Genomic DNA, 57,671 nt, shown 5'->3' on the forward strand with positions numbered 1-57,671 from the left:
CTAATACGATTTTGCCCTCTTTTGCTACTACTTTTTCTTCTAGTACTTTGCCTTCTTTAGTTAGTACTTTGTATTCTGATCCTTCTTTAATTACTTGACCAGTTTCATCTTTGTTGATAACTGTGATGATACATTTATTTGCTTCATTTTCGAAATTCGGTAATTTTGTTGTACAGTGATCTGCATCAACTGTAAAATCAATCACTGCTGTGTTGGCATCGTAACCAGAAGGCGTTGATGTTTGTTTTAATTGATAATCGCCACTTTCAAGTTGACCAAAAGTGATGTTTCCGTTGATAGATGTTACTGTCTTGATTACTTTACCATTTTGTATTAATTCAAAAGTTGATTTACCTTGGATTGGTGCTTGCGTATCTTTGTTTGTATTCAAAATAACGACATCACAAACAGGTACAAGTTCTACAATGGCAGGCGTTGTCACACATGTACCATCTTCATCTTGTTCAACTGTTATTGCTGTATATTCTGTTGCAGATGTAAAGTTGGTAATTTTACCATCTTGTTTTAAGAAATAATCGCCTGGTGGTAAATCTACTGAAGCCTTACCATTTTTAAAGTCAATTTTCATTTCTTTATATGGTGTATAGTTACCGTCTGCATTTTTCTCATATACGTTAAACGAGCCGTTTGCTGCGATCTCTTTTTTATCATTTGCATTTTTAAATGATACTGAAATCGTACATGCTTCATGGTCATTTGCTACTTGGAAAGGTGTCGTGATTGTTTGATTACTTGTTGAAAACTCAACCTTTTTACCCGTTTTATATGCTGCATCAATCATATAACCGTTTGGCGCTTGTATTTCTTTTAAGACGTATGGCGTATTGCCCGTTTCTTTCAAACGAACATTTGTAAATTTCACAATGCCATCTTTATCTGTACGACCTGTTTTATAAACAGTGCCAAGATCATCTTCTTTATAAAGATTGAACTCTGCTCCTGCTAAAGCCTTACCCGTTTTACTATCGATTTTTTTAACAAATAGTTCTTTATAAACGACTGTACCCCAACCTGAAGTACTCGCATTATTTACATAGGTTTTTGTCAAAGTGCTTGAATTTGTTAACGATGCTACTTTACCAACAAAATTCAATTGCGCATTATTATCTAATGTTTGACCTTTATCTCCTTCAAAATAAACACTGTAGTTTAATGTATAAGATTTATTAATTGAAGATGGGAAAATAATTTTAAATTGTTTATAATCTTCACTTACGTATAAATAATAGTTTGTATCCGACAATTGATTTGGATTTGTTGTGAGCATTAGAGGTACTTTTTGTCCTGCTACTTTCAAATCAAATGTGTTCAACAAATATTTCATATCATTGGCATTAGCATTTGTGCTTGATAATTGATCTGATACTACAGCATTTGGCAATGTTGAATTTGAATTATTAATTGCTAAAGTGTAGTTAAATGTACGCGTTTTTCCAACTTGGTCACCTGTTTTTGAAAGACCTTGTCCCCCATTTGTAGGTTTAAGAGTCCAAGTGAATTTATCTCCAGGATTTTTACCAAAAATCCCTTCAGAAGTAACTACATTTCCATACTCAATTTCATATAGATCGTCTAAATCTTCTGTTTGATAAACGACTATATATGCTTGATTAGCTGGTACGTCTTTTAAGAATGTGATATCCATTCCCGTATTCCCTTGTCGCTCTGTTACTGAATAGTAATCTGCGGGCAATTCTTTAGTTGTAATCTTTCCACGACCATTACTTGTTAAGTCTGCCTCGAAAATTTTCAATGAACCAGCTACCAATCTCATATTAGATTGAGTAAATGAATCATTAATTACCATACCAGCTTTCACACCAGTCAGTTTATTATTGAAGCCAATTTCCCAGTTCATCACATATTTCCCTGTACTATTGAATTCGCCTTTTCCTGACTTATAACCATTATTCTTCACTTCACCTGGTAAGTTCACTGTTGCTTGTGAAGATGATGTGTATTTAGCTCCCCAAACAACAGTTGCTTTATTGACGAAATGCTGTGTTGTTACTGGATTTAATTTAGTCTTATAAACGATTGTCTTCACATTCGTAATATTCCCTAGATTAAAGCTAAGCCCAGTGGCTGTTTTAGTTGGTTCAAATGATGCACCGTTCACTGTCGCACTCTTATCAATATACGATAAATTACTATTAGTAAATTCATCGTTTACAATGGCATTATTCATCGTATATTGGTCTGAGTTTACAACAATTTTCCATGTTATTTCTTGTTTTTGGAAATCTACTGTTCCAACTGATTTGTTTATAGAGTTTGGTGTATTTGTTATCGTACTTGTAGTAGTTTGACCATTTGATAAGGCTGTATTTGTGACCACTCTATTTTGGTCTACAGTTGCATCTGCTAACGTTGATGCATACTGAATTTGGTATGCGCTATCGATTGTGTCCTTAAATATAATACTCATTTTATTTTTATTATTTGTTGATTCTGATAACGTTACACTGAATTTAGTAGCATCAATCGCTGTTTTCCCTACAACTGCATTACCATTATCATCAAATGTTACAGGGTAAATTTTTACTGAATTTTTATCAAAGTCATGTAAATTTGACATTTCATCCGTAAGAACTGCCTGTTTAAGTTCTTCTGCACTATAGTTATAGTTAATTTTCCAAGTAGCACCTGTTTTAGTAGCTGTACCTGATTTCACCATAAATGGTTGACGGTTAACCGAAATAGTTTTTGAAATTGATTGATTTACATTGTCGCCCTTAATTGTAGCGGCATTTGAATAGCTTGTTGCTTTTAGATCAAGCATTGTTGTCATATACGTAATTTTATATGCTTTTGTAGAACCATTTTTGATTTTCCAAGAATAGTCTGCTTGTTTTGTAAAATCTGCCGTAACATCATCGCCATCTGTAATTTTACCGTTTATATCTATTTTTTGTTCAATTACTTTAAAGCTTCCTTCAACTAAAGATAATTTTGATAAATCAAATGCATCTTTAAAAACCACATCATTTAAGACATCTTTTGTTTGGTTTAGTGTGACTGTCCATAAAATAGTGTCTGGTGCTTTTGAAGCTGTATTTAGTGTGTGATCAGATTTCATCTTACCTGCAACACCATTTTTAGTCATATTATTGTTGACGTTTGCTGGTTTGAATTGTAATGGATATGTTTCTTGTCCTTCAATTGTATCAATTACTACTGCTTGATCTAATTGGTTGGAAGAATTACTCATTAAAACATTCGCAATAGTAATACCTGCAACTAGATAGTCTTTGTTATTAATAGTTGTTGTTCCATTTTCATTTTCTACCTGTTTGCTAAAGGTAATGACGATTTTATCGCCAACAATTTTATACGTACCTAATTCATTGATTGTGCCACCTTCAAGACCATCTGTATTGAAGTTTACTGGCAATGTAATCGTGTACGTATCGCCTTCTTTAAATGTATTTAAAGGAATTGCTAAGCCGTAATCAATCGACATCGCATCTTCTATTTTCACATTGTTTGGTTTATCTTTCACTAGTACTTTATCGCCTACTTTAACAGTTACCGTATTAATAATTGAAGCCGGTACTGCAGCTGCTTTCTCCTCAGAAACAGCTTTCATAGTCGCTTTTTTCGCTGGTGCTTTCTTTGGTGCCTCTTCTTCAGTAGTGGATTTAGCATCTATTGAAGTAGGTGTTGGTTCCACCTTTTCTTCTTTATTAATAGAAGATTCTTTGTTAGATTCTTCTTGTTTGGGATCTTCTGTTGTCATAGGTGCATCATCTTGAGTCGCACTGCTGTCTGCTGCTGCCGCTTCTTCGGCTGGCGCATCATCGTCTGCAGTAGCTTGTTGTTCGGATGGGACAGAAGAATCATTTGTAATTGGTGCTTCCGCTGCTTGTACATTTGCCGGCATAATGACTCCGCTGACAACTATTTGTACAATTAGCATGAATGCCATTAAGGCTGCACTCAGTTGTTTCTTCATTCACTTTCCTCCTCATATTTATTAAAATAGCAAAAAAAAACGCATAAAAGATGTCTTTTCAACAATCGTTTTAATGCAAAACATAGCATACCACTGATAATTATAGAGGTATATGAAGCAAAATTATCATTTTTATCAAATAGTGACCAAAGCATGATAGAGCCTCACTTTAACAGCCTTTTCAACAGACAAAAAAGACCTCCCTTATAAAATAGGGAGGTCCTTTCTATTCAAAAGTGTATATTAGAATAATTTTCGCTAAATGATTCTTTATAACTATTAGTAGTTCTAAAAAACTAATATTAAGCTATTTTTCTACGTTTTCTACCAATGACTAATGCACCTATCAAGAGTAGTGTAAAGCCGATTAATGTCGGCATCAAACTAGTGATACCTGTTTGAGGAAGCTGACCATCTTTGTTCACAGAGAACTTGATCGTTTTGCCACCATTTTTAGAAACAAGTGTATATTTACCTTCAGCAAGATGATCAAGATTCACTTTTCCATCTGCGCCAACCGTTACATTTTTTTCGACTAATTTGCCATTTTCATCATATACATTGTACTGATGACCCGGTGTTTCAGTTGAAGGTACTTTAATTGTACCTGTATTGGTATTTGGTTTATGACCATTTCCATCATTTGTTGATGGTTTTCCTGGCGTTACTGGTGTTATTGGTTTTTGTGGTTTTGCTGGATTTATCGGTTCTTCCGTTTCTCCACCTACATCTGTTTTAGCTGTGAAAGCAACTTTTGTTACACAGTTAATCAGAACAACATCTTTTTTCTTACCTTTATACGTAATATAGGCATCATAATTTGTATGAATATATTTTACTTCATAAGAAGTGACACCATTTTTATCTGTTGTTACTTTTGAGACAGTTTCGCCATTGTTATTTAGGATAGTCAAAACTGCTCCTTTTGCAGGTTCGTCATTCATCGTTACGTGAATAGAACCTGCTTCACAGGCATTTGTTTTAACATCGATCGAAATGGCACATATATCATTTATTGTAATTGATACCGTTTTTACAACTTTACCGATTGTTACTTTTGCTTGGTAATTACTTGAAGCATATTTCCCTTCAAATACTACATTACCGCTCGCATCAACCGTTTTTGTCGCTACTGTTTGTCCTGTAGCATCGATGATTTCCACTTTTACCTTTGTAGCATCTGTCACTTTTTTACCGTTCTCAGTAATTGTCACTGCAAGTTCTTTACAAGATTGATCTACATCAACAATCATTGTGATTTCACAGTTTTCACTGAATTTTGGCATGGTAGTAGATGATTCGCGACCATCTTCAAGCATTACTTTTACCACTGACTCCTTATTCGTTGGGACAGCGTCTTTTGGTAAGACGATTTTACCGTCCACAATAGTTATACTTACTTCTTTACCATCTACCGTTACTTTGACATTTTTTGTTGGTATTTCTACTTTGCCTTCTCTGTCGGCAATGGTGATTTTTTTATCTTGTTCACATACTTTAAGAACGGGTACAAGTGCTTCTGCATCACATGTAGTACGAATAGCAGGAACTATTATAGTCGATTCACGACCATCTTCAAGTGTGATCACTACCGTCGTATTACCAGTCGTATTAAATGACTCTTTTGGTATGACTACTTGACCATTTACAGTTGTTACTGCCGTGTCCTTCCCTTCAACCGTCACTTGAACTTTGTCACTAACGATTACTTGATTCCCTTCTTGATCTATCACTGTTACGACAGTATCTTGATAACAGGCTGGAGGAATTGGCGTGTTTGAAATTGTTATGTCTGCAATACATTCCCCCATTTTAACTTCAAATAACTTAGGAGAGATAGCAAAATAACCTGCTTGATTTTTTGTTTGCACTAACTTATAGCTGCCTTCTTCAAGGGCGGTAATCTGATCACCTTTAGTGTCTGTCAGTACAAGCGATTGCTTTTTAGTAGTTGGTTCTGTCGTTACTTTAATTGCTTCTGCAAGTACTACATCTTTTGTTGCATCTTTTGGATCAATTATTTTTACTAATTTAAATTCTGCTGTTGTACTTGCAGGACCTTCAAAATTAATATGGAAGTCTGGGCAAGAAACCCCTGGTGTTGTTGGTTCTGTCGTTTTAGCAAAATTGATCGTTACTTCACCAAGACATTCTGTCATCTCTTCAATTGCAGTTGGTGCAATTGTTTTATAGCCAGCTGCAGTTTTTGTTTGTATAAGCGTATATGTTTCAATTTTTACTAATTTATTTTTATCTATTACTATTTTTGAATTGGATTTATCATCAAAATAATATAATTTATTATCTGTACCAATTGAAACTTGTGTAATAATATTTGATGAATCGACGCTTGATACTAATGTAAATTCAGAATTTGAAATATAGTCACTATAATTTTTTGACGAAAGATTATTTATAGTGTTTACTACTATTGCATATTCTGCACAAGCATTTTTGACTAAATCTATTGTCGTAGTAGACTTACAATCAATTGCATTTGGTACTACCTTTTCATTGATTGCATTATATCCTACTGGTGTTTTTGTAGATTTTAACTGATAATTTCCAGCCATTAATGGTAAGTCAGAAGAACCTACAATTTTATCGTCTTTTACTAATTTACCATCTATATTTACTGTCAATCCTTCAAGACTAGTAGTTTCAGAAGTAACTGTTTCACCTGTCTGATCGACTAATTTAAAAATAGAGCCTTTATAAAACGCAGCATTTGCACCAATCACTTCAATATAGTAAGTAGTACAGGCAATAATGGATGGATCGATTGTGATCGATACGCCTGTCGAGCAATTTGAATCATCTACCACTATAGATTTTTCCCCTATATTTTTATATCCAATGATATTATTACTTTGAGTTAATTCATAATTACCTTTTTCAATTGCCGTTGAAATTGAAATTTCATTGGTAGATTTATCAATTGTAAGATTTTCAAATTTAATAGCTGGATTTTTTTTATTCGTTAATGTAAATACTGCAGTTGAAACAAATTCATCTGCTGTGTTATTCAAACCATTGACCGCAATTTTAAAGCTTGGGCAAGCGAATGCAATAGCGAATGACACGGCACATCCTTTTGCATCGGTTGTAAAGATTTTTTCAATTTGCGGTAATTTTAGATTTTTCTGTCTTAAAATATACTTTGTTTTCTTGGATAACGATGTTGGAATACCTACTAATTTTCCATCTTTCCCAATTTTAATGTCGCTCTTTATTTCTATTTCACTCGTATCATTTTTAATTTCGTATAATGCAAATTCCTCTTGTCCACCATAACTATTATCTCCAGTAAATGTTATTTCAAATTTAGCGCACGCACCTTTTGTCACATTTTCGATTGTCTTCGTTATAGTTGCTAGCTTGCTTGGATCTGTTGGTATTTCTGCTTTAATTACAATGCGTGTCTTTGAATAATATTCTGATTGACTTACATCATATGGTTCTGGTGCAGAAGCTTCTTTAAGTGTATACGTACCTTCATATAATTCTTCGAATACTAAGTCACCATCGCTATTTGTTTGTCCACTCGCTATTTTTATTGCGCCTGTTTTATTATAGAGCTCAAATTGAACATCTTTGATTGGTGCTCCACTGTCTCCATCTACTTTATGAATTTTAAAATCCACCTTAGTCGTCGTAGCAGATGCGTCAGCGTTCGTAACAATTATTGTATTTTCACGTGGCACACCCGATTGTGTTTCGCCGCCCTTGTAATCACTTAATTCACTTGTTGATAAGGTTGCCACATTGGTTGTTGTAGAGCCTGATGGGCCATTGTACAAAGCATCATATTTTATAATATAGGCTTTTGTAATTGTTGGCATAAATTCTACTTTGAAACCATCTGATGTTTTTTCGATACCGAATCCAGCTGCATTCTTACCGTATCCTGTAACTTTGGAATCAAATACCATCTTGCCTTTAGAATAACTTGCTGCATTCATGTCCAGTTCATAAATTTCAAATGTTTCAGGTAAAATCATTTGATGTTTACCCGGTAAATCCTTAATAGAAGCATTTGTCAAAGTTGATTGACCTTGATTTATAATTATTTGCCATGATAATTTTTCTCCGCCTTCAGTGATTATTGGAGAATCTTTAACGATTATTTTATCTGTATGATTTACGGATACATTTGCAGTTTCATTGTATACGGTCTCACTACCATTAGTTAATGTCGCTGTATTAGTATATTCTTTTTCCATTAACTTATCTTTATCGATTGTATTATATATGAATTTATATGCTTTTGTATTTGGGGTATCTGCTTTAAAGGTGAACTTAAAACCTGTAGCTGTCATTTCCAATACACCCAATGTTGTGTAATCTTCAATTGTTTTTGTTGTTCCAGTAATATCATTTGAATTCTTGAACGTTACTTCTTGTAGTTGGATACTCGTAGCATCTATTTTATGATTACTACCCACTATATCTTCAAATACAGTACCTTGTATGTCATTTAGTTGATAGTTAAAACCCGCTTGCCAACTGATTTTTCGCGTATCATAATGATATTCACCTTGTTTATAGCCATTTTTTGTTGATTGTATAGCGTTTACAGTAGCGCTATCTATTGCCGTTTTTGTCTTTGATGATTTATCTGGTCTCGCATATGTTAACATCGCCTTATTTGTAATAGGCGTTTCTCCTATTGTCTTTGATACATAAGTTGTGCTATATGTTATTTCTTCTTGCGCTTTTACAGTACCTAAAGAAATGGTGAATCCGTGCTTTGGGGTAGTACTTTCTATGAGCGTCCCATTCCTTTTTAAATCTTCCACAGTAGATAGTGTTCGATCATCTGGGTAGCTATCTACTAATGTAACGGATTCCATGTTTTTGGCATCTTTATTAATAGTGATTGTCCAATTAATTTTTTTATTTGCGTAATCAATTGTATGTGATTTGGAGATAATATTTTGCTTATACATCTCCGATTTTTTAGTGATTGATGGTAATTGATCACTACGTTTAATCGTATTTTCTATGGTTAAGTCTTCTTCCAAATAACCGTCTCCATCAATTAATTCGGTTTTATACGTGACAATATAGGCTTGTCCTTTTATCCCCTCTGTAAAATGAAGTATAAAACCTTCTTTATCAGCATTCTTACCTAATGTGTAGGGTTCTACTGATTGACCTGTTGCTTGACCGGCTGAATCTACCGGCACAATTTTCAGCGTTCCGTCTTTAATCCTATGGCCACCTGTGAGTGTATCCGTGTATTCTGCGATAGCTGCAGATAATGTTTTTTGGTTAAAGTTAATTTTAATTTCCCAGTCAATCTCATCTTGACTTTCTTGTACAATCCTTTTTTCAAGAGGTGGTCCATAGTGAATTGTAATATTCCCTATCCCCTTCTCTTGCGAACCTGAAATTGTTGCTGTATTTGTAATTTTTTCACTTGCAACATCTACTTCACTTATATTTTGGGTTACAAGAGTAAATTTATAAGCGAATTTATTGTCAATAGAATAATTGAATTTTGCTGTTGAAACAGGTGCAATCGTTTCTTCTGTACCGACTGCTGTCAACGTACCATCTAAATTGACTTTGTATTTTTGTACTTGCACATTTCCTATATAGGCTAATTTATCAGCAGGCAATAGATCCTCTACTACCGCATTTTTGCTTGCCGTTAAATTTTCATTCGCTGTAATTATCCACGTAATATGACCCGTTTTCTGATCTAATACGCCATCTGTTTTTTGAATTAATTTTTTACCATCTACCTTTGGTATAAATGTGACCGGAATTTTAATTTCTTGTGATGTACTAGTTGTTTCACCAAAAACTAATTCTTGATCTGGCTCCATATTTGCTGTTGCCTTTAACGTTCCAGTTGCTTTGAACTTCCCGTCTTGAATGCTAATTGCTTGGTCTTGGTCTGTTCTAATTGCTGTAAACGTAATAACAACTTCACCATTTTTTACAGAATAGGTAGCAATTATTGTTGAGCCCTCTTTTATTGGTTGGTCGATCAATTCAGTTGCATTAAAAATATTTGTTGGTAATTTATATTTAATATAATCCCCATTATTATGCTCATGATCTACGTCCAGTTTAAATTTAAAATCTAATGAAACTGTGTCACCAATTTTAACCTCTTTATTTGTATTCGTAATTTCTTTGTTATTAAGTTTTGCTGTAACAGCTGTTATAGCATCCTTTATTTCTTTTGGTTGATCTATTGCTTTCGGTATTAATTTTTTCTTTGTTGGTGCGTTTACTACTTCTGTTACCTGTGGTTTGTCTTGCTCTTTTGCCGTTTCTGTTATCTGTGACTTATCTTGTTCTTTGACTGTTTCTGTTGCTTTTTCAGCAGCTAGTTTTGCTTGTCTATCGGCTACTTGTTGTTGTGCTTTTACAAGTAGTGCTTGCAATGCTATTTTTTCAGCACCATCCGTGATTTTATTAACGAATGGTTCTACTGAATTTATATGTGCTTCTACTAAATTTTCTTTAATCGTTTGCTGTTTGTCATCTTGAAACAAACCATTTACCTTTTGTGTTGCTTCTTTAACTGCTGCTTGATTTTGCGCAATTTCTTCTGCCGTTGGTGCTGTTGGTGTTATTCCTGCCTCGTCATTTGTTGATGCAGGTTGCTCTGTTCCTTGTGCTAATGCTTGCATCGGCATAAGGTAGCCAGATGTAATAATATTCATCAACATCATTATTGCTAACAAAGCTGCACTTAGTTTTTTCTTCATGCAATCCCTCATTCCATAAAATTTTCCCCTATTTTTGTACTGTTAAATGTATTCAAAATAGGTGTTTTTTGTTGCTCTTTAGTTATATCGGATTTCATGGTTATTACTATAGTCGGAGTAATAACCCAAATCATGAAATTTCCAATGAACCTAGGTCTTTTTATAAATTAACTAGTAAAAATTTGCTTTTTCATTAGAATTTTATAAAATTTATCACTTTACGCGTATTTTTATTCTGTTGAATCGTATAAGCGTAACGATAGCAAACTATATGTATTGTCAGTTTTTTTATGTATAATCCTACTATTTTTTTCTTTTTTTTATCATTTTATTGATTTCAGATGAATGGAATTCAATAATGAATCTATTGCCCTACTATTCAGATAGTTTACACAAGATAAAAGTTCTTTTTTCATAGGACTTTTATCTCTTTTTTCTTTTTTTTTTAAAATCTCTGTGTCAAATATTGAGATGAATGAAATTGAATGTTTAATTTCATTCCCCTTTTTTATGTAGCTCAGATGTAAACCAACTGCTTATACTGTACTATTAATAAAATTTTCGCTCTATATCATTTATAACCATACGCATTTCGTTTTGTTATTAATTTCTTCTAAAAGGCCATGTGTAAGCAAAAGTAAAACTATTTAACACCTCTTTTTTGCCAATTAGTCAATTTGAATGGTATGGCGTATCTTGTCTAAAGATCGATAAACGAAACGACAATAATGACAGCTATCTGCAATTATGGCAGGTGAACTAGATGTCCGCTCTTCTCAGTAATTGATTTGAATTACTTGATGCTATTTCTAACAGTCTAAAAATAGAACAAAAAAAAAGAGAAAGTACGACAATAAATCTTGTCGTGACTTTCTCTCTGATCATGCTATTATTCTTCTGACTCGATCATCGCTTGTAAACCGGCAATTGCTTCACTTTCATCTCTACCATCAGCGAACAAGATAATGTCAGTTCCATGGGCTACGGCTAAACTCATAATCCCCATGATGCTCTTCGCATTCACCTTTCTTGTTCCTTTTTGTAAAAATACATCAGCCTGATAGCGGTTTGCTTCTTGTACAAAAAGTGCTGCTTGGCGTGCTTGAAGACCGGACTTGAGTTTAACCTCAACCTGCTGTTCTAACATCGTATGTTTTCCTCCTTATAGATTGGCAATACATATGTAGTATGCCGTACCATTTGTTATTATAATTCTATTATAACTCTTTTTTCACAATTATTTTAGAGTAACCTTCTCACCTGCACGTAAAGTTTCGGCAATTTCGTCTATTTTACGTAAACGATGGTTAATTCCTGACTTGGAAACAGTTGTAGACATCATCTCACCTAGTTCTTTTAATGTGACATCTTGATAGGCTACACGTAAGCGAGCAATTTCTTGCAACTTATCGGGTAGTTGTTCAATACCTAGACGATGATCGATATACTTAATGTTTTCAACTTGGCGAATTGCTGCACTAATTGTTTTATTGAGATTAGCCGTTTCGCAGTTTACTAAACGATTAACACTATTGCGCATATCACGCACAATTCGCACATCTTCAAACTTCATCATTCCTTGGTGTGCCCCAACTAAGCTCATAAAATCAGATATTTTTTCCGCTTCTTTTAAATACGTGACAAAGCCTTTTTTACGCTCAATTGTTTTTGCATTTAAATCAAATGTATTCATCAAATTCATCAATGCTTCGCCATGTTCTTGATAAAGCGAATAAATTTCAAGATGATATGCTGAAGTTTCAGGATTATTAACCGATCCACCCGCTAAAAATGCCCCACGTAAATACGCTCTTTTTGAAGATTCTGCTGCGATTAGTTCTGCTGAAATCGTATGGTTAAATAAAAAATTACCTGATAGAATGTCTAAGCTTTCTAATAGTTCCTTCGCGCCGTCACGCAAACGACAAATATACACATTATTTTTTTTCAAACGCATTTTTTTTCGCACGAGTAGCTCTATTTTATAATTGTAGAGTTTTTTCAAAATCGTATACATTCGACGAGCTATAGCCGCATTTTCAGTTTGAACATCTAAGCTCAGTTGCTTATTCGCAAATGACAGTGAGCCATTCATTCGAATCATAGCGGATAATTCCGCTTTCATACTAATTTCAGATGATTCCACTTGCGTTAGCTCTTTCTTCATCTCTGAAGCAAATGACATATTCATTCCTCCTCTCCAATTTCACTTTACATATTCAACTAACCACTCTGCTACTCTCGTCGCTTTATGGCGGACACTACCATTGATACTTACTTTTGCAATATCTTTTTTAATAACTTGTAACCCCATAGCTTGCAAACGATCTACATCAAAACTTACCGGTTCGGCGTCTTCTTCTTCATAAGCTAATTGAACATCTTCAGGTACTTCCGCATCGTTATTTATAAGAATGGTTTGCAGAAATTCAACTCCATCAACATGATCATATATTGCTTGCACGTGATCGGCGGCTGTATAATGTGATGTTTCTCCACTTTGCGTCATTAAATTGCAGATATAGACCTTTTTACCGGATGCACGGATAATTGCATCACGAATATCTCCAACAAGGAGATTTGGAATAATACTTGTGTATAAACTCCCGGGTCCAATGATGATTAAATCCGCTGACTCAATCGCTGAAACAGCTTCTGGTAAAGGTTTTACATTGTCAGGTTTACAAAATACTCGCTTGATTTGCTGTTGATAGGTGGGTATTTTCGATTCACCTTCTACAATCTTTCCATCATGTAGTTCAGCAAATAAAGTAAGTCGTTGATTGGCTGCTGGCAATACGCGCCCATGAACATTTAAAACACGACTCATTTCACGAATGGCATGAGAAAAATCGCCGGTAATTTCTGTTAACGCTGTTAACATCAAATTACCGAGCGAATGACCATTCAAATGTTCTTTACCTTCACCTTTAAAACGGTATTGAAACATTTCCTCTACTAATGGTTCTACCTCAGATAATGCTGCAATTACGTTACGAACATCTCCTGGTGGTGGTATTTGGTAATCATCGCGTAGACGACCTGAACTACCTCCGTCATCTGCTACGGTAACAATTGCGGTTAAATCAACATTGAATTTTTTAAGGCCTCGTAGCAAGGTAGATAAACCTGTACCTCCGCCAACGATGACAATTTTCTTTTTTTCAGTTGCCATGCGCTTATCCCTTTCTCTTTGCAATATCACGATGTGAAACGACAGTTGATTCAAGATCAGCTAAAGTTTTACCGAAATACTCTGCAAGTGTTACTGAGCGATGTTGACCGCCCGTACAACCAAACGCAATAACAAGTTGGGTTTTCCCTTCTTTTTTATATAAAGGAATCATAAAATCGAGTAAATCTGTCAACTTATCAATAAGTGTTTGTGCTTCTTTTTGTTTTAATACGAAGGAAGATACATCTTCTTCCAATCCTGTTTTCGCACGTAATTCTTCTATATAATAGGGATTCGGTAAAAATCGCACATCAAATACGAGATCAGCATCAATTGGCATGCCATGTTTAAAACCAAAGGACATAACATTAATTGTAAATGTATTTTGATGTGCACCGGAGAACTGTTCAATTAATACATTGCGCAATTCTTTTGGTGCCATATTTGACGTATTATAAATTTGTTTTGCACGACCTTTGATTTCAGATAGTAATTCTCGCTCTTGACGAATCCCTTCTAACGGACTGCTATCGTAGGCTAAAGGATGCGAACGTCGCGTCTCTTTATAGCGTCTAACAAGCGTTTCATTATCGGCATCCAAGAAAACAATTTGTGTTGCGACGTCATTTTCTCTTTCAATTTCGTCTAAAGCATCAATCGACGACGCAAAGAAATCACCACCACGTAAATCCATCACAACGACAGTACGAGTTAATTCTTTGTTTGAATCTTTCATCAGCTTGATAAATGTTGGTAGTAAGACGGGTGGTAAATTATCAATGCAATAATAGCCTAAGTCTTCAAACGCACGGATTGCTACAGATTTTCCCGCACCTGACATACCCGTAATGATGATTAACTCCTTCGTTGATTTAGATTGTTCCATGCAATTAATTCCCTTCGTTGGATCTTTGTATTTTTTCGTCTAAAAGCTGAAATTCTTCCGTATATGTGAATGTGCCATATTGTGTCCCTTTATTATTTACAGCAAAGAGTAAATTCGTACGATCCCCCTCTGCCATTGGCAAGGTTTTTAACTCATCTACATGATGCCATTCGAGAATGCCTTCTCGTGTTTCTGTATACGGAATCCCTTCGAGGTCATTCGCTACAAAAGTAAAAAGCATCCATTCATCTACGACGTTATTGTTTTTTTGAATCACCATTGTATAAATACCTTTTAAATGTGGATTAACGGCTTTTGTACCTGTTTCTTCAAAATATTCTCTGCTCGCAGCATCAAAAATAGATTCTCCATCTTCAATCTTGCCACCTGGCGCTACGTACCATCCACGTCTAGGCTTCTTCAAAAGAAGCACCTGATCTTCTTTGCGTACAATCAAATTTGCGATTCGTTGCAAGTACGCCACCCCATTTCTGTCTAGTATCATTGTCTCTTATTTCTATATTCTATTATACACTGTTCCGTGTGTGTCGTACAAAATTAATTCACTTTATAGCCTACTCATTGTATCAATTGATCGTTGTTTTCTGTCATCGATCTCGTCGACACTGCGATTCATACGAAGATGGATGACCGATTTCTTGCGCTATTTTTAGTATTCGTATAGTGGTGAAGCGCCCGCTAGAATTTATAGCGTCTTTCCCCTTGCTCATATTACTTTATAGGTAATATGGACAGTTTGAGGAGATTTTTAGTACGCCATCATTTTTGAGGTTCTACGTCAAATAGTGGGGTGCGTGATTTGGATTTTTCACATCACGCCACTTTTTCTATTTATTCGTTTCGGATGAATGCTTTCCAGCAGGAGGACCCGTCTTTTGTTACACAAATCATTCACCCTAAATGCCAACCCATTTCTTTATACTTCATATTTAATCAAATCTTCGCTCGAAAATGAACAACGCGTCTACAGCCAAATGTATAGCGTTTGAAAAAATTTTTTTATTGTTAATACCTTCTAAAAAACTATTTACACGCTCGACTTGTCCGTTTTCAAGTGTACAAATCGTTGGCGTTGTGGTTTTTTGCGTTACATACCACAAGCTCACGTCCCCTGCGAAATTAGTTAAAACGAGGCATACGGAAAACGTCAAGCAGAGGTGATCTTGTTTGAAAATCCCAACAAATAATATAGAGCCATAAAATGAAAAGATGACCGTTCGGCAGGTTTTGCCAAGCGGTCATCTTATTTGGTCATATGAATTACTTAGTAGCTAGTTCTTCTTCAAGTGTTTCAAGATAAGCTTGAACTGCTTGAGCAGCGATACTACCGTCACCTGTTGCTGTAACGATTTGGCGTAATGTTTTTTCACGAACATCACCTGCTGCATAAATTCCTGGTACTGAAGTTTCCATATTTTCATTTGTTGGAATATATCCTGCTTCATTTAGAATACCAAGATCAGTAAATGGTTCAGTTAGTGGATTCATACCGATGTAGACGAATACGCCATTCGTTTCCACTTCTTCTGTTGTACCGTCCTGTGTATTTGTTAATGTAACACTACCAACTTTACCATCTTTTTCGTGAATTTCAGTCACGGTATTATTCCAAATAAAATCAATTTTCTCATTGGCAAATGCACGATCTTGAATAATTTTTTGCGCGCGTAATTTATCACGACGGTGAACGATTGTTACTTTTTCAGCGAAGCGTGTTAAGTAAATTCCTTCTTCAACTGCTGAATCTCCGCCACCTACTACAATTAGGTTTTTGTTGCGGAAAAATGCGCCATCACATACGGCACAGTAGCTGACACCGCGGCCACCTAATTCTGATTCGCCTGGTACGCCCATTTTTTTGAATTGAGCACCTGTTGTAATGATAATTGCACGTGTTTTATACTCTTTAGAACCGGCTTTGATTGTTTTATATTCTTTACCATCCGTTACTTCTAAAACATCTCCGTATGCATATTCTGCACCGAATTTTTTAGCGTGATCGAACATTTTAGTAGAAAGCTCAGGTCCTAAGATTGAGTCAAATCCAGGATAATTTTCAACTTCTTCCGTATTGGCCATTTGACCACCTGGAATACCTCTTTCAAGCATAAGTGTTGAAAGATTGGCACGCGATGTATAGACAGCAGCAGTCATCCCAGCTGGGCCTGCACCGATTATAATGACATCATAAATTTTTTCTTCTGACATATTGAGTTCCTCCTAAATATATAAGCTATCTCATATCGATTATAGTATGGCATGTTACGTCGTTGTTCAAGTTATATGCCTAGCGATCAAACATTGGTAAAAACGGCATTAATTCATTTATATACTTAGTTAATGTTTGAGATGTGATTCCATAATAGTCTGCCACTGATTTTTTTGTAATTTTCATTCGCGATGATTTGTACATGTATTCAGCTGCTGCAGCATGCGCTATTGGATTTTTGAATGTATAACCTTTTGCTAAAGCTCGATCACAAAGCATAAACCACATTTGGAATAAGAAGGTATCTTCGATTTTCATCGGCTCTATATCTTTATACAAAATCTCAGCCACTTCTAGTGCACGTAAAATCGGTGCTAACGCGGCATCATCTTGTAGCTCATGTCCAAGTGCATAGGCTAAAAAGATTTTTTCTATGTGATTGCAGCGATCTACATCGACAATTTTTGGATGTGAAATAATCTCTTGCTTATACGGTGTTTTACTTAATAAATAAAGACCCAAAAGACGTTCAGAGCTATAATCATGCTCGAGCTTACCAACGATAAAATCACGATCATTTAGTATTTCGTCTTCTTCTAATGCCTCCGTCGACCACGGTTCAAAACCAGCCTTGGATGGATCCATCTCAATTAGTTGCTTCCATACATCTTCTGCAAAGCGATCATGTCCAGCGAAATAAGCGGAATGTGCAAGCCAGAAATAGAAGCCTGTATCGCCAATATACCCTTTCGTATATAAGCTTTTCAGCCACTTGTACGCCTCATCATACTTACCAACTAGTGCTAATGTGGCACCTAATTTAAAGCGATGTTCAAAATTATAGGGATGTAACTTCACTAACGTTTCAAGCAGTAACGCAAGTTCTTCTTTTTCTTGCTCATAATAGGCAATCACTGTCAAATTACACAGTGCATGTAAGTTACCGTAGTTACCTAGCAACACTTCATGCAATAAGGCTCTTGCTTGTTCACCCTCGCCTTGATAAAAATAGGCAAGTGCTAAATTATTATAGGCTGCCCAATAATCTGGATGATCTGCAATAATATTTTCGAATAATTCAATTGCTTTTTCATGTTGACCAGATTCCATTAAAGTACGTGCTTTTTCTTGCTCAATTGCAAGTGCTGGTGCTGGTTCATCTATATCCTTTGGCATTTCATCTAAAATCGATTGTGAAAAATCAATTATTTCAAGTGCTTCTTCATAAAAATCGCCCTCATCATCTATTTCTAAATACAATTGTCCATAGTGAATAGCATCTTCTAAATAGCCTAAAGTTGCAGATGTTTCGGCTAAAAATAACACAATTTCTGGGTGTCTAGCTTGCAAAGTATCCGCTTCAAGAAGGAGCGTTCTTGCCTTATCTGTATTACCTAGTTCTAGTTCAACGACCGCGTATTGCAGTAGGATCATTGCGTCATTAGGGCTGAGCTCACTGGCTCTTTGTAAATAGGTCATCGCTTTATGAACGTTTCCACGTTCCAAGCATTTCAGCGCTTTTTCATAGTAAAAGTCACCTGTTGGAAGGAAGGAAACGATATTAGGTTTTATAGGTTTTTGACTTTTATTTTCCAAGAAAATTCCTCCGAAAAGCAAAAAGAACGTAATATTACGTTCTTTTGCATAGTACCGTATATTATAGCATATTTTCTCTCTCTATGACATGAAAAGAGACCGAGGAGTATTTCTGGATTTTAATGTTTATCATGACGCTTTTGTAAAACGCCAAGGACATCGTATAAGTCGAGTTTTTGCTCTTGTAATAATACAAGAAGATGATAAATTAAATCTGCAGCTTCCCATTTCAGTTCCTCTGCATCACGATTTTTGGCAGCAATCACTACCTCTGTCGCTTCTTCTCCAACCTTCTTGCTAATCTTATCGATTCCTTCATTAAAAAGATATGTAGTATACGCATCTTTTGGCAACTCCACTTCACGTGTTGCAATGACTTGCTTCAACTGGTCCAAAATATCCAGTGAACCAAGATCAGATGGTTTTTTCAGCACTTCTTTGTGGAAACAACTTGTTGCGCCAGTATGGCAAGCTGGACCATTTGGTAATACTTCGAGAACGATCGCATCCGCATCACAATCTAAGCGTATAGCCATCACTTGTTGCGTATGGCCGCTTGTCGCACCTTTATGCCATAATTCTTGACGTGAGCGTGAATATAGCCATGTTTCACCCGTACTACATGTCTTGTTATACGCTTCCTCATTCATATACGCTAGTGTCAAAACTTCCTTCGTTTGAGCATGTTGAATAATCGTTGGTATCAAACCTTGTGCATCATATTTTATAGTCATCTGATTGCCACTCCCTGATTACGTAAATAATCCTTCACTTGTTGAACGCTTGTTTCTTTATAATGGAATATCGACGCAGCTAGTGCAGCATCGGCATCTGCTTCTGTAAATACTTCATAAAAATGCTCGGCATTTCCAGCCCCACCACTCGCAATCAATGGAATATTTACCACTTTACGTAGAGCGGTCATAAGTGCTATATCAAAGCCTGTTTTCTTCCCATCACCATCCATCGATGTGACGAGTAATTCTCCTGCCCCAAGTGCAGCAACTTGCTGTGCCCATTCAATAGCCGAGCGTTCGAAGCGATTGCGACCACCATGCGTATAAATCATCCAAGTATCCTCTTCTGCACTCCATTTTGCATCGATTGCAACAACGATACATTGTGAACCAAAGTAATCAGCACCTTCTTTTATAATAGAGGGGTTTTGTAGTGCTGCAGAGTTCAGCGAAACCTTGTCTGCACCCGCACGTAGCATACGTTTCATATCCTCCAACGTCCGAATACCTCCACCTACGGTAAACGGAATAGACAAAGTAGACGCTGTTTGTCGTACGACGTCTTCCATTGTGTCGCGCCCTTCCACTGTCGCTGAAATATCGAGAAATACAAGTTCATCCGCTCCTTGTTCATTGTAAAATGTCGCAAGTTCTACTGGGTCACCAGCATCTCGTAAAGAGACAAACTGTACACCCTTGACAACGCGTCCTTCTTTCACATCCAAGCATGGAATAATACGTTTTTTCAACATCTATTTTGCCTCCTCCAGTGCTTGAGTTAATGTGAATTGGCCTGTATACAATGCTTTTCCAATAATGACACCACGAATCGAAGTATTTTCAGCTGCTCTTTTTACTGCTTGAATATCCGCCAGCGAACTCATCCCTCCAGAAACAATGACTTGAGCTCCTGTGTTATTCGCTAATTGTTCATTCGCTGTAATATTGGGACCTTGCAATGTACCATCTGTCGCAATATCTGTAAAAATAATATGTTTTGCACCCTGTTCGATGAAATATCGTCCTACTTCTACTGCGGATTGGTTAGATGTTTCGAGCCAACCATGTGTCGCAACCATACCATCTTTGGCATCGATGCCTATAACAATGCGCTCCGCTCCAAATTTCTCGATGAAGCGAACAACTAATTGTGGTTCACGTATGGCTAAACTACCAATAATAACGCGATCTACGCCATTTTCTAAATAGAAACGAACATCTTCTTCCGAGCGGATACCTCCACCAATTTGCACATGAATATCAAGTTGTTGTGCTACGCGAATAACGTCTGCTGCATGCACTCTTTCGCCATCCTTTGCACCATCTAAATCGACCATATGGACAAATTTCGCTCCCGCTTGTGCAAAACTTTTTGCCATGTCAAAAGGTGAGTCACCATAGATTGTTTCCTGCGCATAATCTCCTTTATATAGACGGACACATTTGCCCCCCCGCATATCAATTGCTGGATAAATATCAATTGTCGTCATGTCGTTTGCTCCTTCACTTGAACCGTATTTAACCATCCCTCTAGTAATGCCATACCGCATTCCCCCGATTTTTCAGGATGAAATTGCATACCCGTTACATTGTCTTTATGAACGATTGCTGGCACTACTTGGTCCGCATATTGTGCATACGCACTTAACTGTTGTTCATCATATTGACTAGCGTAATATGAATGAACAAAATAAACATGTCCATCTGTTTTTTGTGCTGCTGTCAACCAACTTTCAGGTTGAGGAAAGTGTAAATTATTCCACCCCATATGTGGAATTCTGTATTGTATACTACTGAATTTTTTAATATGACCCTTCAATATACCGAGCCCTTTATGTTGGCCATTTTCTTCGCTTGATTCGAAGAGTAGTTGCATGCCTAAACAAATACCCAGCAACGGCTTGTCACTCACTGCTACATCATTAATCAACTGACATAATCCGCTGCGATCCAAGCATTTAATAGCATCTTCAAATGCGCCAACTCCAGGTAATATTAAAGCATCTGCCATTTGCAATTCAGTGGCATCGGATGACGTCACCACATCAACACCCAGCCTTTTAACTGCCTGCTCTACACTAAATAAATTTCCCATACCATAATCGATTATGCCAATTTTCATCCAAGTAACCCCTTCGTTGATGGCACACCCTCAACTCGGGCATCTAATTGAATTGCCATATCTATTGCACGTGCCAACGCTTTAAAAATCGCCTCAATAATATGATGTGTATTGTGCCCGTATGGTACGACAATATGAACATTCATGCGTGCCTCCAAAGCAAATTTCCATAAAAATTCATGAACGAGTTCCGTATCAAAAGTGCCTACCTTAGCAGTAGGCATCGTCGCACGAAATTCGAGATGTGGTCGATCAGAGCAGTCGATATATACTTGTGCTAACGCGTCATCCATCGGAACGAAAGCATGCCCATAACGTTTAATACCTCTCTTATCGCCCAATGCTTGACGAATCACTTGGCCTAGCACAATACCTAAATCTTCCGTCGTATGATGATCATCAATTTCGACATCCCCATGAGCTAATATCGAGCCATCATATAGACCGTGTTTCATGAACAAATCTAACATATGGTCCATGAAAGGCACACCTGTATTGACTGTAGATTTACCTGTGCCATCCAAATTTAATTCGATATCAATTTGTGTTTCATTCGTCTTTCGCACTATTTTAGCGATGCGTTGCGTCATATTATATCGTCTCCTTTCGCCAAGCTCTAGATTCTACTGCGCGTGCATGTCCTTCCAATCCTTCAAGCCTTGCTAATCGCGCTATTTTCGGTGCGTGATCCTGCCATGTTTTCTCTGTGTAATAGATGATGCTAGTCTTTTTCAAGAAATCATCGACATTTAAACTAGAAGCAAAGCGCGCTGTACTGTTTGTCGGCAATACATGGTTTGTTCCTGCGAAATAATCCCCTATCGGCTCTGAGCTGTACCGTCCGATGAAAATAGCTCCTGCATTTTTTATCTGTTCACTCACTACTTGTGCATTTTCTGTGACAATTTCTAAGTGTTCTGGTGCTAGTTGATTAATTGCATCAACAGCATCCGCGATAGATTGCGCGATATAAATCACACCAAAATCTTCTATAGAACGTCTTGCAATAGCCTGTCTTGGTAATGTCACCAACTGTTTTTCTATTTCTATTTGGACGTTTTTTGCCAATGTTTCACTCGTTGTAATCAACACTGCACAAGCCATTGCATCATGCTCTGCTTGCGATAATAAATCTGCTGCAACTTCATCTGCAAAAGCGGTATCATCCGCAATCATTGCAATTTCACTTGGGCCCGCAATCATGTCGATTGCAACAACACCAAATACTTCACGTTTCGCTAATGCGACATATATATTACCTGGTCCGGTGATTTTATCGACTGCAGCAATAGTCTGTGTACCATATGCCATTGCTGCGATGGCCTGTGCACCACCCATTTTATATATTTCAGTAATGCCTAAAATCTGAGCCGCTGCTAAAACTGCTGCTGGCAATTTACCTGTAGCATCACATGGTGTTGCAATGACGATCCGTTCCACTCCCGCTACTTGCGCAGGAATAACATTCATCAAGACAGAAGAAGGATATGCTGCCGAACCACCTGGTACATATAAACCAACCGCTTGTAACGGTAGGATACGCTGCGCTAAAAAAGAGCCATCTGCCAATGGTAACTGAAAGCCTTGACGTTGTTGCTCTTCATGATAAAGACGGATATTTTGTGCTGCCTCCGTCAAATCCGCAATAATCTGTACATCGACCTCTGCAAATGCTTGAGCCATCTCTTGCGCACTTACTTTAAAATCAGATAATGCAACACCATCAAATTTTTCTGTATAGGCAGCTACTGCTGCGTCCCCATTTTTTTGAACATCTGCAATGATTGTACGCACGGTCGCTAATTGCTGTTCATTGCCAGTTTCAAGTTGACGCTTCAGTGATAGTTCCGGTGTTAATTGTTGAATTTTCATTTATTTGGCACTTCCTTACTTAACACATTTTTTCAAACGACGAACAAGATCTGTAATACGTTTATTTTTCATTCTGTAACTAGCTGGATTGGCAATTAATCGCGATGATACTGCCGTTATATAGTCATATTCTACAAGACCATTTTCTTTCAATGTTTGACCTGTTGATACGATATCGACAATGCGATCTGCAAGGCCAATCATTGGCGCTAATTCGATGGAGCCATTTAGCGCAATAATTTCGACCTGCTCACCTATTTCGCGATAATAAGCTGACGCAATATTCGGATATTTCGTGGCAATTCTCGGTGCAATATCATCAAGTTTTGTCTGTGGCAAACCCGCTGATGCAATATGACAATTACTTATTTTCAAGTCGAGTAACTCATGCACTTTTCGTTGCTGTTCTAATAATGTGTCTTTTCCTGCAATACCAATATCAGCCACTCCATGTTCTACATATGTAGGAACGTCTGTAGGTTTTGCCAGTATAAAACGAATATTTTCACCTGGTATTTCTAACATGAGTTTACGGGAAATATCCATTGTTTTTGGTAAATCAAAACCGGCATCAATGAGCATATCATAGGCCTCTTCAAAAATCCGTCCTTTTGGCATAGCGATTGTCAGTTGATTAGTAGTCATTGTCTATACCTCCTTGAGCGATGCGTACGACTGCTGAAAAATTCTTTTCAAATCGCGCAATATCATCGATCCCTTCAATCGCTTGCATCGTCGTTCGGCGACCTTGTCGTCTTAATGAAGCGGTTGTTTTCAAGGCTTTTTCAAATTGAGTGGCTACATAGAGTACGAGTACAGTATCTACAGTCAACTGTTTTTTTGGCATCGCTTCAAGCAATTGATCGATGCGCAAAGCAAAACCAATGGCGCTTGCTGCATAGCCAAATTCTTGTAACAAACCATCATAACGACCTCCATTACCAACAGGATAACCTGTATTTTCTGCAAATACTTCAAATAACATGCCTGTATAGTAATTCATATGGCTCGCTAAAGTGAAATCAAAATCAATATAGTCCAACGCATTGGCAATTTCCAAAACGGAAGCTAGCTGTTCCATATAAATAAACATATCTTTATCATATAAGAATTTTGAAATTTGACGGATATTTGTGAGTTCAGTCGCTTCTTGTAAAAAGGCAAATAAAATAGTTGCTTGCTCTGGCGCCAAATTAAATGAATGGACCGCCTCTTCAAAGCCAACATAGTTTTTATCTACTAATAATTGATGTAATACGCTATATTGTTGTTCGTCATCGACATTTTTACGGATGATTGCATCTAAAATGCCCGCATGACCAATCGTTATTTTAAAAGTAGCAATTTCTAATGTCTTCATAAACTCAATCGTTGTTAAAATAGCTTCGCAGTCAGCATAAACAGAATCGTCGCCAATAATCTCAATCCCCATTTGTTCGTATTCTGCGGGGCGACCACCTTCTAGTTCTTGCGCACGAAAAACATTTGAAAAATAGGCGAGACGTAATGGGATTTTTTCATTTAGTAACTTTGTCGTGGCTATACGAGCAATTGGCGTTGTCATATCTGGACGTAATACCAATGTATTGCCTTGTGAATCGACTAATTTAAATAAATTAGACTCTTTAATAGCCGATGACTTCCCAACCGTTTCATAATATTCTAAAGTGGGTGTTTTAATAAATTCAAAACCTCTTCCAAGTAAAAACTCGCGACCAATTTGACGAATCGATTCTTTCTTTTCGAAAATTGTAGGCAATGTATCGCGCATACCTAATGGTTTTTCGAAGGGACGAATGGTTGACATATATACACTTCCTTATCGATACTTTAGTTCACTAGAGTGCTAACGTGATAGTGTATGTAAGTTTAACGCAACAATCGATGTTCGTCAATAGCATTCACAGCAGTTTTTGCTCTAAAAAAAGTGTCGACCATGCTATATAAGCATTAGTCGACATTTTTTATAACTTACGATTTTTCAGTTGATTGTTGTTGACGTTGTTCTTTTGTATAAATCACTTGCATCGGATTACCTCCAACCATGGCTCCCGCTGGTACATCCTTATGTACCAGCGTCATGGCTGAAACAACCGCATCATCGCCAATTGTTACGCCCGGTAAGATTGTAGAGTTGGCACCAATCATGACACGATCACCAATGCATACATCGCCGAGTCGGTATTCTTCTATTAAATATTCATGTGCCAAAATAGTTGTATTAAAACCAATAATCGTATCGCTCCCCACTGTAATACGCTCTGGGAACATTGTATCTGGTACAACCTTTAATGCGAAAGCCGTACGTGCTCCAATGGTCATTTTTAACAGCCGGCGATACATCCAATTTTTCACTGCTAAAAATGGCATGATTCGGGCAATTTCAATGACAATAAAACATTTTGCTACCTTCCAAAAAGACACAGTTTTATATATTTGCCATAGCGATGACGAACCTTCCACCTTATATCGCTCGGTTTTACGCATATTGTTGAATCTCCATAATTGTTAATAAATCTTTCATCGAATACAAAAGATAGGTTGGATTGTATTGTTGTAACACTTCTGGACCTTTTAATGACCAAGCTACACCAGCTGTATGAACTCCAGCATTTTGCCCACCTTCAATATCATGATAATTGTCCCCAATCATAATGACCTGCGCTTTTTCTAGACCTAAATTTTCCAGAGCCAACAATACCGGTTCAGCGTGTGGTTTGACATGTACGACATCATCGTTGCTGACGATTGTATCAAACAACTCAGCAACACCTAAAATATGAAGACCACGCAGCAATGCTTCTCGACGTTTTGTTGAAACGATTGCTAATTTTAAACCACTTTCTTTTAATCGTGTTAATACTTCAACGACATCTGGGAATTCCTTTACAAGCTCATCATGATGTTGACGATTCCATGTAATATATTCTGCAATCAGTACATCAACATTTTTGGCATCCACTTCTGTAAAAGAGTCTTTTAAGGATGGTCCAATAAATTTTTGTAATGCTTCTCGTGAATATTTCCCAGGAAATTTCGGCTCAATTACATGATGAAATGTATCCAATATTAAATCATTTGTATCTAGTAATGTTCCATCAAAATCAAATAATAATCCTTTGTATTGCATCGTCATACACTCCTCTTCCATATGAAATAACCCGGTTCTACTAATTAGCAGAGCCGGGTGTATTTAATAGCTAGCTATTACTTATCTTTGTATTTAATGACTGGTTTCACTTTATAACGGCGATAGATGAAGATTGCTGCCGCAGCGATTAAAGCGATTAGTGACACCATTTGCGCGGTACGTAATGGTCCAATATACAAGCTATCTTCACGCATGCTTTCAACGAAGTAACGCCCAAATGAATACCACATAATATAAATAAGGAAAAGTTCTCCTCGATGTAAATTTACTTTGCGTAATACAAGCAATAACACTAATCCAATAATATTCCATAGCGATTCATAAAGGAATGTTGGATGATGATAGAAGCCAGCTACATTCATTTGTTCAATAATCCAATCTGGAATATAAAGATTTTCTAAAAATGAGCGCTCTACAACTCCACCATAAGCTTCTTGATTCATGAAGTTACCCCAACGGCCAATTATTTGTCCAATTAAAATAGATGGCGCTAAAACATCCGCTATCTTCCAAAAGCTTAGTTGACGTTTTTTAGCAAAAACAAGCGCCGTAATAACCGAACCAATCAATGCGCCATGAATAGCGATTCCACCATTCCAAATAGCAATAATCTCATTGAGGTGATCCTTATAGTATCCCCACTCAAATATCACATAATAGATTCGTGCACTGATGATGGCAATGGGTACTGCCCATATAAGTAAATCTGTTAAGGTATCTTCTTTGAAACCTCTTTTAATCATTTCACGCTGTCCTACTAAATAGGCAACAATAATACCGCTAGCAATAATAATACCGTACCAGCGCACATCAATTGGTCCTAGTTGTATGGCAACTGGATCAATACTCATTAATAAAAAATCCATCATGCTCTCCCTCCACGACAAGTCATTATTGAGACTTGCCCTGTATAACATTCTCTAGTCTTTTTGTAAACTCTTCAGCAGAATTGACACCGAGATTTTTCAGTCTATGATTCATTGCCGCGACTTCAATAATTACAGCTAAATTTCGTCCTGGTCGAACAGGAATCGTCAACTTTGTTAACTCGGAATCTAAAATTCGCATCGTTTCAGTTTCAATCCCTAGTCTATCATATGTTTTTTCCGCATCCCAAGTCTCAAGGTCGATCACAAGTGATATTCTTTTATATTTTCGTACAGCTGATGCGCCAAACATCGTCATAATATCAATAATACCAATTCCTCTAATTTCTAAAAGATGGGCAATTAGTGGCGGTGCACTACCGACCAGTGTATTTTCACTTTCTTGATAAATCTCAACGCAATCATCGGCAACAAGACGATGGCCTTTTTTTACTAGCTCTAACGCCGTTTCACTTTTACCGACACCACTATTGCCGGTAATAAGTACACCGATGCCATAAATATCAACTAATACGCCATGAACTGCTGTAGAAGGTGCTAGTCGGCTTTCCAAATAATTTGTTAATTTACTCGAAAAACGAGTTGTTGATAAATTGGTCGTCAAGACCGGCACATGATTTTCAGCCGATGCTGCAAGCAATTCTTCTGGTACATCCATATTATGTGAAATAATAATAGCTGGTGTATCTTCTGCACATAGTTTGAGCATTCTCTCTACTCGTTCATTTGCTGGTAGCATTAAGAAAAATGATAGTTCAGTTTTGCCTAATAGCTGAATACGCTCCGCAGGATAATGCGTAAAATAACCCGCCATTTCAAGGCCAGGTCTTGAAATATCACTCGTTAAAATATGACGTCCGATTCCTTCCTCACCACTCATGAGCTTAAGGTTTAGTTCTTCCATCACGTCTCTCGTACACACTTGATCCAACATGTTCACACCCTCTCATAATAATGCTATTTTACCATGTCATTGCTAGTTTATCTTCAAAGAAATACTTTCCATACAAAAAACGAGTAAATGCATTAATGGCATTCGCTCGTTTTTTGATTTGCTTATTTTTGGGTCGCTAACCAATCAGCAACCGCCTTTGCTTCATCACCAGTTACAATACCACCTGGCATCGCACCTTGGCCATCTTCAATAATTTTTTGGATATCCGCAGCTGATTTACTAGCACCAATTTTTGAAATATCCGGTGCGCTACCATTGCTTAAATCACTGCCATGACAACTAATGCATTTTTGCTGTGCAATCTTTTCTCCGTCAACCTTGACTGATTTATTCCCGTCGCTCGCATCATCTTTATTCGATCCGCATGCACCTAATGTTAATGCTGATCCGATTAACAGGGCAAATAAAAGCTTTTTCATGTGGGTCGCCTCCAATTATAATGATAGTTCGCACTCATTATAACAAAGTACTAGCCCTTATGAAACATTTGACTGACGTATAATTCTGACAACTTTAGCAATTTTCAGCGATGACAGCCTTAAATTAACTCTAAGTTAGTCGTCCATTTATTGGCTTGCTCCGCATAGGTCAATAAATCATCTGTCGTAATTGCAACCGATTGTTGCAGTATTTCTATTTTTTGCCAATCTGTACGCTCCAAAGCAATCGCCATATTCAAAATTGCCGACATTTCAGCATGTGTTCCTGAAATCGCATCGATAATCTCATCCGATAGCGGTAGCTGCGTCAAAATTGTATTTAATGGTTTTTCTAATAATGCATCAATCAATGAAAACATGCCTACTAAAAAGTATTCTGAATAATTACGATAGCCTGCTTTTTTGGCAATCAATTCACATAGTTTGGCTCTGCATAACGAGGCTTTCATGAGTTCCTCATAGAGATCCGATCCTTTTTTACGACCTGATTCACGATAGGCTAATATATAGACCCATTTTTGTAAATCTGTTAAACCAAGTAATAAAATCGCCTGTTTAATAGAACGAATTTTTTTCTTCGTACGTTTTGACGATGTGTTGATTAGTTTTAATAATTTAAATGATAGCGCCACATCATGCTCAATTTGCTCTGCCAACTCATCAATATCTGGTTCAGGATTTTTTAATAATGCGATTACCTGATAGTATTGCAACATATTTGCTGGTATTTCATTGCCTTTAATAATTTGTGGTTGCATAAAATAATAGCCTTGAAAAAGCCTATAACCAGCCATTCTTGCTTCAAAATAGTGCGTACGTGTTTCTACTTTTTCAGCCAATAGAATAATATGAGGGTGTTCTTTTTTTAAACGTTGCTCCAGTGTAAAGCGCTGTTCTTCCGTTGTTGAGAGAAAATCGACTTTAATGATATCTGTCTGCTGGAATAGTTGTGTATATAAATGAATATTCGATTGAATCATAAAATCATCGAGTGCTATACGGAAGCCCATTCGTTTAATTTGCTTCAAGCGTCGAATTAGTGTCGCGGTAATTGGAACATCTTCCAATACTTCCACGACAATGTCTTTTGGAGACAAACTTTCAAAAATATCGCTCATAATTAATTCTTCAGTAAAATTAATGAAGCATGGTGTACCATTTGCTAATTCATCAAAACCAATCGAAAAGAATGAATTAATCAATACTTCAATCGTTGCTCGATTTGAATCTATTGCTACAAACTCATTTCTTTCCCCGCCGCTTCTATAGAGCAATTCATAGGCAAAGAGCTTTTCATCCATATCAAAAATCGGTTGTCTTCCGATAAATATTTCCATTATCTTACCCCTTCACTACTTTGCTTACCTAATCGAAAAATATGACTAAAGTATGTATTTTATTTCTATGTTACATAAAATAGACCCACTACACAAGTGTATTTATACTTACTAAATTACTAGTATTTGCATTTTTTATTTTCTACTGATACTTCCTAGTCGTGAATCAAGTGAACTTCGCAAAATTACTGGGCTAAATGAAAACACTCTATTTATAGTGAATTTGGTAAAATTAACTCTCCATACGACAAGATATGCTTGTCTCCATCCATCTTTTTCATCTTATTTATGAAAGTTAAAAATGAGCCTGAGACACACGTATTTTCAACAGAGAAAATCCCGTATGATTTTTCGAAATCATACGGGATTATTCATTTCAATCCATTTATGCTGCGAAAAATGCTTTCCGCGGACATGGGCTTCAAACGCCTCGTCACTGCATTCCTGTGGGGTTTTCTGCGCGTTCAATTGATTTGATTATTTGCATTGGAGACATACTATTTTTGTTCTGTCCCAGGCTCATTTGTTATGATGGTGAAAATATCTCTGACCATGAAGCCCGTTGTGCAAGCATCTCTTGTGCAAGTTGTTGAGCACCCTCCAAACTATGACTTGCAGCCCAGCCACATTGAATCTCATTGCAAGCAGGAACGGATTGTGCCACGGTTACATCTTGTAATGTTTTTTCAAGAATTGTCAACACTTCTTCATAGTCACTATGATTGATCAGTGACAGATAAAATCCAGTTTGACAACCCATGGGACTAAGATCGACTACTTGATTAGTATGTTCGCGTATTCTCTCCGCCATTAAATGTTCGAGCGAGTGTAGTGCTGGCATATCCATATGCGCCTTATTAGGTTGCTTGAAACGAAGGTCATACTTATATACCTCATCACCATATTGCCCTTTTTTAATGCCTGCAAGTCGAACAAATGGTGCGACTACTTTTGTATGATCCAAATTAAAACTTTCTACATTCATTTTCTCTGTCATATGAACACTCCTCTGTTTAATTATGAGAATATTCTAACATATTAAAAGTGAATAATATAGTTATCCTTTTCAATTCCTATAGAATAACTATGTTTTTTGTTATTTAGTATGCGCCAAGCTATATATAAATCATCATCAGGCCTATTTTTCTACTGCAATGCTCCATATGTCTGGCTGACAATCTCCTGCTATAATCAAAACCAAAAATGCACCGTAATGAGTTGGTTATCCCTCCTAATTACGATGCATGCATTCACTATTATTTACTTGTTTGTGGTTTTTTTCTCGATTTAATAAAACCAAATAGAGCCGGGATAACTGATAGTAGGATAATTACGATTAAAACCGTAGAGAAATTATCGCGTACAATTGGAATATTACCAAAGAAATAACCTAGCAGTGTACAGCTTAATACCCATAACGCTGCACCGATTACATTGTACATGAGGAAGTAGCCATATTTCATGCGGCTTGCTCCCGCTACAAATGGAATAAATGTACGTATGAATGGCATAAATCTTGCTATAACAATGGTTTTACCACCATGTTTATTGAAAAAGGCTTCTGCTTTGTGCATTTTATCTTGATTAATAAATCGGCCCATAAAAGAACCGGGTGTAATAGTCGTACCCACTTTTTTACCAATTTCATAATTGAGTGAGTCACCTAACACGGCGGCTGTGAAAAATACAATTAATAAAATAGGAAGGCTTAAAGAGCCTAATGCTGAAAATGTACCTGCTGCAAATAAAAGAGAATCACCTGGTAAAAATGGGAAAATAACAACACCTGTTTCGACGAATACGATACTAAATAAAATACCATATGTCCAATTACCAAAATCTCTTATAATCTCTACTAAATGCTGATCGATATGCAGGATAAAACTAATGATGCTTTCAATCATCATAATCATCGTCTAAACTCACAACCCTTTTCTATACATTCTATGTTAATCATACGTTTTTCGGTCATTACTGTCACGTATTACGTAACGATTCGAATATAAAAAGGTTGCTAAAAAACAAAAAATATTACAATTTTTTGTCGAACCAATCGGTAATTACCGATAATCTTTCCTGTCGTAAGTTTGGTAGGCCGGTACGCGATAAATTATGGCTCGCTTGTGGGAAACGGATAAAGCTAACTTCCTTGTTCTTTCGCTTCATCGCTACATATAGTTGCTCTGCCTGTTCAATCGGACAACGATCATCGTTTTCACTATGAATAATCATCAATGGCGTTGTCATTTGATCTACGTATTTTAATGGTGAATGCAGCCATAATTTTTCTAAATCTGTCAAATCAACTGTCATCTGCCACTGCGTAAAGTAATAACCAATGTCTGAAACACCATGCAAACTAACCCAATTTGAAATAGAACGTTGCGTTAATGCAGCTTTAAAACGCGATGTATGCCCAATAATCCAGTTTGTCATAAAGCCTCCATAGCTACCACCTGTAACGCCTAAACGATCGCGATCAATCCAACTATGCTCATCTAAAATAGCATCCACAGAAGCCATTAAATCACGGAAATCACCACCACCATAATCCCCCCTTACTCCATTGACGAATTGTTGGCTATAACTGTGGCTTCCACGTGGATTGACATAGAGAACAGCATAATCTTGAGCCGCAAGTACTTGCATTTCATGAACAAATGTATTGGCGTACATCATATGTGGTCCACCATGAATCGCAAGTATTAACGGATATTTTTGCCCCTCTTTATAATGAGCTGGCTTCATAAACCAACCCCATACCAATTCTCCATCACTTATTGTATTGATCATTTCCGGTTTGATCATTGTCGTCGCTTGTTCATATTCACGATTAAATGTAGTGAGCTGACACATCTCTCCTGTTGCAATTTCTAATCGATATAATTCACCAACAGTTGTTGTTGTGCTGACAGTTAATAGTGCATAAAGACCATCCTTTGTAACATCATAGCCATAGACATGCTGTTCTTCTGGGGATGCTGGATAAATCGCACCATTTAATGTTGCATAATACAAGCGAACATCTCCCATTGATGACAGTTGGAAGTACAGGTCATTGTCTATCGTCCAAACGACTGAAGGTGCATGTGCATCTTGTTGAACATCACCGATAGCATAATCACCAACAGGTAAATCCATCTCTTGCGTTAATACCATATGATATTTTTCGTTCATATTATACACATAAATTTGGTTATGCATAGCATTCTTATACGGTTCATTTAGCGAACCTTCAAATGCTAACCACTGATCATCATATGAAAATGCCGCTCCGCCAAATTGACCATCCTCTGCCATAACAATTGTTTGCTCAAATGTTTGGCTATCAATTAACACTAATTTACTTGTGAAATCATCATCATTGGCTTGTGAGCTTACTGTCACAGCAAGCATCTTACCATCATGTGACCTACTTGAAATCGTATAGTCATTATCATCTTGCGTGATTCTTTCTATCGCCTTCGTTGCTAAATCAATTTTACCAAGTTGATTTTTTTTCGTTACATCGAGCAAACCTATACCATCTAATTTATAGCGCAAGCCATCTACAAAATAAGCATGTGGATTTTTATCTACTTTTTCACTTTGCGTTATGCCAAATGACTCTCCTGCCTTCACCTTAGCAGTAAAATATAGTTCTTTATTATCTTCGGACCAACAGTAGGAGGATAAATTATCAAGATTGTCTGTAATGAGCTGCGCCTCACCACCATCTTTATTCAATATATACAATGCTTTTTTATCATTTCTAGTGGAGTGAAACGACACATATTGCCCATCTGCTGACCACTGCACCATCGCTATTTGTTCCTGAGCAAAGGTCCATTGTTGTAAATCCATTGTTAGTAAATCGACATGCCATAATTCAGCGTAATATGTATTTTTTTCGTTGTCCATTATCGTTTTAATAAATACTGCCTCAACATCATTTGGTGAAATAATGGGCTGCGTAATCGAATTTAAATCGTATAAATCTTCTTTTTGTACAAATTTAGTCATTTTCATTCATTCCTCCTCTTTAATTCATTATAGTATATCCCCTTCATTTATTACAAAAAATTGTATTTTATGAGCAAATAAGGTATGTTGTTAAAATAATAGGGATGAACACCTCAATAGTATATGGAGACAACACTAGTTATAACTTGAGAAACACTTTATATAATAATAATAGTCGGAAGTATATTTATTTTCTGAATAGTACAGTCAAAATAAGTTGTTTATATCATGAAAAATAAAAAACTCTATGCTATTATATTATATAAACATTATAAAATCACATCGAGGAGTTGTTTACATGAGCAACAAGCAACCTGGGCTTCAAAGGGGTTTAGAATCACGACATATTACACTAATGTCACTCGGTGCTGCAATTGGCGTCGGACTATTTCTTGGCTCAGCTGGTGCCATACAACTAGCAGGGCCAGCTGTATTAATTACATATGCACTTGGTGGATTAGCCATCTATTTAGTTATGAGAGCATTAGGTGAAATTGCAGTTGAAAATCCAGTAGCGGGTTCTTTTAGTCGTTATGCACAAGATTTTATTGGACCACTTGCTGGTTTTATTACCGGTTGGAATTATTGGTTCCTCTGGATTGTGACATGTATGGCTGAAATCACAGCAGTTGGTATTTATATGACTTTATGGTTCCCAGACTCTCCACGTTGGATCTGGGCATTGGCTGCTCTTGTCTTAATGACATTAGTCAATCTCATTGCAGCAAAAGTATTTGGGGAATTTGAATTTTGGTTTGCGCTCATTAAAGTGGTTGCGATTATCGCGATGATTCTAATTGGATTAGCCATTATTCTCTTTGGTATCGGCAACAGTGGCGATGCCATGGGCTTCTCTAATCTTTGGTCACATGGTGGATTTATGCCAAACGGCTTTAGCGGAGTAATCGCGGCATTACCGATTGTTATGTTTGCCTACTTAGGCGTTGAAATGATTGGTGTAACCGCTGGTGAAGCGAATAACCCACGTAAGACCATCCCAAAAGCGATTAATACGGTATTATGGCGTGTGCTCATTTTCTATATTGGTGCCATTACTGTTATTTTAGCCATTTATCCTTGGAATGAAATGACTGGAGATCAAAGTCCATTTGTCATGATGTTCGAAAATGTCGGCATTCGTTATGCTGCAGGTATTTTAAACTTCGTCGTACTAACAGCTGCTTTATCCAGTTGTAATAGTGGTATTTTCAGTACAGGTCGTATGTTGTTTAATCTAGCAGGTCAAAAACAAGCACCTAAGATTTTTCATCATGTTGGCAAAACTGGTGTACCTACAATTGCGATTATTTTTTCGGCAATTGTATTATTAATAGGTGTTGTATTAAATTACTTCTTAGATAAAAAAGTCTTTATTTATATTACAAGTGTATCGACATTTGGGGCTGTATGGACATGGATTATCATTCTCGTATCCCAAATCAACTATAGAAAAACATTAACAAAGGAAGCCGTTGCCAAGCTGACTTTTAGAAACAAATTCTATCCGTTTGGTTCTTATTTCGCCATTGCCTTTCTACTAATGGTTGTGGTCTTAATGTTCTTCAATGATGATACACGTATCGCCTTAATTGTTGGACCTTTATGGATTGCGATCCTTGTACTATTCTATGTAATTCGGAAAGATAAAATGAAATAAATAATGAATAAAAACCCGTTTGAAGTCAGTTTTTCTGCCTTCAAACGGGTTTTCTTTTTATTTTTTATGTTGAGAATCTTCATCTAAATCAATATCCATTGGCTTATGATATTCGTCTTCAGTATGCTGCTCTACTTTTTCTTTTGTTTGTGTGATAGGCGATGAACTGTCCATATTAGGTGAAACACCTCTGGTCATATCATCAAATGGTTTGAATTCGCTATCAATCGACTTCTTGCGAATCACCAGTTTGACAATTGGTATTAAAATAAGAATTAATAGTAATATACTGACTGCAATTGCAATAAAATTCCCCATAATAATCGCCCTCCTCACCAAATTTTTAAACAGTTACTGCATCTAGTGTACATTTATTCACTAAAAAAAGAAAATTCGCAACTGGTTAATTTTGTCTATTGTATAGTGAGTAGTTGATTCAGCAGCTGTTTGCATGAATGGACTAACGCAAAAATTCCCCACGCTCAATATTCGATAGCCTGATTGAATTCTTTCATGTCAACGGATGATCCGGCATCAACTGAAGCTGAAAATAGCAACAAATAGCATAAAATCAAAAAAAAAGAGTGAAGCCCTTGCCCCACTCTATGTTCCAATTTTCAAATGTGCTAAATAACGCCAACGAATTAAATAAAAATAAAATACTTGGATACAAGTAATCAAACTCATCACAAAAAGAATTTCTTTCATAATTGATAAATCTGCGATTCCTTTCCAAAATACTTGCAACGCTATAAAAGCAAATGTGCTATTTAACATCGCAATTCCCCATGGTAGGAAAAATTGTGGAATGAGTTGACGATTGACGAGTTTACGCATTTCTTTAGATGTTAAGCCCATTCTTTGTAGTGTTTCATACTGTTTCTTTTCTTCTTCTAAGTTCGTATATAACTTAAAGTAAATAAAACTTCCAGCAGCTAAAAAGAATACGGATGATGCAAGTAAACCAATAAATAATAAGAGTGCAAATGTCGAACGAATAAACGAATAATCCAAACCAGTATTTTCAAAATAGAAAGGCAGATTGTCTTCATTCCCCGTTGCGTACGCCGAGTTCATAATGGCATCGAGATTATGGCCAATTGTTTTTGTTTCCTGCCATTTTGGTACATTGAAAATATAAAGATGCCTTGATGAGGATACGCCATCAAGCCCCTTAATTGGTGCATAAATAGATTCAAAATCCTTATCATTGACAATAATTTGATTGGTTCCCATTTTATCTGCAGCGAAAATAATTTTAGGATAGGCCGATTCAATATGCAATTTCACATTGGATTCCTTTAAAACCGTTGTAACATTTTCTTTTTTCAATGATTTTAACGAGTCTTCCGAATAGGCTAAAAACATCGATTGTCCTTTTTTCAGTGATACGAGAGGATAACCAAGTGACATTGCTAAATTATTAAGATCCGTTTCACTTATAATACGCACCGGCGCTTCTGTATTTGATGATGTCTGTCTTTTGACAACCACCCGATCTAGACGATAGCTCAGTTTCGCATCCTGTAGTTCCGATTGTATTTGCTGGACATGCGCACGTTCATAGGGGTTTTTCAACGTACTTGTGTAGACCAAGCTTAACGGATTCAGTTGATGGTATTGGTGTGAAAATGTCGACAGTGAACTCAATGTACCAATTGCTAAAAAAGCAATCGTTGATACCATGCTTGAAATGAAAAACATGCGCGAGTTTTCCTTCAACATCCCCCCTACTTCAGATACAGAAATAAGACGATATTTATGCCAGTAAAGTCGTTTGTTTTTCTTAATAATTTTTAAAAACACTTGGATTGAGTCCGTGAAAAATAAATAGGTTCCTAACGTGATGACTGGTGGTAATAACCCTGCTAAAGTAAGTAAATTATCCTTTGTCGTATGCGCAGCTGCATAATAACCGACACCTAACAGTAAGAAACCCGCCAATGCGCGCACCCAAGAAAATTTGACATCTTGTAATGTCTTTTGGTAGCCACGAATAAGATGAAGTACATTATCATCCTTTATTGTTAGTATGCTGACATACGATATGACGATGAATAATGTCGTAAATGTACCAATTGTTAAAGCAAATGGTTTCCACGAGAAATAGAGCATTAATGATTTTATATCTAATATTTCGCGTACGATCATAAAAAAGAATTTAGAGAATGCAAAACCAAATAGAATGCCTACTACTATAGACGTCATTCCGATTATTAATATTTCAAATAACACGAGTTTATTCAGTTGTTTTTTTTCCATTCCTAAATGGATGAGAATACCAAACTCCTTTGATCGCGCTTGTAAAAAAGCACGCATGGAATAAAACAGAAAAAATAACATAAATAATACTAAGATTACTTCTGCAACAAGCATGCCACGAAAAGCTATTTCGGTAACGAATTCATTTTCCACCCTCGGATGATACATAAGCATGGAATAGATGAAAAAAACCATCACCGAGGAAATACTAGCCATAAAAAAAGCAGCATAGATTCGGCGATTTCGAATTACATTACGGAAGGCGAGCTGACGTAAAGTCACCGACATTCCCCCCCAATAAACTTAGGACGTTTAAGATGCTTTGAAAAAAAGTTTGACGCTGGTTATCACGATAAATTTCATTGAAATACTCGCCATCTTTAATAAAAAGTACGCGATCACAATAACTAGCAGCAATCGGATCATGCGTTACCATAACAATCGTAGCATTTTCACGCTTATTGATACGTCCGAGTAATTCCAAAACATCTTTTGTTGATTTTGAGTCTAAGTTGCCTGTTGGTTCATCTGCTAAAATAAGCATAGGTTGGTGTATGAGCGCACGTCCGATAGCTGTTTTTTGTGCCTGTCCGCCAGATATTTCATTTGGGCGTTTCTCTAAAATCGATGTAATACCTAACTCTTGCGCCAATTGTTGCACCCGTTGCTGCATTTCCACTACTTTTACATCTGCTAAAGTGAGTGGCAACACCATATTTTCTTCGACATTTAACATTTGTAAAAGATTAAAGTCTTGAAAAATAAAACCAAGTTGTTTACGTCTAAACTGAGCCAATTCTGTTTTATTCAATGCATGTGGATTCACACCATTTAATTCAATATGTCCTGAAGTGGGACGATCAATCGTTGATATTACGTTTAAAAGTGTCGTCTTACCACTACCTGATGGACCCATAATTGCGACAAACTCACCTTTTTCAACCTCAAAGCTAAATTGATTTAAAGCGCGATGAGTCACCTTGCCCTCATAAACCTTTGTCACATCTTCAATTTTCAATAAAGCCATGATAATCCCTCACCTTTCATGAATATTTAAAATAAATAGTAATCGTCGTACCTTCATCCACTTGCGATTCAATCTTCATATGATGATCGAGCTTCTTACAAATTTCCTGAGCCAAAAATAGACCCATTCCCGTTGATTCGCCTGTTTTACGACCATTTTCTCCAGTGAAAAAAGCTTTTGTCACACGTTTCAAATCATTAGGTGGGATACCAATTCCTTCATCACGAATTTTCAATGATACACCGTGATCGCTATTTTCTGAAGAAATATATACTTTTTTCCCTTCTTCAAATGTATATTTCACAGCATTTGTTAAAAATTGTCCAATGATAAACTGGAGCCATTTTGAATCCGTTGTTACTTCGATCATGTCATCGATATCAATTGTTGGAAATACCCGTTTTGTAATGAATAAGCGCTTATGCTGATTGACGACACCGGTAACAATTTGTTTCAAAGATACTTTCTCAATTTTCATATCTTCTTCAAATGTATCTAGTCGCGCATTCATCAGAACGGATTCCAAACCATGTTTTAAACGTTCTACTTCTTCTTCAACACTTTTTTTATCGAGTGGACCCTCTTCTTGTAATAATAGCTCCATAACGGCCAATGGTGTTTTCATCTGATGAACCCACTGATTCATAAACTGTAAATGTCTATTTTGCTTAGCATATAACTCTTGCGCCTCCAACTGGTAGATACGATAGAGTTCATGCATATAAAGCTCCACTTGCATATGCTCTGGTGTTTTCGCATTATTTTGTAATGCATCATCCATTGTTTTGGGCATCTGTATAACTTTTTGATAATAGCTTTGTCGCATAACATAACGAGATGCTAAAAATGTACAGGTTAAAACGATTGAAATAATAATAGAATAGATTGCTGTATCTACATTGCGAAAGCCGTCTAGCCAATAGAGTAATAAAATGAAGGCGACAATAAATACTTCAAAAAGTACGAAGCCCGCATGGTCACGAGCAAATAGTTTAACGCCCTGCATATTAGGCCTCCTCCGCACTTAGTACGAAACGATAGCCTGCTCCACGGACAGTTTCAATCGTCGACTTAATATGATAATCTGCCAGTTTTTTTCGCACGCGTGTCATATTAACATTCAATGTATTTTCATCGACAAAAGCTTGGTCATCCCATAGCTCTTCCAATAATTTTTCGCGTGATACAACACGTGGTGCTTCACCCATCAATAATTCTAAAATAACACATTCTTTTTTTTGCAATGGAATTTCATCCTCTTTTGTATGCAGTTCCATACGTTCTAAAAATAAATGTAATTGACCAATTTTAATGATTCTTTCCTCTTGTTTTGCTGCATATTCACCATAGGATCTTCGTAAATGACTTTTGATTTTTGCGAGAACAATCTCATAATGGAACGGTTTTGTTATAAAGTCATCCCCACCATTTTCAAGTGCAAAAATTTGATCCATTTCTCCTGAACGGGCTGAAATATAAATAATTGGTACCGTCGTAAATTGACGGAGCTGACGGCACCAATAATAGCCATCGTAAGAAGGGAGGTTTATATCGAGCAATACGAGATGTGGATCGAATGCGTTGAATTCTTCAACAATTTTATCAAATGCTTCAACAGTTGCTACTTCATAATGATATTTACGTAAAGTTTGCGCTAACATTGAAGCGATTTTTAAATCATCTTCAACGATTAAAATACGATGCTTCTCCATGTTCGTCCCTCCTCTATATAATGCTTTAATTCTTTTAATACATTAATTGAACAAATTCGTCAGTTGTTACTCCACCAAAATATTTTGGTATATCAACTGTTTCTAAAGCTGCATGAATAGCTGACGCTTCGTAACGTACGCCCTTTAATGCCTGTTCAACGTCTACCATATCACCGACACCAAAGAAATCACCAAAGATATGAAGATCTTCAATCAATCCTTTTTTCACTTCTAAGCGCAAATCAATCAATCCAGAAGCGAATTTTTTAGAGCGTTGCGTATTGAATTTTGGCGATTTACCATAATTCCATTCCCATGTTTGATAGCGTTCTTCAGATAATTTATGAATCGCTTCCCAATCGGCTTCAGTTAATTCATAATATTTAATGTTTTCTTCTCCACCAAAGATTGAATGTAAGATTGCTAGGCGGAAATCTTCAATCGTAATCGTTTTATCCTCTAAATGTTCAATAATATTCGTCACACGTGAACGTACTGACTTGATTCCCTTGGACTCCATTTTTTCTTTTTTCGGGCGTAGTGCGTTCACAACCTCATTAATATCTGCATTAAACATTAATGTACCATGGCTAAACATTCTGCCCTTTGTCGAGAACATGGCATTACCTGATATTTTTTTACCATCGGCTAAAATATCATTACGACCTGACAACTCCGAATTGATTCCCATATTTTTCATCGCATCAACAACTGGCTGCGTAAATTTTTTAAAGTTTTGGAAATTGTCGCCCTCATCCTTCGTTAAAAAGCTGAAATTCAAGTTTCCTAAATCATGATAGACTGCGCCACCACCAGAAAGTCTACGAACTACAATAATACCATTGTTGTCTACATATTCCGTATTAATCTCTTCCACTGTATTTTGATTGCGCCCAATTATTATTGATGGTTTGTTTATGTAGAAAAGTAGTAACCCTTCTTCAACATCTAAATTTGTTAACGCATATTCCTCAATTGCTAAATTTATTCTTGGATCTGTAATCCCTTTATTATCAATGAATAACATCTGTTTTCCAGCCCCTTTTCATTACTTTCACTACTATTTTACTTTATTTTTTCACTTTTGTGTTGACATTTAATCTTGTGTTATAATACAATACATATTAACAAATCAGTAATATAACAGATTGCTTAGGAGGCGAATTCGAATGTTAGAAAACGTTGTAGAATTTTTCAAGAACCTACCGGACAAAAACTGTGCTACTTGTGGTGAAAAAATCGAAGAACAAAGCGAGTGTTATTCTAATACTTGCGACCATTGTGAATCACTTTAAGCAAACTGTTATACAACTGGGCTAGGAATTCCCCAAAAATATTCCTAGCTACACGCTCATTCTACATTTCTATCTGAACCATAGAATATGAGCCTATAATTAATTTGCTTACTTCTGTATTATTCGCGAAACGAAAATACACTCATAAGCGCCAGACTCTGAACCAGTCTAGGCGCTTTTTTCTATTGAGACAACTGAAAATCAGTTTCTGTATCAAATAGTGCGGTGGCGTGATGTGATTCTGTCACATCCTGCCATTTTTTATGCGTTCATTTCATACGAAAGGGATTCTCTCGTCTACATCTACATGCATTTCGTTTTCATACGTAAATGTCACGCGCCAGCGTCTTCTAAAGAATTAAAAAACAGCATATAGAAAAAACTGACCATACTCACTTGACGACTATTTTAGCACGCACAACCCTAATAGTGAAAAACACGCTCTACGGTGTTAAGCCACCGAATAGCGTGTTTTTAAATAGCTCTGCTATAGTAAGTTCATCCAGTTCTTCAGCATGTGTGTGAGGCCATTCTACGACGAATGCTAAATATGCTTTAAATAATAAATAGGCGACATGTTCTGAATTGCATGGTTTAATTTCATTTTTATTAATCGCAATTTCAATTTTACTTGCGATAAAAGTGATAATTTCATGTTCAATTTTGATGAGTACATTCTCAACCTGAGGTGTGCGAAGTGCGTTTTCTTCTTCGACAAGTTTCGCATACAGTTTATGCACCTCTCTAAATTCCAATAGATTCATCAAAATTTTATGGGCATTATCCAAAAAACTTGCCGATGAATCGATCGATTGCTCTGCTTGTTTTTTCATATCACCAATCATTGTCATGACGATTTCTTGAAATAGTATATCCTTATTTTGAAAAAATGTATAAATTGTACCTTTACCAACATTCGCCATTTTAGCTACTTGCTCCATCGTTGTCGCCTTATAGCCAAAAAGTGTGAATGATTGATTGGCAGCTACTAATATTTCATGTCTGCGATCCATCCAGTCGTCCTCCTAAAAAAGATGACTAAAAAATAATTTTAGTCATCTCTTCTTTAGTTTAAACTGAATAGTAGTATTTTTCAAGCTTCTACTTTAGTCCTTTTTTACTTTTGCCATATTCGGTTTACCAATGATGAATTTTTGCTTTGGCATCACATGTAAGCCACTTGCTTCAGTATGTGCAAAGGCATAATAAACGGCGTTATTCTTCACTTTTACGGTTGCTTCATAGACACCGTCCCCCCTATGTGTACCACTAATCATTTGACTTTTTTTTCGGTCACCAGATTGCCATACTTCAAAATCCATCATCGCCGCATCATCAATATTATTCTTTCCCTGCGTTACTTTAACTGACAATTGCAGCGTGGTTGTCGCTTTGACATTTTCAGCAGTCAAAAACACCACCTTTACTTCTTGCAAAGGCTTATTTGCATTAGCGTTTTCAGCTTTTCCACACCCTGTTGCAAACAGCATCAGCACTATCACCATACTAGAAAAAAGCCACTTTTTCATCACTCAATCTCCTCTACTATTGGAAAATATAATGTAATGGTCGTACCTAGATTTAGTTCACTGTCAATTGTCCAACGTCCATCATGTGCTTGAACGAGTTGCGCTACGATTGATAAGCCCAAACCGCTACCACCATCAGCCCGACTTCTCGCCTTGTTAACACGGTAAAATCGTTCCGTTACTTTAGGCAAATCCTCTGATGGAATACCGATTCCATGATCGACTATTTGCACCACTACCTCCTCACCGTGTATCGAACTGCTCACATCAATCACGGTGCCTTCGTCTGAGTAACGCAATGCATTTTCTAGTAGATTGATCATAATTTGTTTCATTTTTAATTCATCTGCCATAATGACTGCTTCATCATCGAGATGCAACTGAATCGATATTTCTGCTTCAGTGGCTCTTTGGCTGAGCATAACCACCACTTCACGTATTGTTTCTGATAGCGGTAACGGATAGAGTTTAAGTACACCTTGCGGCCCTGCTGGCCGAGATAGTTGCATCAGCTCATTCGTTAGTTTTTCCATTCTTGCCGCTTCTCGTACGATTAATGCCAACTTTTCTGGTTGCTCCTCTTCTTTAATAATACCTGACAATATCGCTTCACTATACCCTTTAATATAACTAATTGGTGTGCGAAGTTCATGCGATACATTTTCTAAAAATTGCTTCTGACGCTGGTCTTCGTCTTCAATTGCTTGGGCCATTTCATTGAATGTTGTGGCAAGCTGACCTATTTCATCTTTCGATTTAATATCAACACGTGTAGCATACTGCCCTGCTGCCATATCCATCGCCGCAGCTTTCAATTGTTTTAATGGCTTCAATAATAGAGCGATTGCTTTGAAAATAACAAAACCAATCAAAATGAGAAAAATAAGAGCTGCTACAATCATCATGACTACATCTTTGGAGGCTAACTCTGTAATTTTTTCCAATGGAAAATATAAATAGAGTATACCTTCTAAACGTTGTTCATCGACTAATGGAATAACGACGGAAATAACTTGACGATCAAAGCGACTTTCATAGCCTTTTTTTGCTAACACTTCACCTTTTATAAGTGATTGCCTCTCCTCTGGACCAATCAATGTATCATAGTCGATATCAAAAGGAACGCATGCACTAAGTTCTCGTGGATTACGTACAGCAAAAACATTGCTGTTCGAATACATGTTATAGCGATCAATATCATTGACGAATCCGTCAGTAACTTTGCCCCCTTTATACATTTGCGCAAGTTTACTACCTACTTCAATCATCGAATCTTCCGTATCTTTCACATAGAGGTTTTCATATAAATAATTTGTCATACTATACATAAATAAGATCGTAACAGCCATTGTCGCTAAAACAAAAATCCAAATTTTTGCAGATAGCTTTGTCATTGACTCTCCTCAAAGCGATAGCCTATACCCCAAACGGTTTGAATTGTTTTACTACCATTTTTACCGAGTTTTAATCGTAATGTTTTAATATGCGTGTCAACTGTTCTCGTACCGCCTGCATAATCTAGTGACCAAATTTTTTCAAGTAAAAGTTCCCTTGTAAAAACAATATTCGGTTGTTTCATAAAGAGATGTAAAAGGTCAAATTCTTTTAATGTTAAAGGAATTTCTTGTTGATCGACAGCAACTCTTCTCGCAACTTCATCCAGTGTTATTTTACCGCGTGTAATAATCTGTGGGGGGTGAATCCCTTCGTTTTTATGGAATCTGCGCAGTACAGCTTGAATTCTTGCTACCAGTTCTGCTGCACTAAATGGCTTGACGATATAATCATCGCCACCAATTACAAGTCCATGCACCTTGTCGTCATTCGCATCTTTGGCTGTTAAAAAAATAATCGGTATATCAGAAGTTTGTCGTATTTTTTCACATACAGCAAAGCCATCTTCCCCCGGCATCATAACATCCAATAAAATAAGATCAATTTGATGCTGATGTAATTTCTTATACGCCTCTTCACCAGTCGCTGCTTGTATGACTGTCATACCCTCTTGGCGCAACATAAGTGCGATTAAATCACGCATCTCTTTTTCATCATCTACAGCTAAAACATGCATCATTGCTCACCCTCTCTCACCAATAAATTAAATGGACCTTTTCCGACCTTTGTTTTACGTATGATCTTATGATTTTTAATCCAATACAAAGTACGATCGTCATATCCTGCAAGTACAATATGCTGTTGGAAAGCAGCGATTGTAAATGGGTTGGAGCCAATTTCTTTTTGCCAAATAATTTCATGGGCATCATTTAATTCATATAACATATTTTCACCATGACTTAAAACAAATTCACTGCCATTTGTTGATGCGAAGGCAATAGGCATCATTGGTAAATCAAGCATACCTTCGATTTTACCCGTCTTGCTATTCATACGCCTCACTTGTGAATTCGGTTTCTCTCCTGCTCCATGTCCACCAATCCACAGTTCACCATCAACAAAATCAATACCATGTGATGACTTTGGTATGGCATATGTTTTTTCTTCCTTCAAACTGGCACTATTTAATACCGACATATAATTATCTTTAAAATTAATGACAAATAAATGCGTATCTTTTACATACATAGCCATCGGATAATTACCAAGTACTACTTGTTGTTTTTCTTGTCCATCGATTTGGTATGATGTTACCGTATTATTGTCGCCATTCGTTATATAAAAGTCCGTTGTTTCTTTATTATAATAAGCATTTGTAGCACCGCGTTTCACATCTATTTTCATAAGCTGTTTGCCGCTACTTAGGCGCACTAAGTCAGCATGTTCCATTTGATTGCCATAAAGCAAAATAGCATCGTCACCAATTAAAGTGGCACCCGTATAAGGTTCTTCAAGTGACCAACTTGCCAGGACATTACCTGCTGTATTGATGAAATCTATGGATGGTTGCAATATATTTACAGAAGCAATAAAATCCTCATTTTTCGTTATTTTTTCATAACTTGTATGATCACATGCTGCCAATATACATACGCAACACAACAAGCCAACTAGGGTTATTTTTTTCATAGCTGCCTCCTTTATTATAGTTTAATGGGCAATTGTGAAAAAACAATGAAATCCCTTATATTGTCATTTATTTTTCATTACTATAAGTCGAATATATAGGAAACCTATGAAAAAAACCAATTAGGAGAAAGAAAACTCTCTCATAATTGGTTTTGATATAGCTCATGTAATAATTCATCCGCACTATCATTGGCTTGCGTCACACATTTTGATAAACTAATGCCCTCATAGGAATTACCTGCCAAACGGATTGTTGGGTAGGCTATAGCTAATTTCTGCTTTGCTAGTTTTACTTTATCTGTATGACCAATAGTATACTGTGGCATCGAATGCTTCCACCTTGTAACAATTGTTTTTTGTGGTTGCCCTGTCAAACCAACTAAAAGTTGTAGGTCTTGCAACACAAGTTTTTCAATTTCCTTATCGGATAAATCAACGATTGCTTCATCGCCTAATTTACCAATATATGCTCGAATGAGTAATTTATCTTTCGGAGCAATATTCGACCAAATTCGACTTGATAATGTTGCAGAAGTTATTGACACATCGCTATTTCGAGACACGAATATATCCGTCCCCTTAAAGCTTTTCGGCAACTGACTTAAATCAAAAGACATAGAAACGGTCGCAACAGAGTTCAAAGGTATATCATTTAAGCTAGCTAAAAGCTCAGATTCTTTAATCAATTGTTGTGCAACTGTGTGGGGTGTAGCAATGATGACACCATCTATTTTAATACTTGTATCATTATTGAGTGACAGCATAAGTTGATCGCCTAATTTTTTAATGGCCGTTACACGTACGCCTTTAACTAATTTCACATCTGTTAATTGCTTCACGAGTTCATCAACCAAGGTGCTCAATCCCCCTAAGAATGTGCTCCTTTGTCTTTTGAACTGCATATTATCAGATTGCTGTGTGTAGGTTCTTACGCCTTGAATGAGGCTTTTACTCACTTCCTCATTTTGCAAAAAGGGGAGTGTAGCTTTGTAACTTAGTTCATCAATATCACCATTAAAGACGCCAGATAACAAAGGTTCAACAATATTATCAACTACTTCTTCTCCAAAGCGTTTGCGCATTAATTTACCTAAGGACTGGTCTACATCTACCTTTTTTTGTGGGCGTAAGAAATCGAGTGTAGCTCGAGCTTTACCACTCCACGACACCAAATCGGATGTCATAAATGGCTTCATCTGCGTTGGAACGCCGAATACAACGCCCTTTGGTACTGCATAAAGATCTTCATTGACTGCAACATAGCCGTCTTCTCTAATACTATGCACAAGCTGGTCTGAGATACCAAGAGAGCTCGCTAACTCCTCGATAATGCCGAGCCGATCGACAAATGATTCTGGACCTTTTTCGAAAACAATATTATCCGTTAAAACAGTATGAATCTTTCCACCAAAACGATGAAAAGATTCAATTAATACTATTTCTATTGGAAGTTGTTGTTCACGTGCTTGTTGCTGCAGTCTATAAGCTGCCGCTAAACCCGTAATTCCTCCGCCGATGATTGCAACCCTACGTAGTTGTTTTGTCACTTCAATCATCACTTTCTATTTATACTTTCACCAATGATTTAGTTACGGCATCAACTAGTGCACCGATAAATAATGGATTGGCATTTGGCATTTTTGGACGGCGGTAATTTGCACCAATCGTGTCACAAACAACTTTACATTCATAGTCATTGTCATATAGAACTTCTAAATGCTCTGCTACAAAACCGACTGGCGTATAAACAAATGAACGATATCCCTTGTTGTCATATAAATCCTTTGTTAAATCTTGTACATCTGGCCCTAACCATGGGTCATTTGTTTGTCCAGCTGATTGCCAACCAAACTCAATATTTTTCACGCCAGTACGTTGTTGTAATAAATCCTTCGTCTCGAATAATTGGTCGCGGTATGGGTCACCCATTGCAATAATTTTTTCAGGTAAAGAATGTGCACAAACGATTAAGCATGCTGTTTCTTTTTCTTCTTCAGACATCTCTGCAAATGCTTCATTGATTTTTTCAGTCCAATATTGTAGGAATTTTTCTTCTTTATACCAACTATCAATTGTTGTGATGTTTAAATCGCTCTTTAACTCTTTCGCTTTTTCAATGGCACGATTATGATATGCCTTTGTAGAGAAAGAAGAAAAATGAGGGGCTAATACGATTGAGACCGCTTCAGTGATCCCATCATTCACCATACTTTCAACTGCATCTTCTACGAATGGTGCAATATGTTTTAAACCAATATATAACTTGTATTCATACATGTCTTGAGAAGCATTTAATGCTGCTTCTAATGCCTCTGCCTGTTCGATTGTTGTTTTAGCTAAAGGAGACAATCCACCGATTGCTTGATAGCGTCCTCGTAAATCTTCAATCTGCTCGTCAGATGGTTTTCGACCGCGACGAATATGCGTATAATATGGTATTAAATCTTCTTCTTTTTGTGGTGTACCGTATGCCATCACTAATAGCCCAATTTGTTTTTTCATGATTGTCACCTCTATTATTTTTTATGAATGCAATTTCATTTTCATAGAACTATATTCATGCACAAAAGCAGTTAATCTTGTCAGTACTGCTGGATCAACTGACGGGAAAACGCCGTGACCTAAGTTGAAAATATGACCCGGAATTTCTAAACCTTGGTCAATAATATCTTTCGTACGTGCCTCGATTACTGCCCAATCAGCTAATAATAACGTCGGGTCTAGATTTCCTTGAACAGGTTTCGTAACCCCCAGATTGCGCGCTTGCTTGATCGGTAAACGCCAGTCAAGACCAACAACATCAACAGGTAACTCATGCCAGTCCATCACTAAATGGCTCGCACCAACACCAAAGATAATCGATGGCGTATTCATTGCTTTCAATTCAGTGAAAATCCTTGTCATTACAGGCTTGATGAAAATTTGATAATCTTCATGATTCAGTGCACCCACCCAAGAATCGAATAGTTGGTAAGCTGTTGCACCCGCTTTAATTTGTGCTTTTAAATCTACGATAATCATATCGCCTAGCTTATTCATCAATTTGAACCAAGCTTGAGGCTCCGATACCATAAATGATTTTGTTTTCGCATAGTTTTTGGAAGGACCGCCCTCAATCATATAACTAGCAAGCGTAAATGGTGCACCTGCAAATGCGATTAACGGTACATTTAGCTGTTCCTTTGTTAATAGTTTAATCGTATCTAACACGAAAGGCACATGCTCTTCCGGGTTGAAAATTTGAAGTTGATCTACATCTTTTTCACTTCGAATAGGGTTGGAAATAACCGGACCAATGCCCGCCTCAATTTTCACGTCTACTCCCATACCTGGTAATGGTGTCACGATATCCTTGTATAATATTGCAGCATCTACGCCATAATTATCTACAGGTAATTTCGTCACATAGGCACATAGTTCCGGTTGATGTGTAATTTCTTCTAATGAGTATTTCTCTTTAATTTTTCTATATTCTGGTTGAGAACGTCCTGCCTGTCTCATATACCATACTGGTGTGTGCTCGGTTTTTTCGCCTTTAGCAGCACGTAAAAGTGTATCATTAAATTTAGTCAATTTGTCTAAACCTACCCTTCCTTCAATACATTATATAAGCTTTTCACCTAATTATTTTTGCTAAAAAAAGAATAGCTAATCAGTTCTGTATGCATATCCATTTTTACTATAGACTTTTAAGTAGTTAAAGTATAGTTTCTAAACTGCTTTTATTGTTTTTTCTTATTAATATTGTCCGATTTTTGACAACCTTACTTCAATCAATTGTCGTTGCCATATAAAGTCACATGCCGTTTTATATAAGCTCAATCGAAGAAACGAATACTCGTCATTTTTAAAAGATTAATCAAGTAGATGAGTCTAGGTTAAAGGTCATTTACTGAAAAAATCGTTAGAACAGTCTATACTAGTTATACAGATTGATTTAAATAGGAGGTAATTCGGAATGTTTCTTTACTTAACTGCTGGTACATCTGATTTCATGGAAATGCTTCAGAAAAAATATGACAAGGAAAATATGATTGTATTATATAGTGGGGACCAATCCTTACTCATGCATCATACTGATGGTAAAACGAAATTTGCTACGCCCCACTCATTTAGCATTGTCGATTCAAAAGGTGAATTTACCGATCGTGGCTTCTTCACGGTAACATACGTCGACATTTTTGATGACCGTGCTGCAATATTTGAAGAACGTCTAAAATCAAAAGACTTTGGTTTTTTAAAAGAACCCGGCTTTATTGCTTACAAACTACTAAAACCAATTAAAGCTACTACATTTGCCATTATTATACAATGGTCGGGTCCAGATTCTTATTATGCTTGGAAAATGTCCGATGCCTATAAGCATGATTTTGACTTCATGCCAGAGAATATCGCGGTTGACCATCTCCCAACAACCTTGTCAGTCGCGCCGTATACCAAAGAATATATGACTACCCCATCGGATAACGATGATACAGAGAAAAACTAATTATGCTCAATTCAAGAAGGGACGTCTCATAAAATGAAGTTATACCATATTTGGACTACACTAGAAAATCGATTAGAGGATATGGTCGATATTCGACGCTATCTCCATATGTATCCGGAAGTATCTTATCATGAATTTGAAACAGCAAACTATATCGCAAACTATTATGATCAACTCGGTATTTCATATAAACGAGATTTTGGTGGCAACGGCATCGTCGCAACTGTCACTGGTACTTTACCAGGTAAAACAGTCGCTTTACGCGCTGACTTCGATGCTCTACCAATCCAAGAAGAGACAGGCTTACCCTATGCTTCAACAGTTGCTGGTGTTAGCCACGCCTGTGGGCATGATGGACATACAGCTGTATTGCTAACAATTGCCAAAACGATTAATGAACATCGCGAAGAACTTGCTGGAACTTTTGTTTTCATCCACCAACATGCTGAAGAAATTACGCCCGGTGGTGCAAAATCGATGGTGGAAGCTGGTTGCCTAGATGGCGTAGATGGTGTTTTTGGCACGCATTTATGGTCATCAATGCCAAGCGGTACAGTGAATACTTGCCCAGGACCCATGATGGCTGGAGCAGATCGTTTCGAAATTAAAATTATAGGGGCTGGAGGGCATGGCGCAATGCCACATACGACAGTTGATGCTGTAACTTTAGGGGCTCAAATTGTTTCAACTTTACAGCAAGTTGTCGCACGCCGAATTAATCCAACATCTCCAGTTGTTTTAACAGTCGGTTCCTTCCATGCAGGACATGCTTTTAATATTATTGCCGGTACCGCTGAAATGACTGGTACTGTTCGTACTTTTGATATTGATGTACGAGAAGAAGTAATCGTGGAAATGGAACGGATCATCAAAGGTCTTTGTGATGCTGCCGGTGCAACATACGAGTTTGTTTATACTCGTGGTCATCCGCCTGTAATCAATAATGTCGAACTAAGTCGCTTCATCGATGAAGTGGTAGAAGATATTCCACAGATTGCAACACCAAGTCATATGGCCCCAACCATGGTTGGGGAAGATTTCTCTTACTATTTAAATGCTAAACCAGGAGCATTTTTCTTCACGGGTGCCATGCTCACAGAAGCTGTTGCCTATCCACATCATCACCCTAAATTTAATTTTGACGAAACAGCTATGGTTACCGCTGCTAAAACACTTGCCACAGTAGCCATTCGCTTCAATGACGAAAACTAAAGAGCCTTGACAAGGCAAAGAGGCTACCCATCATACTCGGGTAGCCTCTTTCATGTTTTTATTTATATGATTGTACGATATCGCTAATAATTTCGTATGAACGATGGCGTTTTTCTTGATCATAAATATGTGACGTAATCATCACTTCATCTACTTTTGTCATATCGACAAAGGCTTGTAGTTGTTGTTCAACTTTTTGACGATTTCCTACTAATGTAAATCGTAACATATCCATTACAGCATTGCGTTGCTCCATTGTCCAAATTTCCTTCATCGACTCCACTGGTACTTGTAATTTTTTAGAGTCACCTGTAATAACACCTAAGAAATATTGATGCAAACTCGTAAGTAATTTACGCGCATCCGCCTCATCGTCAGCAGCGATGCCATTGACGCAAGCAATCGTATACGGTTCGCTTAAATAGCGTGATGGTATAAAATTTTTGCGATATAAATTCAAAGCTTGTTCTAAGTGCCCTGATGCAAAATGACTGGCAAAGGCATATGGTAAGCCCATTTTAGCTGCTAATTCAGCACTATACAAACTTGAGCCAAGTAAATAAATGGGTACATTTGTATTTTCCCCTGGGTAAGCATGTACTTGCGTATCATTGTCATCACCTAAGTATAATAATAATTCTTCAATTGTACTTGGAAAATCATTTGGTGCACTATATGGATCTCTACCTAATGCGCGTGATGTAATGCCATCAGTTCCTGGTGCTCGACCAATCCCTAAATCAATGCGATCTTCATACATTGTCGCCAAGGTACCAAATTGTTCTGCAATAACAAGTGGACGATGATTCGGGAGCATAATACCACCAGAACCTACACGAATAGTTTTTGTATTTTCGGCCAATTTTCCGATTAACACCGCTGTTGCTGAACTAACAATTTTACTACTATTATGATGCTCTGCAACCCAAAAACGTTCGTATCCTAGTTCTTCTGTTTTTTGTGCTAATGCTACACTATTTAAAATGGCTTCTTTATTGCTAGAGCCTTCATTTACTGAAACTAAATCTAATACGGATAATTTAATATTTTTTAATGTCATAAGTATCGCCTCTTTCTATAGTTGTAACAGTAACAAATACAATCGAAAAAAGCACCAAATCAGCTTATGATTTGGTGCTTTTTGTGTTTATTTTGACAAACGAAGTGTCAATTCACCCACGACAAGAACAATTATACCCTGTATATAGAAATAAGGTGTGCCAATGCCCGCAAGTAACACGATTACGGCTTGGACTATAATCGAATAGCGTGCGATACGAATAGCAGCTTGTTGTCTTGCATCTCCTTTTAATGGATAAAGCATACTCATTGAGAATTCGGCCGATTTTCCAAGTGTTTGTTTCAGCTGAATTGCTGTTGCAAAAGCGAGTGCTGTCACAACAATACCAATAATAATTGGTATATTAGCAAATGCTGCGACAAGTGCCGAAATCACGGTGAGGCGTAACCAAAGGAAAAAATTATCATCCGTTCGGATCAAACTACGCAACAAGTAATAATCAAAGGTTTTCTCCTTTGTTTTTGGAATCATATTAACGATGAAATCCAGATATCTACGGCGTTTAATACTACCGCTAACTGCTGGTACATCCGTGAAATAATTTGCAAAGCGATAAATGCCCATCATACGATTTTCCTCGAGCTGTACAAAATGTTCATATGGAAATGGTTTTTCCAATGTACGTTTTTTACAGACGATTGGATAGATTGCTAAAATGATAATAAGCACGAGTGCTATCATACTTTCATGATGCAATAAACTATAAATGAACAATGCTGATAACACCGCTCTGGCAAAACGATCCAACCAAATGTAGCGCCCTTCTAATGCCCAACGGAACATGAACTCCACGTGAACATTCCACCACTTTAATAAAATTGTGAAGGCTAAGCCAATGGCGATACCAGACGCTGGTAATTCGCCTACTTGACGTAACATTGGCCACATAACGACATAAATCACACCCGCTACGGCAACCTGACTCATCAATGAATAGTTTAAAGCTTTATTAAAGTATGTTGACATTTTTGTTTCTAATGGCAATAAATAAACTTCATCCGGTTTTTTTATGAGTGTTACTGGTTTACTAAATGCAAGGACGAGCCCCATGACAACCGCAGTTACCCAAATAGCAGGGAAATCATGCGAAGCTTCCTTCAACCAATTGCTATACTTATAGCCACCTGCACCTAGTAAAAAGACGATGACCAATGCCATATGCCCGGTGAAAATGTATTTCATATACTTTTGTAGTTCAGAAATATAATGATTAAAACGTTTACGCCAAACGTCATTCAAGTTATTCATGTTCTTCTTCCTTTGTCATGGCAATATATAAATCGTCCAATGTAGCTTCTGGCATATTGAATGCTTGGCGTAAATCATCCATAGTACCAAATGCACGAACTTTACCGTTATGGAGCAATAGTATTTTGTCACAATGTTTTTCTGCAGTTGCAAGAACATGGGTCGACATTAAAATAGCGGAACCTTTTTTCTTTTGTTCATCCATTTGCTCAAGCAATACAGAAATAGCTAAAGGATCTAAACCAAGAAACGGCTCATCAATAATATAAAGTGATGGTTTAACTAAAAAAGCACACATAACCATTACCTTTTGACGCATCCCTTTTGAAAAATGTGACGGGAACCAATTCAATCGTTTTTCCATGCGGAATTCTTCAAGTAATGGTTGCACACGTGCACGCATTGTCGGTAATTCGATACCGAACGCCATTGCAGTTAGTTCCAAATGTTCCTTTAATGTTAGCTCATCATACAACACAGGTGTTTCAGGAATATATGAAAATGATGTACGATACATATCCATATCTTCTTTCATCGTTTTACCATTTATTTTGATGATGCCTTCTTGTGGTTGCATCATGCCAATAATATGTTTGATTGCTGTACTTTTCCCCGCACCATTTAAGCCCACTAAACCAACTAGCTCTCCTGCTTCTAACTTAAAATTCAAATTGTGAATAACAGGTTTTCTTGTGTAGCCACCTGTTACATTTGTTACTTCTAATATTGTCATGTTGTTCACTCCATTCTCAGGCTAAATTCCCCTGACATTACTTCAGACTTTATCTTACATACAGTTTATCAAAATTTTTAAAATATAGCTGTTATCATATGGTAAAATTATAGGTAAATATAAGAAAGGTGTGTGAATACAATGTCAGATTGTCTATTTTGTAAAATCATCGCTGGTGATATCCCCAGTAAAAAAGTATATGAGGATGATTTCGTTTTCGCATTTATGGATGTTAGTCCGCTCTCAAAAGGACATACTTTACTAATTCCAAAAGAGCATGTTGCCAATGTTTTTGATCTGTCTTCTGAAACGGCTGCACAATTATTTTCCGTTGCACCGCAAATTGCTAATGCCATCAATGATGCATTTGAGCCTGCAGGTATGAACTTGTTAAATAATAATGGTACAGCGGCTAACCAGAGTGTTTTCCACTTCCATTTACATTTCATTCCACGCTATGATGAAACAGATGGATATCGTCCAATTTGGAATACAAAACAAGATGAATTTACGTCACCCGTCTTAGATGAGCTTTCGGCTAAGATTATTGCGCAACTCAATAAATAAATGCTATTAATAGGAAGAAAGTGTGGCACTCTTGCTTTTCATCTAGTAGCAAGCTACAATTACTCATAAGTTTCGCTAGTGCTCAAGAGGAGACACCAGGAGACAATACAGCAGAGCTGAGGAGAGTTTAGAAATGAAAACGAAAAATTTAGTTTTAATGGCGTTGTTAGTCGCAGTAGGTGCAACATTGTATTTAGTGATTCCACCAATCAATGGTGGGATGAAAATCGATTTCATGCTTACTATGATGTTTATCGGTATTATCTTATTCCCTAATACACGAGATGTATTTTTATTGGCCGTAACGACAGGTATTTTATCTGGCCTATTCTCTACATTCCCAGGTGGATTTGTTCCAAACGTAATTGATAAGTTTGTGACGGCTTATATCGTCTTACTCCTAATCAATTTATTGAAGTCTCATAAAACTTCGCTTATACCAACTACGATTATTGTTGGTATTGGTACAACCATTTCCGGTTCTGTATTTTTAGGTGCAGCAATTATCGTCGCAGGCGCAAACATCCCGTTCTCATTGTTGTTCGTCACTGTTGTACTACCAGCAATTATCATTAATAGCGTAGCTTTTGTAATCATCTACCCGATTATTACAAAACTCGTAGCACGTTCTAAATTTGACACTTCGTTGTCACATGCCTAAAAAATAAAAGCCCTCCATTGAATGGTAGGGCTTTTATTTTACTCGAATCATGTTTTAATATAATAAAAGAAGGAAATATTACATAAGAAAGGAGAAGTGAACAAAATGAATGCGAAAACATTTATCATCGGTCTAGGTACTGGTTTAATCGCTGGTACTGCTGCAGTTTTATTCACAACCCCACAATCTGGAAAAGAGCTTCAACAAACGATTAAAGATCGTAAAATATCCGCAAATGAAGTGAAGGATGAATTTAAAGGACGTCTTCAGTCCATTAAAGATTCCATCGATATGATTAAGAATGAAGCAAAGACAACCTTACCAAGCACAATGGCAGCACTCAAAGAATCTGTGGCTACTTTCCAAGAGGAGACAGCACCAAACCAAGAACGTCTAAAACTACATTTAGAAGAATTACAGAAGGCGGCAAATGATATTTCTGTAGAAATTGATACACTTAAAAAACGTCAAACAAAAGAGTAATATTGTTTTTCCGCTATAAAATTTAACGATTTCCAACAATATTTTAAAAATTCTATCATTTCAATCATTTCTCATTGTATATTTTTGGGAAATAATGATATAATGAAAAAAAATGCGAAAGTGGTGGTAGCATGTCTGAAGATTTATATTCAATGAAAGAGGCAATGATATATTCACAGCGTATTGCACATTTATCTAAAGCTCTATGGAAAGCGGTAGAAAAAGACTGGCAAGCCTGGATCAAGCCTTATGACTTAAATATTAATGAACACCATGTCCTTAGCATTGCCTCGAATTTAAAAGGCGCATCAATTTCGGATATTGCAAAATTCGGTGTAATGCATGTCTCAACAGCATTTAACTTTTCAAAAAATCTTGAAGAACGTGGACTATTATCATTCTCTAAGCGCAACGACGACAAACGAAATACATACGTGGAGATTACTGAAAAAGGTCATCTATTATTGAAGGACCTTAATGACAGTTATGAAAAGTCTAATCACACTGTGGTCGAAGGGTCTCTTCCGCTTAAAGAAATGTACGGTAAGTTTCCACAATTTTTAGAATTACTTGCAGTAATTCGCAATATTTATGGCG

General features: G+C 36.8%; 51 protein-coding genes (1 of these 51 running past the window's edge). 8 read left to right on the forward strand and 43 right to left on the reverse strand.

The genetic code is table 11. From position 1 onward, the window contains the following. The 26 genes from DEX24_RS12325 to DEX24_RS12450 all read right to left on the reverse strand — a co-directional run. A partial coding sequence (locus DEX24_RS12325) for a collagen binding domain-containing protein (RefSeq protein WP_146192995.1) occupies positions 1-3,976 on the reverse strand: 3,976 nt, incomplete at its 3' end. 302 nt (positions 3,977-4,278) lie between these two features. Further along, positions 4,279-10,704 carry a collagen binding domain-containing protein gene (locus tag DEX24_RS12330; protein ID WP_170112940.1) on the reverse strand — a complete coding sequence of 2,142 codons (6,426 nt, stop codon included), beginning with the start codon at positions 10,702-10,704 and terminating at the stop codon, positions 4,279-4,281. 889 nt (positions 10,705-11,593) lie between these two features. Further along, a complete protein-coding gene (locus DEX24_RS12335) occupies positions 11,594-11,851 on the reverse strand; it encodes an HPr family phosphocarrier protein (RefSeq protein ID WP_109306716.1) in 258 nt (85 codons plus the stop codon). A gap of 90 nt (positions 11,852-11,941) precedes the next feature. Further along, complete coding sequence (gene whiA / locus DEX24_RS12340; RefSeq protein WP_109306717.1) at positions 11,942-12,889, reverse strand: DNA-binding protein WhiA; 948 nt, start codon at positions 12,887-12,889, stop codon at positions 11,942-11,944. A gap of 21 nt (positions 12,890-12,910) precedes the next feature. Beyond that, positions 12,911-13,879, reverse strand: coding sequence for a gluconeogenesis factor YvcK family protein (locus DEX24_RS12345; RefSeq protein WP_109306718.1), 969 nt, complete (start codon positions 13,877-13,879; stop codon positions 12,911-12,913). 4 nt (positions 13,880-13,883) lie between these two features. After that, positions 13,884-14,765, reverse strand: coding sequence for an RNase adapter RapZ (gene rapZ / locus DEX24_RS12350; protein WP_109306719.1), 882 nt, complete (start codon positions 14,763-14,765; stop codon positions 13,884-13,886). A 4-nt stretch (positions 14,766-14,769) separates the two neighbouring features. Next, positions 14,770-15,240: an 8-oxo-dGTP diphosphatase gene (locus DEX24_RS12355; RefSeq protein ID WP_109306720.1), complete on the reverse strand. Its 471-nt coding sequence runs from the start codon at positions 15,238-15,240 to the stop codon at positions 14,770-14,772. Positions 15,241-16,046: 806 nt separating this feature from the next. Beyond that, a complete protein-coding gene (gene trxB, locus DEX24_RS12360; protein ID WP_109306721.1) occupies positions 16,047-16,994 on the reverse strand; it encodes a thioredoxin-disulfide reductase in 948 nt (315 codons plus the stop codon). A 79-nt stretch (positions 16,995-17,073) separates the two neighbouring features. After that, positions 17,074-18,591 (reverse strand): tetratricopeptide repeat protein, encoded by a 1,518-nt coding sequence (locus DEX24_RS12365; protein WP_109306722.1) that lies wholly within the window; start codon positions 18,589-18,591, stop codon positions 17,074-17,076. A gap of 119 nt (positions 18,592-18,710) precedes the next feature. Next, positions 18,711-19,325 carry a bifunctional phosphoribosyl-AMP cyclohydrolase/phosphoribosyl-ATP diphosphatase HisIE gene (hisIE, locus tag DEX24_RS12370; RefSeq protein WP_109306723.1) on the reverse strand — a complete coding sequence of 205 codons (615 nt, stop codon included), beginning with the start codon at positions 19,323-19,325 and terminating at the stop codon, positions 18,711-18,713. After that, positions 19,322-20,080, reverse strand: a complete 759-nt coding sequence (hisF, locus tag DEX24_RS12375; protein WP_109306724.1) for an imidazole glycerol phosphate synthase subunit HisF — start codon at positions 20,078-20,080, stop codon at positions 19,322-19,324. Before hisF ends, hisIE begins: the two co-directional genes overlap by 4 nt. Next, positions 20,081-20,818 (reverse strand): 1-(5-phosphoribosyl)-5-[(5-phosphoribosylamino)methylideneamino]imidazole-4-carboxamide isomerase, encoded by a 738-nt coding sequence (gene hisA / locus DEX24_RS12380; protein WP_109306725.1) that lies wholly within the window; start codon positions 20,816-20,818, stop codon positions 20,081-20,083. It abuts the gene before it with no gap. Continuing rightward, positions 20,815-21,450 (reverse strand): imidazole glycerol phosphate synthase subunit HisH, encoded by a 636-nt coding sequence (hisH, locus tag DEX24_RS12385; RefSeq protein WP_109306726.1) that lies wholly within the window; start codon positions 21,448-21,450, stop codon positions 20,815-20,817. The genes hisA and hisH overlap by 4 nt, the downstream gene beginning before the upstream one ends. Further along, complete coding sequence (hisB, locus tag DEX24_RS12390) at positions 21,447-22,040, reverse strand: imidazoleglycerol-phosphate dehydratase HisB (RefSeq protein WP_109306727.1); 594 nt, start codon at positions 22,038-22,040, stop codon at positions 21,447-21,449. Before hisB ends, hisH begins: the two co-directional genes overlap by 4 nt. A gap of 1 nt (position 22,041) precedes the next feature. Next, complete coding sequence (gene hisD / locus DEX24_RS12395) at positions 22,042-23,322, reverse strand: histidinol dehydrogenase (protein WP_109306728.1); 1,281 nt, start codon at positions 23,320-23,322, stop codon at positions 22,042-22,044. 15 nt (positions 23,323-23,337) lie between these two features. After that, complete coding sequence (gene hisG, locus DEX24_RS12400) at positions 23,338-23,967, reverse strand: ATP phosphoribosyltransferase (RefSeq protein ID WP_109306729.1); 630 nt, start codon at positions 23,965-23,967, stop codon at positions 23,338-23,340. After that, complete coding sequence (locus tag DEX24_RS12405; protein WP_109306730.1) at positions 23,957-25,129, reverse strand: ATP phosphoribosyltransferase regulatory subunit; 1,173 nt, start codon at positions 25,127-25,129, stop codon at positions 23,957-23,959. The genes hisG and DEX24_RS12405 overlap by 11 nt, the downstream gene beginning before the upstream one ends. A 164-nt stretch (positions 25,130-25,293) precedes the next feature. Next, complete coding sequence (locus tag DEX24_RS12410; RefSeq protein ID WP_109306731.1) at positions 25,294-25,809, reverse strand: acyltransferase; 516 nt, start codon at positions 25,807-25,809, stop codon at positions 25,294-25,296. Beyond that, positions 25,802-26,452, reverse strand: a complete 651-nt coding sequence (gene ppaX, locus DEX24_RS12415) for a pyrophosphatase PpaX (protein WP_109306732.1) — start codon at positions 26,450-26,452, stop codon at positions 25,802-25,804. The genes DEX24_RS12410 and ppaX overlap by 8 nt, the downstream gene beginning before the upstream one ends. A gap of 77 nt (positions 26,453-26,529) precedes the next feature. Further along, a complete protein-coding gene (lgt, locus tag DEX24_RS12420; protein ID WP_109306771.1) occupies positions 26,530-27,339 on the reverse strand; it encodes a prolipoprotein diacylglyceryl transferase in 810 nt (269 codons plus the stop codon). Between the two features lie 25 nt (positions 27,340-27,364). Further along, a complete protein-coding gene (gene hprK, locus DEX24_RS12425; protein WP_109306772.1) occupies positions 27,365-28,291 on the reverse strand; it encodes an HPr(Ser) kinase/phosphatase in 927 nt (308 codons plus the stop codon). A 125-nt stretch (positions 28,292-28,416) separates the two neighbouring features. After that, positions 28,417-28,734: a cytochrome c551 gene (gene cccB / locus DEX24_RS12430; protein WP_109306733.1), complete on the reverse strand. Its 318-nt coding sequence runs from the start codon at positions 28,732-28,734 to the stop codon at positions 28,417-28,419. 119 nt (positions 28,735-28,853) lie between these two features. Continuing rightward, complete coding sequence (locus DEX24_RS12435; RefSeq protein ID WP_109306734.1) at positions 28,854-30,092, reverse strand: EAL and HDOD domain-containing protein; 1,239 nt, start codon at positions 30,090-30,092, stop codon at positions 28,854-28,856. A 526-nt stretch (positions 30,093-30,618) separates the two neighbouring features. After that, positions 30,619-31,089 (reverse strand): S-ribosylhomocysteine lyase, encoded by a 471-nt coding sequence (locus DEX24_RS12440; RefSeq protein WP_109306735.1) that lies wholly within the window; start codon positions 31,087-31,089, stop codon positions 30,619-30,621. A gap of 259 nt (positions 31,090-31,348) precedes the next feature. Then, positions 31,349-32,002, reverse strand: a complete 654-nt coding sequence (locus tag DEX24_RS12445) for a VTT domain-containing protein (protein ID WP_373863554.1) — start codon at positions 32,000-32,002, stop codon at positions 31,349-31,351. Positions 32,003-32,123: 121 nt separating this feature from the next. Continuing rightward, positions 32,124-34,100, reverse strand: a complete 1,977-nt coding sequence (locus tag DEX24_RS12450) for a S9 family peptidase (RefSeq protein ID WP_307725566.1) — start codon at positions 34,098-34,100, stop codon at positions 32,124-32,126. A 292-nt stretch (positions 34,101-34,392) separates the two neighbouring features. Between DEX24_RS12450 and DEX24_RS12455 the strand changes: the two genes are divergently transcribed. Beyond that, positions 34,393-35,751 (forward strand): amino acid permease, encoded by a 1,359-nt coding sequence (locus DEX24_RS12455; protein ID WP_109306737.1) that lies wholly within the window; start codon positions 34,393-34,395, stop codon positions 35,749-35,751. Positions 35,752-35,808: 57 nt separating this feature from the next. Here the strand turns inward: DEX24_RS12455 and DEX24_RS12460 are convergent, their stop codons facing one another. From DEX24_RS12460 to lplA, 6 genes are all read right to left on the reverse strand, one after another. After that, complete coding sequence (locus DEX24_RS12460) at positions 35,809-36,069, reverse strand: hypothetical protein (RefSeq protein WP_109306738.1); 261 nt, start codon at positions 36,067-36,069, stop codon at positions 35,809-35,811. Between the two features lie 285 nt (positions 36,070-36,354). Continuing rightward, positions 36,355-38,295 (reverse strand): FtsX-like permease family protein, encoded by a 1,941-nt coding sequence (locus DEX24_RS12465; RefSeq protein WP_109306739.1) that lies wholly within the window; start codon positions 38,293-38,295, stop codon positions 36,355-36,357. After that, positions 38,267-39,040 (reverse strand): ABC transporter ATP-binding protein, encoded by a 774-nt coding sequence (locus tag DEX24_RS12470; protein WP_109306740.1) that lies wholly within the window; start codon positions 39,038-39,040, stop codon positions 38,267-38,269. Before DEX24_RS12470 ends, DEX24_RS12465 begins: the two co-directional genes overlap by 29 nt. A gap of 16 nt (positions 39,041-39,056) precedes the next feature. After that, a complete protein-coding gene (locus tag DEX24_RS12475; protein ID WP_109306741.1) occupies positions 39,057-40,046 on the reverse strand; it encodes a sensor histidine kinase in 990 nt (329 codons plus the stop codon). A 1-nt stretch (position 40,047) separates the two neighbouring features. Next, entirely contained in the window at positions 40,048-40,752 is a 705-nt protein-coding gene (locus tag DEX24_RS12480; protein WP_109306742.1) for a response regulator transcription factor, read from the reverse strand. A gap of 34 nt (positions 40,753-40,786) precedes the next feature. Beyond that, positions 40,787-41,779, reverse strand: a complete 993-nt coding sequence (lplA, locus tag DEX24_RS12485; RefSeq protein WP_109306743.1) for a lipoate--protein ligase — start codon at positions 41,777-41,779, stop codon at positions 40,787-40,789. A gap of 142 nt (positions 41,780-41,921) precedes the next feature. Between lplA and yhfH the strand changes: the two genes are divergently transcribed. Next, entirely contained in the window at positions 41,922-42,047 is a 126-nt protein-coding gene (gene yhfH, locus DEX24_RS12490) for a protein YhfH (protein ID WP_109306744.1), read from the forward strand. A gap of 443 nt (positions 42,048-42,490) precedes the next feature. On the opposite strand, the gene DEX24_RS12495 is transcribed toward yhfH, so the two are convergent. From DEX24_RS12495 to hemE, 8 genes are all read right to left on the reverse strand, one after another. Then, on the reverse strand, positions 42,491-43,060 hold the full coding sequence (locus DEX24_RS12495; protein WP_109306745.1) for a TetR/AcrR family transcriptional regulator: 570 nt from the start codon (positions 43,058-43,060) through the stop codon (positions 42,491-42,493). Between the two features lie 93 nt (positions 43,061-43,153). Continuing rightward, on the reverse strand, positions 43,154-43,576 hold the full coding sequence (locus DEX24_RS12500; protein ID WP_109306746.1) for a FixH family protein: 423 nt from the start codon (positions 43,574-43,576) through the stop codon (positions 43,154-43,156). After that, positions 43,576-44,970, reverse strand: a complete 1,395-nt coding sequence (locus tag DEX24_RS12505; protein ID WP_109306747.1) for a sensor histidine kinase — start codon at positions 44,968-44,970, stop codon at positions 43,576-43,578. The genes DEX24_RS12500 and DEX24_RS12505 overlap by 1 nt, the downstream gene beginning before the upstream one ends. Then, on the reverse strand, positions 44,967-45,650 hold the full coding sequence (locus DEX24_RS12510) for a response regulator transcription factor (protein ID WP_109306748.1): 684 nt from the start codon (positions 45,648-45,650) through the stop codon (positions 44,967-44,969). Before DEX24_RS12510 ends, DEX24_RS12505 begins: the two co-directional genes overlap by 4 nt. Beyond that, positions 45,647-46,600 (reverse strand): YncE family protein, encoded by a 954-nt coding sequence (locus DEX24_RS12515; RefSeq protein WP_109306749.1) that lies wholly within the window; start codon positions 46,598-46,600, stop codon positions 45,647-45,649. The genes DEX24_RS12510 and DEX24_RS12515 overlap by 4 nt, the downstream gene beginning before the upstream one ends. A 140-nt stretch (positions 46,601-46,740) precedes the next feature. Next, entirely contained in the window at positions 46,741-48,147 is a 1,407-nt protein-coding gene (gene hemG, locus DEX24_RS12520; RefSeq protein ID WP_109306774.1) for a protoporphyrinogen oxidase, read from the reverse strand. Between the two features lie 19 nt (positions 48,148-48,166). Further along, complete coding sequence (gene hemH, locus DEX24_RS12525; protein ID WP_109306750.1) at positions 48,167-49,102, reverse strand: ferrochelatase; 936 nt, start codon at positions 49,100-49,102, stop codon at positions 48,167-48,169. Positions 49,103-49,123: 21 nt separating this feature from the next. Next, entirely contained in the window at positions 49,124-50,173 is a 1,050-nt protein-coding gene (gene hemE / locus DEX24_RS12530) for a uroporphyrinogen decarboxylase (RefSeq protein ID WP_109306751.1), read from the reverse strand. 385 nt (positions 50,174-50,558) lie between these two features. Between hemE and DEX24_RS12535 the strand changes: the two genes are divergently transcribed. Both DEX24_RS12535 and DEX24_RS12540 read left to right on the forward strand, forming a co-directional pair. Beyond that, positions 50,559-51,089 (forward strand): antibiotic biosynthesis monooxygenase family protein, encoded by a 531-nt coding sequence (locus tag DEX24_RS12535; RefSeq protein ID WP_109306752.1) that lies wholly within the window; start codon positions 50,559-50,561, stop codon positions 51,087-51,089. 33 nt (positions 51,090-51,122) lie between these two features. Beyond that, complete coding sequence (locus DEX24_RS12540) at positions 51,123-52,301, forward strand: M20 metallopeptidase family protein (protein WP_109306753.1); 1,179 nt, start codon at positions 51,123-51,125, stop codon at positions 52,299-52,301. A gap of 58 nt (positions 52,302-52,359) precedes the next feature. Here the strand turns inward: DEX24_RS12540 and DEX24_RS12545 are convergent, their stop codons facing one another. From DEX24_RS12545 to DEX24_RS12555, 3 genes are all read right to left on the reverse strand, one after another. Continuing rightward, on the reverse strand, positions 52,360-53,361 hold the full coding sequence (locus DEX24_RS12545; RefSeq protein WP_109306754.1) for an LLM class flavin-dependent oxidoreductase: 1,002 nt from the start codon (positions 53,359-53,361) through the stop codon (positions 52,360-52,362). 87 nt (positions 53,362-53,448) lie between these two features. After that, entirely contained in the window at positions 53,449-54,630 is a 1,182-nt protein-coding gene (locus DEX24_RS12550) for an ABC transporter permease (protein WP_109306755.1), read from the reverse strand. After that, positions 54,623-55,363, reverse strand: a complete 741-nt coding sequence (locus DEX24_RS12555) for an ABC transporter ATP-binding protein (RefSeq protein ID WP_109306756.1) — start codon at positions 55,361-55,363, stop codon at positions 54,623-54,625. Before DEX24_RS12555 ends, DEX24_RS12550 begins: the two co-directional genes overlap by 8 nt. 141 nt (positions 55,364-55,504) lie before the next feature. Between DEX24_RS12555 and DEX24_RS12560 the strand changes: the two genes are divergently transcribed. The 4 genes from DEX24_RS12560 to DEX24_RS12575 form a co-directional block, all read left to right on the forward strand. Continuing rightward, on the forward strand, positions 55,505-55,930 hold the full coding sequence (locus tag DEX24_RS12560; RefSeq protein ID WP_109306757.1) for an HIT family protein: 426 nt from the start codon (positions 55,505-55,507) through the stop codon (positions 55,928-55,930). A gap of 133 nt (positions 55,931-56,063) precedes the next feature. Continuing rightward, positions 56,064-56,591, forward strand: coding sequence for a tryptophan transporter (locus tag DEX24_RS12565; protein ID WP_109306758.1), 528 nt, complete (start codon positions 56,064-56,066; stop codon positions 56,589-56,591). A 105-nt stretch (positions 56,592-56,696) separates the two neighbouring features. Beyond that, entirely contained in the window at positions 56,697-57,074 is a 378-nt protein-coding gene (locus DEX24_RS12570) for a YtxH domain-containing protein (protein WP_109306759.1), read from the forward strand. A gap of 131 nt (positions 57,075-57,205) precedes the next feature. Beyond that, a protein-coding gene (locus DEX24_RS12575; RefSeq protein WP_109306760.1) for an HTH-type transcriptional regulator Hpr crosses the window boundary here: on the forward strand, positions 57,206-57,671 show its 5' portion. Its footprint extends 56 nt past the window's final position; the window shows 466 of its 522 coding nt (coding positions 1-466); the start codon lies at positions 57,206-57,208; its stop codon lies off the right edge, out of view.

Origin of the sequence: Kurthia sibirica (assembly GCF_003143975.1) — a bacterium.
Lineage (GTDB): Bacteria > Bacillota > Bacilli > Bacillales_A > Planococcaceae > Kurthia > Kurthia sibirica.

Bases quoted from the DNA above. Each gene is read 5' to 3' on its own strand.
- DEX24_RS12410 (WP_109306731.1), bottom strand. From the start codon at position 25,809: ATGCGTAAAACCGAGCGATATAAGGTGGAAGGTTCGTCATCGCTATGG.
- hisD (WP_109306728.1), bottom strand. From the start codon at position 23,322: ATGAAAATTCAACAATTAACACCGGAACTATCACTGAAGCGTCAACTT.
- DEX24_RS12470 (WP_109306740.1), bottom strand. From the start codon at position 39,040: ATGGCTTTATTGAAAATTGAAGATGTGACAAAGGTTTATGAGGGCAAG.
- DEX24_RS12545 (WP_109306754.1), bottom strand. From the start codon at position 53,361: ATGACATTAAAAAATATTAAATTATCCGTATTAGATTTAGTTTCAGTA.
- lgt (WP_109306771.1), bottom strand. From the start codon at position 27,339: ATGGATTTTTTATTAATGAGTATTGATCCAGTTGCCATACAACTAGGA.
- ppaX (WP_109306732.1), bottom strand. From the start codon at position 26,452: ATGCAATACAAAGGATTATTATTTGATTTTGATGGAACATTACTAGAT.
- whiA (WP_109306717.1), bottom strand. From the start codon at position 12,889: ATGTCATTTGCTTCAGAGATGAAGAAAGAGCTAACGCAAGTGGAATCA.
- hisH (WP_109306726.1), bottom strand. From the start codon at position 21,450: ATGAAAATTGGCATAATCGATTATGGTATGGGAAATTTATTTAGTGTA.
- hemH (WP_109306750.1), bottom strand. From the start codon at position 49,102: ATGAAAAAACAAATTGGGCTATTAGTGATGGCATACGGTACACCACAA.
- hisF (WP_109306724.1), bottom strand. From the start codon at position 20,080: ATGTTGAAAAAACGTATTATTCCATGCTTGGATGTGAAAGAAGGACGC.
- DEX24_RS12455 (WP_109306737.1), top strand. From the start codon at position 34,393: ATGAGCAACAAGCAACCTGGGCTTCAAAGGGGTTTAGAATCACGACAT.
- DEX24_RS12510 (WP_109306748.1), bottom strand. From the start codon at position 45,650: ATGATGCATGTTTTAGCTGTAGATGATGAAAAAGAGATGCGTGATTTA.
- hisIE (WP_109306723.1), bottom strand. From the start codon at position 19,325: ATGACTATAAAATATGATGCACAAGGTTTGATACCAACGATTATTCAA.
- DEX24_RS12505 (WP_109306747.1), bottom strand. From the start codon at position 44,970: ATGACAAAGCTATCTGCAAAAATTTGGATTTTTGTTTTAGCGACAATG.
- DEX24_RS12570 (WP_109306759.1), top strand. From the start codon at position 56,697: ATGAATGCGAAAACATTTATCATCGGTCTAGGTACTGGTTTAATCGCT.
- hisB (WP_109306727.1), bottom strand. From the start codon at position 22,040: ATGACGCAACGCATCGCTAAAATAGTGCGAAAGACGAATGAAACACAA.
- DEX24_RS12560 (WP_109306757.1), top strand. From the start codon at position 55,505: ATGTCAGATTGTCTATTTTGTAAAATCATCGCTGGTGATATCCCCAGT.
- DEX24_RS12435 (WP_109306734.1), bottom strand. From the start codon at position 30,092: ATGGAAATATTTATCGGAAGACAACCGATTTTTGATATGGATGAAAAG.
- DEX24_RS12515 (WP_109306749.1), bottom strand. From the start codon at position 46,600: ATGAAAAAAATAACCCTAGTTGGCTTGTTGTGTTGCGTATGTATATTG.
- DEX24_RS12500 (WP_109306746.1), bottom strand. From the start codon at position 43,576: ATGAAAAAGTGGCTTTTTTCTAGTATGGTGATAGTGCTGATGCTGTTT.
- trxB (WP_109306721.1), bottom strand. From the start codon at position 16,994: ATGTCAGAAGAAAAAATTTATGATGTCATTATAATCGGTGCAGGCCCA.
- DEX24_RS12550 (WP_109306755.1), bottom strand. From the start codon at position 54,630: ATGAATAACTTGAATGACGTTTGGCGTAAACGTTTTAATCATTATATT.
- hisG (WP_109306729.1), bottom strand. From the start codon at position 23,967: ATGACTACTAATCAACTGACAATCGCTATGCCAAAAGGACGGATTTTT.
- DEX24_RS12440 (WP_109306735.1), bottom strand. From the start codon at position 31,089: ATGACAGAGAAAATGAATGTAGAAAGTTTTAATTTGGATCATACAAAA.
- DEX24_RS12405 (WP_109306730.1), bottom strand. From the start codon at position 25,129: ATGTCAACCATTCGTCCCTTCGAAAAACCATTAGGTATGCGCGATACA.
- DEX24_RS12540 (WP_109306753.1), top strand. From the start codon at position 51,123: ATGAAGTTATACCATATTTGGACTACACTAGAAAATCGATTAGAGGAT.
- rapZ (WP_109306719.1), bottom strand. From the start codon at position 14,765: ATGGAACAATCTAAATCAACGAAGGAGTTAATCATCATTACGGGTATG.
- DEX24_RS12565 (WP_109306758.1), top strand. From the start codon at position 56,064: ATGAAAACGAAAAATTTAGTTTTAATGGCGTTGTTAGTCGCAGTAGGT.
- DEX24_RS12460 (WP_109306738.1), bottom strand. From the start codon at position 36,069: ATGGGGAATTTTATTGCAATTGCAGTCAGTATATTACTATTAATTCTT.
- DEX24_RS12475 (WP_109306741.1), bottom strand. From the start codon at position 40,046: ATGCAGGGCGTTAAACTATTTGCTCGTGACCATGCGGGCTTCGTACTT.
- DEX24_RS12535 (WP_109306752.1), top strand. From the start codon at position 50,559: ATGTTTCTTTACTTAACTGCTGGTACATCTGATTTCATGGAAATGCTT.
- DEX24_RS12555 (WP_109306756.1), bottom strand. From the start codon at position 55,363: ATGACAATATTAGAAGTAACAAATGTAACAGGTGGCTACACAAGAAAA.
- DEX24_RS12335 (WP_109306716.1), bottom strand. From the start codon at position 11,851: ATGTTAGAACAGCAGGTTGAGGTTAAACTCAAGTCCGGTCTTCAAGCA.
- DEX24_RS12495 (WP_109306745.1), bottom strand. From the start codon at position 43,060: ATGGATCGCAGACATGAAATATTAGTAGCTGCCAATCAATCATTCACA.
- lplA (WP_109306743.1), bottom strand. From the start codon at position 41,779: ATGTTATTCATTGATAATAAAGGGATTACAGATCCAAGAATAAATTTA.
- DEX24_RS12480 (WP_109306742.1), bottom strand. From the start codon at position 40,752: ATGGAGAAGCATCGTATTTTAATCGTTGAAGATGATTTAAAAATCGCT.
- DEX24_RS12330 (WP_170112940.1), bottom strand. From the start codon at position 10,704: ATGAAGAAAAAACTAAGTGCAGCTTTGTTAGCAATAATGATGTTGATG.
- DEX24_RS12345 (WP_109306718.1), bottom strand. From the start codon at position 13,879: ATGGCAACTGAAAAAAAGAAAATTGTCATCGTTGGCGGAGGTACAGGT.
- yhfH (WP_109306744.1), top strand. From the start codon at position 41,922: ATGTTAGAAAACGTTGTAGAATTTTTCAAGAACCTACCGGACAAAAAC.
- hisA (WP_109306725.1), bottom strand. From the start codon at position 20,818: ATGACGACAATTGATATTTATCCAGCAATTGATATGCGGGGGGGCAAA.
- DEX24_RS12450 (WP_307725566.1), bottom strand. From the start codon at position 34,100: ATGAAAATGACTAAATTTGTACAAAAAGAAGATTTATACGATTTAAAT.
- cccB (WP_109306733.1), bottom strand. From the start codon at position 28,734: ATGAAAAAGCTTTTATTTGCCCTGTTAATCGGATCAGCATTAACATTA.